We start from the raw sequence: 57,671 nt of genomic DNA on the forward strand, positions 1-57,671 counted from the left end.
CGGGTGCCGTCGGTCCAGCGGGGTGTCGTCAGCCCGCGCAGGTGCCGTCAGTCCAGTTCAGGTGCGGGGCGCGGGGTGCGGCGGAAGAAGGTGGTGGCGCGTCTGATGCGGGAGGCGGTGTCGTTCGGGCGCCAGAGGTTGCCGAGGTAGGGGGCGTACCGGCGGGCGCCGTGGTGGTAGAAGCCGGGCAGGTGTCCGGCCAGGGGCGGCTTGAGATCGAGGGAGCGCAGGCGGGCGAAGGGCACGAACTCGGGTGTCATCCCCGACTCGCGGGCCACGGGGTGCTGGCCCTGGGCCGAGCCGTCGGCGGCGAAGACCAGGTCGACGGTGCGCTGCCGGTTGTCGGGGTCGACGGCCTCCAGGACGAAGGCGACCCGGGTGGGTTCCACGGCGAGGCCGGTCTCCTCGCGCATCTCGCGGCGGGCGCAGGCGGCCATGCTCTCGCCCATCCGGGGGGTGCCGCCGGGCAGCACCCAGTCGTCCAGGCCCTGGGCGGTGCGGTGGACGAGCAGCACGCACTGGCCTCGGAAGAGGATGGTGGAGCAGCGGAGCATCATGTCGTCCGGCATCGTCATGCCGACCTCCTCGCGAATAACGTGCGGGTCTGCCGGCAGAGGCCATCGGCGGCGCGTTCGCGTCCGCGGTTACGGCGAGCCTCATCGCCGCGAGTGCTGCGTCCATTGTCGAACCGGTCGTCGGCACCGGCAAACGCTGCGCCCTACTCCGCTCCCCCGGGCGGTCCGAGGCGGGCGAGGAGGAGGGCCGTGTCGTCGCCGGAGGACTGGTCGAGCGTGTCCAGGAGCATGTCGCAGATGTCCTGGAGGGAGCCGGTGGCGGCAGGGCCACCGGTGGACCCGGTGGCCCGTTCCAGTGCGCGGCTCAGGGCCTCGATGCCGACGTCGATGGCGTCGTGCCGGGACTCCACGAGGCCGTCGGTGTACAGGGCCAGCAGGGAGCCCTCGGGCAGTTTGGTCTCCAGCGTGCCGAACGGTACGCCGCCCACGCCGAGCGGGGCCGCGGGGGGCAGGGTGAGGAGCCGGGCGCCCTGACCGGACTGGACGAGGACGGGCGGCAGATGTCCGGCGCTGGACAGGACGCAGGTGCCGCGCTTGGGGTCGCAGACGGCGTAGACGCAGGTGGCGAAGGACTCGCTCAGCTCCGCGGCGGTCTCGTCGAGATGGCCGAGCAGTTCGGCGGGCGGCAGGTCGAGACGGGCCAGGGCGCGGGTGGTGGTGCGCAGCTGGCCCATGATCGCGGCGGCGCGTATGCCGCTGCCCATCACGTCGCCGACGACCAGGGCGACCCGGCCGTCGTTGAGCGCCAGCACGTCGTACCAGTCGCCGCCGACCTCGGTGCCGCTCCCGGCGGGCCGGTAGCCGACGGCGATCTCCAGGCCGTCGGGCTGGTCGGGGGGCTGCTGGGGCAGCAGGCTGTGCTGGAGGGTGAGCGCGGTCTCGCGCTCGCGGCCGTAGAGCAGGGCGTTGTCCACGCTGACGGCGGCGCGGCCGACGAGTTCGCAGACGATCTGGAGGTCGCGGCTGTCGAAGGGGCGGGTGTCGGCGGTGCGGTACAGCGTGAGCACGCCGAGCACGGAGCCCCGGGCCAGCAGGGGCGCGGCCAGGACGCTGCGGACCCCGGCGCCGCGCAGCGCCTCGGCGGCCTGCTCGTCCCGGGCGATCTCGCGCAGCGCGCCGTCGTCCACGCGGGGCATCAGCACGGGGGCGGCCTCGCGGACGCTGCGGCACAGCAGCGGGGACGAGCCGGAGCCGGTGAGGCCGTCCGGCAGCTCGGCGGTGCCGTCGCTGCCGTCGGGGCGGGCGGCGGCGACCGCCAGCGTGCGGAACCCGCCGTGGTCGCCGCCCGAGTACGGGACCAGGGACCGCTGCCCGATCACGACGGAGTCCAGTACGTCGACGGTGGCCAGGTCGGCGAACCGGGGTACGACGGCGGCGGCCAGCTCCCGCACGGTCTGCTGGAGGTCCAGGGTGCTGCCGATGCCGGAGCTGGCCTCGGTGAGGGTGGCGAGGTGCCGGTGGGCCGCCGCGATCTCGGTGGCGGCCAGATGCCGTTCGGTGACGTCCACGACGGACACCGCGACGCCGAGCGGGTGGCCGCGCTGGTCCTCGATGCGGTAGTACGACTCCGACCAGGCGTGGTCGTGGTCCGGGTCGAGCGGGGTACGGCCCACCGTGCGCTGGTCCAGGATCGGCTCACCGGTGCGCAGCACCTGGCGCATCGCGGACTCGATCGCGGTGGTGTCCAGCTCGGGGAGCGTGTCCTCCAGGCGCCGCCCGCGCACCTCGTGCTCGGTGACCCCGTTGGCGGTCGTCAGGGCGCGGTTGATCCGCATCCAGCGCAGATCGGTGTCGAACACCGCGAGCCCGACCGGGGACTGGTCGATCAGCAGCTCGGACAGCGCGAGATCCCCCTCCACGCGCCGTACGGTGCCTTCGTCGGCGGCGAGCGCCAGGCCCAGCACCCGGCCGTCGGGGTCGTGCAGGCGGCCCTTGCGGTACTCCACCAGCCGGGTGGAACCGTCCTTGCACCGGGCCGGGAAGACACCCGCGAAACTCTCCCCGGCGTGGATCCGCCCGAACCGCTCGTGCGCGTGCTCCACGTCCTCCGGCGCGGCCAGCAGCTCGTCCACGGACGCGCCGAGCGCCTCCTCGGCGGCGTACCCGAAAAGCTCCTCCGCCTCGGGGCTCCACAGGACGATACGGCCCTGCCCGTCGACCACCACGGCCGAGGCGTGCAGCAGATCCAGCAGGCCCCCGGGCGCCCCGGCGTCCCGGCACCCGGCCGGTCCGGCCCCGTGGCTCCAGAGGTCCTTGCCACCCATACCCGCCGCCTCCCGTCGCCCGACCGGCATGACCACCGCCCGGGCCGCGCCTTTTGCGTCAGTTGATACCACTATGCCGCGAGGGACGCGGCAGTGCGGGGGCGCTGCCGCGCGGGCGTAAGCGGGGGTGGCGTAAGCGGGGGTGCTGTCGTGCGAGGGACGCGGCGGTGCGGGGCGGGGCTGGGGTGGCGTAAGCGGGGGTGCTTGTAGGCGGGGGTGCTGTCGTGCGACGGAGTGGGCGGGAGCGCTCCGGTGCGGCTCCGGTGCGGGGAGGCGCCGGGCCCAGGTGCGCCGCCGCGCGGCGAACGAGGCGGGGCGGCGGTGCCGTAGCACTGGGTGAGTCTGCGGCAGGGAGGAGCGACCAAGGGCCGGAAAGGAACCGCGCGGAGGCGGAAGCCGTGCCGACGGGTGTGTTCGATCAGCACCGCCGCTGGAGCCGGGTCGACAAGAGCGCCTGCCGACGACCCCGCCGCTTCCCGCAAAGCGCGCCGCAGGCGCATCCGGGCAGCACTCACGCCTCCGCCCCCGTTTCCGCCGCCACAGGCACCGCCCCGGCCGCGCCCCGGCCGGAGGCCCACCGCACGGCTGGGCCCATCGCCAGGCCCGCCGCGAGGAACAGCGCTCCCAGGAGGAGCCAGCCGAGGGTGCCGCCGGAGAGGATGAGGGTGGTCAGGAGGAGGGGGCCGATGAGGCGGGCCACAGCGGTTCCGGCGCCGTAAAAGCCCTGGTACTGGCCTTGTTTGTCGGCGGGGGCGAGGGCGAAGCCGATTTCCCAGGAGCCGGAGCCGAGCAGCATCTCGCCGAGGACCTGGACGCAGGCGGCGGCGAGGAGCAGCAGCGCGGCGGTCCAGGCCGTGGTGCCGGAGGCCGACAGGGCGAAGCAGGCGCAGGCGGCGAGGAGGACGAGCCCGGCGTGCCGTATCGCGCGGGACGCGGAGGGCAGGTCCCTGACGCGGGCGGCCATGCGGACCTGGAAGAGGACCACGCCCACCGTGTTGACGACCAGCAGCGCCGAGACCGTCCAGCTCGGCGCCTCGGTGCGCTCCACGATCCACAGCGGCAGCACCACGCTGAGCAGCGGCATGTAGAGCAGCATGATCATGTTGAGGAGGGAGACGAGGGCGTACGGCCGGTCGCGGAGGACCGTGAGGCTCGGGCCGCCCGATCTCGCGGGCGCCGCCACCCCGGTCGGGGGCCGCAGCCGCGCCAGCACCAGCGCCGCCACCAGGAAGCTCGCCCCGTCCGCCGCCAGCGCCGTCAGATACGACGCCTCCGTGTCGAGCCGCAGCGCGATGCCGCCCAGCGCGGCGCCGAGGGCCAGCCCGGCGTTGACGGTCGACTGGAGATACGCCCGGGTCTCGGTCCGCCGGGCGGGTTCGACCAGCCCGGCCAGCAGGGCCTGGCGTGCCGCGCCGAGCCCGCACTGGCAGCAGGTGTACGCGCAGACGGCCACCAGGAACGCCGGATACGAGCGGACGAAGAGGAACGACCCCACGGCCAGGCCCGTCGCCACGGACATGAGGATGGCGATCCCGCGCGGACCCCGCCGGTCCGCCAGGTGGCCGAGCGGCACCCCGGCGACGGCGCCGAGCGCCCAGCCGAGCGTGAGCGCGAGGCCGATCCGGGTGGGGCTGAGGCCGACGATCCGGCTGAAGTAGAGGACCGAGCAGACGTAGTACGCGCCGTCGCCGACCGAGTTCGTCAGCTGGGCCAGCGCGAGGGTGCGCGCGGGCCCGCCGGGCGGGACGATCCGGATGAAGCGCACGTGCGGTCCTCTCGGTCGGTGGCTCGCTCGTCGGGATGCCGGGGCTCAGTCGAGTGCGTAGTCGAACCAGATCCGGTGGGTGCCGTCGGTCTCGATCTCCAGGCCGCCGGTGCCGGAGATGCCGGTGAGATCGCCGGTACCGCTCGACGGGACGATGACGAAGAACCGCGCGGCGCGGTCACTGCCCGTGGTGGTCGCCGAGTGCGCGAAGTTGAACGCGCCCTCGTGCCCGTGCAGCGAGCCCTCGAAGGACTCCATCGCCACATAGGTGCCGACCCCGGTCGTCTGGTCGAACGCGGCGGTGAACAGGGTCGCCGCGCGCCCGGTGATCTCGCCCTCGAAGTGCTTCTCCATGCGCGCGACCCCCACCGGGAGGCCGGTGGGGACGGCCGGGTCGGGTGTCACCTCGGTCGGGACGAACGCTTTCACGGTGAACGTGCCGTCAGCTCTCATGGGCCGACCGTATCCCCGGGGTCTGACAATCCGGCCCGGCCGCACGGACGCCCCGTCAGCCGCAGGTGCGGAAGTGCGTGGTCAGCCGTGTTCCGGCGGCGGGCGCCACGAGGCCGACCGGGTCGTCGGGGGACTCGGCCTGCAGTTCCAGGACGTGCACGGCGTACCCGGGCGGAGCCGTCCGGTCGATCACCTCGCCCCACTCGTCGGTCCCGGTCTCCCAATCGAGCCGGAGCGTGGAGGTCACACCGGGGCCGAGGGCGAGCGGGCGGTCCGCGAAGGTCGTCACGGTGGCGGAGTGCGTGTGGCCGCCGAACACCGCGACGATCCCGGGGTGTTCGGAGATCAGCGCGGCGAACTCGTCGGCGTTGTCGAGCATGATGGAGTCGACCAGGCCGCGCCCGAGTGCGACGGGCGGCTGATGCAGGGCGAGGGCGACCGGTGTGCCCGGGGGCAGCGCGTCGCGGATCGTGGTGCGTACCCAGGCCGCCGTCTCGCCGGCCAGGTGGCCCTCGTCACGGCCCGGGACGGTCACGTCGAGCATGAGGACGGCGAGGGGTCCGACCCGGTGGAGCCGGTTGACCGGCGTGTCGGAGGCGGGCTCGCCGAGGAGGACCTTGCGGTAGGGGCCGCGCACGTCGTGGTTGCCGGGCAGACACAGCACGGGGGCCGGGAAGTCCGCCAACAGCCTTGCGGCGGCCTCGTATTCGGGCTCGGTGCCGTGGTCCGCGATGTCCCCGGTGACCAGCAGCGCGTCGAACGGCCCCGGCATGGACCGCAGCCGGTCGAGCACCCGGACGGCACGCTCCTCGGCGCGGGCGCCGCCGTCGAGATGGAGGTCACTGACGTGGGCGAGGGTCACACGTGAACCCTGGTGCTCTGTACGCGAGTTGTCCGCTGTCACTTCCTGGGCCATGCCGCCACCTCTCGTCTCGTTCTCACGGTAAAGTGGACCATAACCGTTAGGAGGACTCATGGAAACCCGCAGCACGCAACCAGGGACCACCACTGCGGCACCCTCACCCCTCCATCTGACGGGCACCGTCCACCATGACGGCCACGGCGGGGTGACCGACGACCTCGCCACCGTCGCGGGGTTCCTCGCCTGGGCTCCGCCCGGCACTCCCGAAGAACTCCGGGACGAGGTGATCGACATACGACGGGCGGTCCGCACACTGTTCGCATACGCCACCGGCCGCGAGGACTCCCGCGCCGATCCGGGTCTTTCCCGGGCGCAGGCCCTCGACCTGCTCAACTCCTACACGGAACGGGGGAATGTGACGGTACGTCTGGACTGGCCGGACCCCGGCGCGGCACCGCTTGTGCGGCTCACGGCGGCCGACCCCGCCGACCTGCCCGCTCAACTGGCCCGCTCGGCGGTGGAGTTCCTGGCCGGTCCCCAGCGGGAGCGGCTGCGCGCCTGCCCCGCACCCTACTGCGTGCGCTACTTCGTCCAGGACCACGGCAGGCAGACGTACTGCAAGACCTCGTGCGCCAACAGGGCACGTGCGGCGCGGCATTACGCCAGGAACCGGTAGGCGCGCCGGGGACGGCAACGGCAGGGCCGGTCCAGGGAGACCGACCCTGCCGTCAACTGCGCGGGGAGTACGGCTACTTGCTCACCGCCGCCTTGTCGGCGCCCTTCAGACCGAAGATGCTGACCGCCTGGTAGTAGGTCCAGGCGGTCGCGTTGCAGCTGGTCTTGGTGGCGCCGGAGTAGTTGTTGCACACGCGCTTGAGGTCTTCGTAGAAGGCGGAGTCGAGACGGGACTTGTTGGCGTCGAAGGCGCCGGCGGCTTTGTAGTTGCGGTAGCCGAAATCGTGGCGGGCACAGGACGTCTGGAACGGGAAGCCGAAGGGGTTGTCCGGCGAGGAACTGCAGTAGTCCGTGGACCAGTCGAACCCGTAGGCCGCCCACTGCCCCTGGTTCGAGCGAGCGGCGTACCAGGCGTTGTAACTGGCCGCGCTGGTCTGCGTCCAGGAGCTGAGCACCTGCATCTTGTCGGCGGGGGCTGCCGATGCGGTGGCGGCGGGGATGAGGACCGCGGGCAGCGCGAGAGCGGCGACGACGAGGGGAGCGGCATGACGACGACGCATGGAGACCTCCGGTGTGTGGGGCCCGTGAGTGCTCGCGGGGTTCGCGAGGCGGGCTCAGCTTGGCCCAGGAGCGCCGCCATGAACAGTCCATGTCAAAAAATAAAGGGCGAGAATTCGACCGCGCGGCATCTTCAAGTTCCGCAAAGTTCGGCAAATCTACGCGAGTTGACTGGGGTTCATATCGGGCCGACCGCGCTCAGTCCGCCGTCGTGACCCGTACCGTCTCCACCCACGGCGGCGGCTGCGGCGCGGACGGCCCGATGAGGGCCGCGATCAGACGGCAGGACACGGGTTCCGGCGGCCAGGGTGTCAAGCCGTCGGTCAGCACGACGACGATGTTCGGCCGCTCCGGGGCGGCGAGCGCCCTGCTGATGCCGACGCCCATGTCCGTCCCGCCCCCACCGGCCAGTTCGACCTGGTCGACGGTGGTCACCCGGGAGACGGCGCGCACGTCGGCGTCGCACGCGAGGACGGTCACCCGGTTGCCGCCGACGCCCACTTCCCGCAGGACGCCCGACACTTCGGCGAGGGCCGCGGCGAGGGCGTCCTCGCCCATGGAGCCGGAGGTGTCGACGACGATCGCCACGCGCGGCAGCGGTCTGCGCAGGCTGGGGAGCACGATCCGGCCGCCCAGGGCCGGGGTGCGGCGGGACGGGCGGCGGTAGGTGTAGTCGACCGCGCCGCCCGCCCAGGCCGCGGCCTCGCGGACCGCGCCGCTCAGCGCCTTGCGCCAGTCGACGGTGGGTTCGAGGACCTGTTCCGCCCAGCGCCGCCAGCCCGCCGGGACGGTGCCCCGGGAGCGCTGGTGCGCACGGACGGCCTGCGCGGCCTGACGGCGCAGCGCCTCCGCCTCCACCGGCCCGACCCGGGCCGTACCGCCCCGCTCCCCCAGCTCCCAGGACGACGGGACACCGTGTGCGCCGGAACCGCAGTCGAGATGGTGTCGCGGGGTCGCCGGGATTCCGGGCAGATAGCCCTCGAAGAGCCCCCCGGACGGGAGGCCGAACAGGGCGGGCTCCACGCGGCCCGCGGGCAGGCGCAGTCCGTCGGCGAGCAGGTCGTCGTTGATCTCGCAGTCCTGCGCGATGTTGACCCGCAGCGGGTCGCCCTGGTCGGCCGCCGGAAGCCGTGCGGCCCGGCCGTGGTGGTCGCGCAGCAGGTGCGCGACCTCGTGCACCCACACCCCGGCGAGTTCGTCGACGGCGGTGCCCGCGACGAAGGCCGGGGCGACGTAGCACCGCCAGTGCCGGTCGACCGCCATGGTGGACACCTGCTCGGAGGCGACCACCGTGAGCGCGTACAGGGCGGAGGCCAGATAGGGGCGTGCCTCGGCCGCCTTGTAGCGCGCGGCGAGGAGCTTGGCGCGGTCCAGCGGTGGGTCGTCCGACGGTTCGCGGTGGGGCGACTCGCCGTGCGGCCGTTCATGGCTCGGCGCCTCGTGGCCCAGCGACTCACGGTCCGGTCGCTCGCGGTCCGGTCGCTCGGCCGGTTCGCGGGTGGCTGGCACGGGGCGGCCGGTCAGTGCGTGCCGGGCAGGGCGCCGGCGAGCTGGAGCAGTTCCAGGAAGGCGTCGATGCCGGGCGGGACGGGCCAGTCGGGCTCGCGCATCGCGGCGAGGTCACCGGCGGCCCGCGCGGCCACGTCGGGTACGCCCGCGTCGACGGCCTTGGCCAGCACCTCCCAGCCCGCCTCCCAGCGGGGGCGGGTGGGCTCGCTCTGCACGGCGGCGACCACGGCGATGAGGAACGCCAGCTGGCGGTCGCCGCGTTCGGGCAGGGCGAAGGCGGCCGGGTCGGCCAGTACACGGTCGGGGTCGGGCAGGTCCAGGTTCTCCAGATAGGAGAGGAGTTCGATGCCCGCCGCCTCGCCGACGGCGCCCATCAGCGCGGCGGCCCGCGCCTCCGCCCGGGCACCGGAGGCGTATCCGGCGGCGAGCAGACGCAGCGCCATCTCCCAGGTGCGCGGCGACGGCCAGGCGCGGCCCCGGCCCTCGGCCTCCTTGGGCATGTGGTGGACCAGGCCGGGGCGGGCGGTCAGGAAGCCGGATATCGCGCCCCGCGCCCGGGCGGCGGCACCGGACGCACGGGCGGGGTCGACGGCCGGGAGCGCGGTCTCGGGCCACGTACCGGCCATGCCCCGGGCCACGGTGCGCGGGTCGTGCGTCCAGTCGAGGTGGACGAAGCGGTTGGCGAGCGGCGGGCTGAGATGCCAGCCGTCGGCCGCGCTGGCGGGCGGGTTGGCGGCGGCGACGATACGCACCGAGGGAGGCAGGGCGAGGCTGCCGACCCGGCGTTCGAGGACGACGCGCAGCAGGGCGGCCTGCACGGCGGGCGGGGCGGAGGAGAGTTCGTCGAAGAAGAGCAGTCCGTGCCCGGTGCGGGCCAGTCGGACGGCCCAGTCGGGCGGGGCCATGGGGACACCGGTGGTGGCGGGGTCGTCGCCGACCACGGGGAGCCCGGCGAAGTCGGAGGGCTCGTGGACGCTGGCGATGACCGTCTCGAGCCGCACCCCGAGCGCGGCGGCCAGCTGCTCCATCCCGGCGGACTTGCCGATGCCCGGCTCGCCCCACAGCAGCACCGGCTGGTTGGCCGTCACCGCCAGGGCGAGCGCCTCCAGCTGGGGGTTCGCGGCGGACTCGCGCCGGGTGACGCCGAGCCGGGCGTTGAGGGCGTCGGCGGCGGCGAGGGGGCCGGGAGGCGCGGCGGGGGCGGACGGGGAGGTAGTAGCCGAGGTGGCGGCGGAGGTGGTCATGCCCGGTCGTCCTCGTGCTGGGTGGCGGGGCGGCCTTCGCCGGGCGCCCAGGGGTCGTCGGAGTGGTCGGGCTCCGTGGCGGAGACGGGCTCCGCGGCGGGGTCCGGCGCGAACTCCCCGTCGGCGTCGGGCTCTTCGGTCGGCCAGTCGTTCTCGGTGGGCGGATCGGGGTCCTCGCCCGGTTCCGGCTCACCGCCGTCCGAGTCGTCGTCCCAGTCGAAGGGAGGGTCCTCGTCCCAGTCCGGTTCCTCGTCCCGCTCGCTCAGGTACGCGTCGTACCACTCATCACCGATGCCCGGGTGCTCCTTCAGCACGCGGCGGCGCAGGAACATGAGGTCGTGCCGCTCGTAGGAGCGGATGACCTGGGCGAGGGACAGCCCCCTGTCGTTGACCCCGTCGATCCGGGCGCCCGCGTCGAGGAGGTCCTGGACCAGGTCGGCCGAGCCGCGGTGTTCGACGGCGTTCTGAAGCGGGGTGCGCCCCGTCTTGCTCCGTGCCTCCAGGTCGAGACCGGCCGCCAGCAGACGCGGCAGCAGCTCACGGTGGTCCAGCAGATGCAGGACGTGCAGCAGGGTCAGCCCGGCGGCGTCCCGGACGTGCGGGTCCACACCGGCGTCGAGCAGGGCGAGCACGCCGGGCGCGTCCCCGTGCTGGGCGCGCTCGAACAGGTCGCGCTGCTGGGCCCGCAGGGCGCGCGGCAGGCGGCCCTCGCCGCTGGTCCAGGTGTGCTGGGTGGCGAAGCAGCCGGAGACGGCGCCGCCGAAGGCGCGCAGGGCGATCTCGCGCCGCTGCTCCTGCTCGGTGTGCGGTACGGCGAGTCTGCCGTCGCGGGAGACGACCTGGTGCCACTCGCCCCGGCAGCGGACGCGGACCGGGACGGGTTCGGGCGGTCCGTCCGGGCCCGTGGCGGGGCCCGCCTGCGGCAGCAGGGCGGCGGCGACGAGCGGGTGCAGCGCCTCGGGGCGGATCAGTCCCGCGCGCAACAGGGCGATGTCGGGCAGCCGTTGCCACGCGTAGCCGGGCAGGAAGGGCGTGCTGTCCTTGTCGTTGTGCTCGCGGCCGGTGACCCGGGCGGGGGTGCCGTCCGGGGCCGCCGGGACGACGTCGACGCGGAGCTGGCCGCGCCAGCGCACGGGGACGAGGAAGCTCGTACCGTGTCCGGCTCGCTCCAGCAGCCGGATCTCGGGGACGATCCTGGTGAGGTCGAGCCCGTCCTGGTGGGCCAGCGCGGCCACGTCGAGCTGCCGGTAGGAGCGCGTGCCGAGCGGCGGGGCCGTGAGGTCGAGATCGAGGCCGGACAGGGTGTACGCCTCGGCGTACTCGCCCCGGGACTGGAGCACGGCGACCCACTCGGCGCGGGCGGCCGGGTCGGCGGGGCCGGGGTCCTCGGTGGGCAGTTCCTCCGGGGTGAGCGGGGTGCCGTCCGGGTGGAGGAAGGGCAGTCGGCCGGAGCCGAAGCCGCCCGCGCTGTACCGCAGTTCGCCGGTGTGGCGGGCGTCCCAGAAGCGGCGGGCGGCGGTCCAGTCCTCGGTGCCGTACCTCAGGCCGTGGAGCTGGTCGCGACCGGGCGCGGCGGCGGGGCCGAGGTGGAGGCGGAGCCGCTGCGGGCCCCTCAGCATCGGGGAGGTGGTGACGGAGAGGACGGGTCCGGTGCCGTAGGCGGCGAGGGCGACGCGTCGGGCGGGGGCGGGACCGGTGTGGCCGCCGAGGGGGCGGGGCAGGTGCCAGCGCAGCAGGTCGGGGGCGAAGTGGCGCAGGTCGTCCGCGAGGCGTGCGGCCACGTCCGCGCCGTAGGTCTCGGCCGCGCGCTCCGGGTCGGCGCCGGGGGTGATGTCCACGGCCGCCGCGTCGCAGGCGGCGCGCCAGTCACCGGCGAGCCGGGCCTCGGTGGCGCGCTCGATCATCCAGCGGGGTACGGCGTAGCGGCGGACGCGGGCCCAGGTGGAGGTCTCCTCGCGTGAGAGGGCGCCGGGCGGCAGCGGGCGCGGGCTCATCGGTACACGCTGCCGATCGCGCGCAGGTCCGGGTGGGTCGGCCGGGCCGGGCGCATCCGCTCGGCGAAGGAGCGCTTGACCCGGCGGGGCAGGCCGGGGCCGAGGCCGATGTACTCCAGGCGGTGCCCGTCGGGCAGGGCGGCGAGCAGGGTCTTGGCGCCCCGCCCGGTGATACCGGTGTGGCGCAGTTCGAGGCGGCGCAGCGGGCTGCCGGGCAGGGCGTCGGCGAGGGCCCGGGCGCCGTCGTCGCCGGTCGCGTTGCCCGGGGCGCCGAGGCTGCGTTCGGACAGGGCGCGTCCGAGGTCGAGGTGTTCGATGCCGCCGAGGGCGTCGGCGAGGGCGCGGGCGCCCTCGGGTCCGATGCCGTTGCCGCCGAGGCCGAGGCGCAGGGGGCGGGCGGGGTCGGCCGCGCGGGCGAGGACGGCGGTGCCCTCGTCGCCGAGGTGGTTGGCCGTGAGGTACAGCTCGCGCACGCCCGCGTCCCGGACGAGGGCCGCGAGGAGCGGGGCCTCGGCGGCGGTCAGGCCGTTGCCGCCGAGGAAGAGCCGTTCCAGCGGGGCCGGGCGGTCCAGGAGGGCGTCCGCGAGGAGGCGTACGCCTGCGGCGCCGATGCCGGAGTTGACCAGGTCGAGCGTGCGCAGCGTGGTGTTGCGGCGCAGCAGGGCCGCGAGGGTGCGGGCGCCGTCCGGCATGACGGGGTTGCGCTTGAGCCAGAGGGCGCGCGGGGCGGTGTCGGCGGCGAGGGCTCCGGCGAGGGCGGTCAGGCCGTCCGGGCCGATGCGGTTGCAGCCGAGGTAGAGGGTGTGCACGCCGTGGGCGGCGGTGTCGCTCAGGGCGGTGGCGACCGAGCGGGCGCCTTCGTCGCCGAGGGCGTTGGTGCCGAGGAGCAGATGGGCGGCGTGCGGGGAGGCGGCGGCCACGGGCAGCAGCCGGGCGGCGCCGTCGGGCCCGAGGCCCTGTTTGCACAGGTCCAGGCGGCCGTCGGCGCGCAGGGTGCCGAGCGGGAACGTCTCGTCGGCGCTCACGGGGCGCGGGTCCGCGAGGCGTTCGAGGAGGGGGCCGAGCGCTGCGGGGTCGGCGAGGGGCAGGTCGGGGTGCTCGATCGCCGGGCAGCGTACGGGCGTTGTCGGCTGGGTCATCACACTCACCGGTCCTTCGCCGGGGCCCGGCGGTCCGTGTCGACTCGCGGTCGACATGAGAAGAGGAGGTGCAAGACCGGTCGGATTCGAACCGACGTCCTCCTGCTTGATGCGTGGGCGCGACGACCTCTGCGCTACGGCCTTGCGTGAATGACCTTAGCCGCGCGGGAACAGATTTTCGATCACTGGTTCGAGTGAATCACGCCTCAATCCGGCTTGCTCAGCAGCCGCGTCACGCTGTCGCCCGCCTCCGCCGTGAGCCGCCCCTCGCACTCCACCCCGACCGCCGTCGCCAGGTCCCTGCCGTGCAAGTCGGCCAGCGCCTCGGCGAGTTCCGCGAAGGACGCGGCGGCGGTGCGGCCCCGGGACAGGCCCGTCAGAACGGTCGCCACGCCGACGAACGCGGCGGGCCACCACCAGACCGCCAGCAGGAGGTAGGCCACGCCCCAGGCGCTCAGCCGGGCCGCCGCGCTCAAGGCGCCCCGCGCGGTGCTGAGTTCCGTGCGGGTGCTGTCGGGCGCGAGGAGCCACAGGTGGGGCCAGGCCGTCGAGAGGTCCAGGCGGTAGGCACGCCAGACGCGCTGGTCGGGGGCCGCGACCCGGTCCCCCGTCCAGAACGGGTGCCGGGGCCGGATCAGGGCGATCCGGTTGCGCTCGGCATAGCGCGCTTCCGCCTCGTCGGTCAGGGAGTCGGCGTCGTCCCGGCCGCTCAGCCGGGCGCGTCCGGCGGCGACCAGCGCCGCGCGGTAGTCGGCGTCGGCGGTGCGCCAGCGGCGCAGTCGGCGCGCGGTCAGCCGACGGGTCAGCGGGCCCCTGGGCGCCATGAGCCAGACCCGCTCGATCAGGGCGCCGAGCGCCTGCGCCGCCGTGCCGGTCAGCGCGGCCCCGGCCAGTACGGCGACCGCCGCGACCGCGAGGGCGCCCGGGCTGTGGGCCCCGGGAGCCTCCGCCAGGGAGTCCAGGCGGGCCCGCAGCCGACCGGTGTCGTACCAGTGGCGCTGCCCCAGGGTGACCGCCGTGGCGAGTGCCACCAGGTACACCAGTCCGGGGATCGCCAGCAGGGCGAGCCAGCGTTCGGCCATCTTGCCGCTCAGCGCGCCGAGGAACGCGTTCACGGGCGGCGCAGCCCGGTCTCCCGCAGGGCCTCGCCGAAGATCCGGCAGGCCGGGCGCCCTTCGCCCTCGGAGGGCGGTGCCTCGACGCGGGCGCAGCGGCCACGCGGGCAGGTGAGGAAATGGAGCGGGGGATGACCGGGTCCGGTGGCGGGGAAGCGCTGGTACGGGGGCGGGCCGTCGGTGCGGTAGGAGCCGAGCCCGGCGCTGAGCCCGGAGGCGAGGAGCAGATCCTCCAACTCGTCGAAGTCTTCTTCCAGTTCCCCGGGCGGACGGCCGCCGCGCACCTCCGAGGTGATGTGCTCCATCAGGAGACGTACCGGTGGATCGAGGTCGTCCGTCCCCGGGGAGGTGGTCAGCTGGTCGCACAGGGCCGCCAGCCGCTCGTGCCCGAAGCCGTCCGCTCCCCCACCGGTGCCGTCGCCGGGCACGCCCGCTCCCCCGGCCGCGCCGTCACCGAGTCCGCCCATCGCCGTACCTCCATGGATCAGCCGGTCGTCGCAAGCTCACCACACCGAGCGTGACAGCGGGGCTTCCTGGGTAAAATCGGGCTTCGGAGTTCCCGCCGCGTGCCACGGTCGAGGGCCCACAGCGAACCGCACGGGGGCGGCCGATGGCAGACGTCGATGAACCGGACAGCGACTCCCTCGATCAAGTCGTCGCACTGGTCGGACACTTCCAGCGCACCGGCGACCGCCGTCCGCTGGACAGCGGCGTCGGGATCTGCCGGGCGGTGCTGAGCACCGGTCCTGCGGCCGAACACGTGCGCACCACGTGGGAGTCGACCCTGCGGCTCACCCTGGTGCTGCGCTGGAACGCCTTCCGCGACCGGCGTGACCTGGACGAGTCGATCGAGCTGGGCCACCGGCTGGTGGTGCGCCGGACCGTGCGCGAACAGGACCTGCGGCTGCTGGGCCGCATGCTCGCGGACCGTTTCGAACTCGACCGGGACCAAGCCGACATGGAGGCCGCGATCGAGGTCTTGCGACGCGCCGCCGCGATGCCCGAGGACGGCACGAACCAGCCCTCCGCGACCCTCGACACCCTCTCCTCCCTGCTGCTCGAACGCGCCAGGACGACCGGCAGCACGGCCGATCTGGCCGAGGCGGAGCGGTCGCAGCGTCATGCGCTGAGCCTGCTGGGCGACGCTCCCGAGAACGCGCGGGACATCGAGGCCCTGCGCACCAACCTGGCGTCCACGCTCCAACTCGCCCTGAAGTTCCACCGTTCCCCCGCCGTCGCGCACGAGGCCGTAGGGCTGCTGCACACGGTCCTCGCGGGAATGTCCGCCGACTCTCCCCGGCGCACGACGGCCCTGCTCCATCTCGCCACGGCCTCCTTCGCCCTGGCCGAACTCACCGGCGACGCCGCCGACATCGAGGCGATGATCACGGCGGGCCGGGCCGCCCTCGCCGCCGTTCCCCGGGGTCGTCCCGCGCACGCGCGCGCCCTGGCCGAACTCGGCGTCGCCCTGCGCCTCGCGTCCGAACACACCGAGGACACCGCACTGTTGGACGAGTCGGTGGCCCTGCTGCGTGAGGCGGTCGAGAGCACCGCCCCGGACGACCCGTTACGCCCGCAGCGGCTGAACAGCCTCGGCAACGCCCTGCACCGGCTGGGTGAACGCACGGGCGACGCGGCGCTGTTGGACCAGTCGGTGGAGATCCTGCGCACGGCCGTCGCGGGACGATCTCCAGAACTCCCGGACCACTTCGGCCGCTTGACCAACCTGGCCGTCGCCCTGCGCGAGCGCTTCCACCAGACCGGCGATCTCGCGGCCCTGCGCGAAGCGGCCGAACTGGCCCGGCTCGCCCCGAGTTTCCCTCACTTCCCGCATCAGTCCGCCCAGCAGCTGGCGAACCTCGGGGTCGTCCTCCAGACCTGGTACGACCGTACGGCGGACCCCGGCACCGCCCTGGAGGCCGTCGAAACGGCCCGGCAGGTCCTCGCCCTGACCCCGGAAGGTTCCCCCGAGCGCGCCAAGCATCTCAACCACCTCGGCAACGCCCTGCACAAGCGGTTCCTCAGCGACGGCGACCCGGCCGATCTGGACGAGTCCGCCGAGGCGCTGGACCTCGCGGTGGAGGGCACGGCGTACGGCAGCCCGGAGCACGCGAGTCATCTGCACAACCTGGGCCTCACCCTGCTCAGCGCGGCCCGGCTGTATGAAGACCCGGCGCTTGTGGCCCGGGCGGTGTCCACGCTCGGCCGGGCGGTGTGGGCCTCCGCCACCGGCACGGCGCACGCCGCCGAGTATCTTCAGTCGTACGCCTCGGGGTTGCGCACCCTGCACCTCGCGTCCGAGGACCCCGCCGTCCTGCGCGCGGCCGAGGACGCCTACCGGCAGGTGGCCCGGATCGAGGCGCTGCCCGCCGCCCGGCGCGTCCTGGCCGCCTGCGACTGGGGTGCGGCGGCGGCCGACGGGGGCCGGTGGGAGGAGGCGCTGGAAGGGTTCGAACTCGCCCTCGCTCTCCTGCCGTTCAGCATCACCCGGCGGCTCGCGCGCGACGATCAGGAACACGGGCTGCTGAGTGTGCAGGGGCTCGCCGCCGACGCCGCCGCCTGTGCCGTGCGGCTCGGCAGGCTCGACCACGCCGTCCTGCTGCTTGAGCAGGGGCGCGGGGTGCTGCTCGGCCAGGCGATCGCGGAGCGGGCCGAGTGGGAGCGGCTGCGCGCCGAACATCCGCTCACCGCCGAGCGGTTCGCCCATCTGCGTCAGCTCATCGAGCTGACCGATTCCGACACGGCCGCCGACACCTCCGGCGGCCCCGACGGCTCCGACCCGGCGGGCATCGCGGATCTCCGGCACACCCTCGCGGGCCGCTGGGAGCAACTGGTCACCGAGATCCGCACGTTGCCCGGCTTCGAGGGCTTCCTCGGTGCGCCGACGTACGCCGAGGTGCTGGCGTGCGCCGAGGACGGCCCCGTCGTGGTGATGTACTCCAGCGTCTACGGGAGCGACGCCCTGGTCGTACGGCCGGACGGGGTGACGCCGGTTCCGCTGACCGGGGTGACCCCCGAGGCACTGGAAGAGCAAGTGACGCGACTGCGAGCCGCGTTGGACGCCGCCACCGTGCCCGGGCGGGAGCGGGCGGCCCAGGACGCGGTCGGGGAGGTGCTGGCCTGGACGTGGGACCGTGCCGCCGAGCCGGTCCTCGGCAGGCTCGGGCTGCTCGACCCGCCCGCCGACGGCGCCTGGCCACGACTGTGGTGGTCACCGGGCGGTGCGCTCGCCGCGCTCCCCCTGCACGCGGCGGGCCACCACGAGGAGTTGCCCGATCTCCAGGCGCGGACCGATCCCCTGGCACCGACCGCACCCCGGCCACGGACGGGCTCCCGGCCGCGGGCCGTGCTCGACCTCGTCGTCTCGTCCTACACGCCGACCGTCCGCGCCCTGGCCTACGCCCGCGCCCGGGCGGCGACGCCCTCTCCGCCGGGGGGCCTGCTCGCGGTGGTCGTCCCCGACGCGCCCGGCACCCGGCCGCTCGGCGGTGTCCGCCGTGAGGTGCGGGAGTTGCGCGCCCTGTTCCCGGTCCCTGGCGTGCTCGCGGGCCCGCGCGCGACGCGCGGCAACGTGCTGGGGGTCCTGCCCGCCCACCCCTATGTGCACTTCGCCTGTCACGGGGTGAGCGACCCGGAGAATCCGTCGCGGGCCCGGCTGCTGGTCCATGATCACCAGGAGCACCCCCTGACGGTCCGTCATCTCTCACGTCTCGAACTGCCGAACGCCCGGCTCGCGGTGCTGTCGGCGTGCGACACGGCGCGGGGTTCCGATCTGCTGGCGGACGAGGCGATCCACATCACCTCGGCCTTCCAGATCGCCGGATACCCGCACACGATCGGCACGTTGTGGCCCGTGCACGACGCGGTGGCGGTCCGTGTGACCAGGAGTCTCTACCGCCAGTTGCGGACCGGCGTACCGGCCGCGTCCCTCGCCCTGGACACGGACCGGGCCGCGCTCGCGCTGCATCACGCCGTACGGCAGTGCCGTACCGCCTTCCGGAACAGCCCGAGCCTGTGGGCGGCCCATGTGCACTCGGGGGCCTGACCGGAAGAACCTGAAGAGGAAGCCGACGAGAAGGAGTTGGTCGCGACATGGCCCCCTTGTGGCGCAGGAAGCGCGACGACGAACCACCACCGACAGTTTCCGCCGAACCGGACCAGCCCCGGGCGGCCGATCTGGTGATGACGCGCCTGCACGACGACGGCACGGAGGAGGAGATCGTCCGCGTCGGCATCCCGCCGCACGAGTTCTACGGCATGAAGGCGAACGCCGCCTACGAACGGCTCGGCCCCGAACACCCCGACACCTTGCTGGCGTTCCGGGACTACGCCCGCGCACTGGCGGGCACGGACGGACGCCGCGAGGAAGCCCTCGAACGGCTCATGGACCTGGTGCGCCTCCAGACGCAGATGCTCGGCTTCGGGCACGAGGACACCCTCACGACCGCCGCCGACATCGCCGAACTGCTGCACACCATGGGCGATCCCGGCAAGGCCGAGGAGGTCTGGCGCAGCGTGTGGACCAGCCGGGCCGAACTGCTGGGCCGTGACCACCCGGACACCCTGGAGAGCGCGAGCGGTCTGGCGCGGGCGCTGGAACAACTGCGGCGCGAACCCGAGGCGGTGGGGCTCCGCCGGGACGTGCTGGAACGCCGCAAGCGGCAGCTCGGACCCGAGCATCCCAAGGTGCTGTACGACACCGGACAGTACGCGGCCTCGCTGATCAAGTGCGGTCACTGGGCCGAGGCGGAGACCGAACTGCGCGCGCTCCTGGCCACGTTGGAGCGGCGCGGCGAGCGGGACGGGGAGACCGGCCTCTCCGCCCAGGCCAACCTGGGGGCCGCGCTGTGCCGCCTTGAACGGCTCGACGAGGCCGAGGCGGTGATGCGTACCGTCCTCGCCGCCCAGCAGCGGGTCAATGGCCCTGCGGATCCGGAGGCGCAGTCCACCCGGAACAATCTCGCGGCCGTGCTGCACGCCAGGGAGCGGTACGGGGAGGCGGCCGTGATCCTCCGCGAGGTGCTGTCCGAGGTCACCCGGAGGAAAGGAGACGGCCACCCCTCCACCGTCCAGGCCCGTGACAACCTGGCCAACGTCCTGATCGACGCGGGCGAGCACACCGAGGCCGCCGCCCTGCTGCGCCGCTGCCACGCCGACTACACCCGCGTCTACGGCCCCGGCCACCCCCTGACCCGGACGGCCGCCGAACGCCTGGCGTGGCTTCGTGACAACTCGACGTGACGCAAAGCCGGTTGAACGCTCTGCTGCGGGGGCTTCGGACGGTGGCGGCACCCGGTCAGCCGGTGACGTTCTCCGCGACCGGCTCCGCTTCCGCCTCCGTGGGCCGAGCCGTCGCACGGGATCGCGGCAGGGTCGCGGCGAGGAGGAGGGCGACGGCGACGAGAGCGGCGCCGATACGGAAGGCGAGCTGGTAACCGCCCGTGAGCGCCGAGATGTTGCTCGCTCCGCCGTCCAGCAGGGCGTCCGTGTGCGCGGTGGCGAGAGTGCTGAGGACCGCGAGGCCGAAGGCGCTGCCGATCTGCTGCATGGTGTTGAACATGCCGGAGGCGATCCCGGAGTCCTGGGGCGTGGCCGCCGACATCGCGAGCGTGGCCAGGGACGGCATCGCGAGGCCGAAGCCGATGCCGAGGGGCAGCAGTGCGGGGAGCACGTCCACGGCGTAGCTCCCGCCCGCCGGTACGCGGCCGAGCGCGGCGAGACCCGCGGCGATGAGCGCGAGTCCGGGAAGGAGGACGGCGCGGGGGCCGAAGCGGGCGATCAGCCGGGGCGAGAGGCCGAGGGACAGCGCGCCGATCGAGACGGAGACCGGGAAGATGCCGAGGCCGGTGCGCAGTTCGTCGAAGCCGAGCACCTTCTGCAGATAGAGCACGCAGAGGAACTGGAAGCTGAACATCCCGGCCACCATGAGGGCCTGGATGCCCAGCGCTCCCGAGACCTCGCGTGAGCGGAACACGCGCAGCGGCAGGAGCGGGTGGGGCGCCTTCGCCTGGCGGGCGACGAAGGCCAGGAGCAGGGCGAGTGCGGCGGCGCCGAAGCCCAGCGTGTGGGCGGAGGTCCAGCCGTGGCCGGTCGTTCCGACGATGGTGTAGACGCCGAGCATCAGCGCGGAGGTGACCAGGAGCGCGCCCGCGGCATCGGTCCCCCTGCCGAGGCCGACGCCGGGCTCGGACGCGAGCACACGTCCGGCCGCCAGCGCGGCCACGATGCCGATCGGGACGTTGACGATGAAGATCCAGTGCCAGCCGACGGTCTGGGTCAGGGCGCCCCCGGCGAGGAGGCCCAGCGAGCCACCGGCGGACTGGACGAAGCTGTAGACGCCGATCGCCCTGGCCCGCTCCCTCGGCCGGGGGAACAGGGTGACGACCATGCCGAGCGTGACGGCGGAGGTCACCGCGCCGCCGATGCCCTGGACGAACCGGGCGGCGAGCAGCGCCCCCGGGTCCTGGGACACCCCGCACAGCAGCGAGGCGGCCGTGAAGACGCCCAGGCCCGTGACGAAGACGCGCTTGCGTCCGACGAGGTCGCCGAGGCGCCCGGCGAGCAGGAGCAGACCGCCGAAGGGGACCAGGTAGGCGTTGAGCACCCAGGCCAGGCCGGACGAGGAGAGGCCGAGGTCCCGCTGGAGGGCGGGCAGCGCCACGTTCACCACGGTCCCGTCGAGGATGACCATCAGCTGCCCGGCGCAGAGCACGGCCAGCGCCGACCACCGTGATGTGCGTGCGGATGTGTGGGTTCGCCACATGTGGGTTCCTTCCATGGTGCACGACTTGTTACAGCGGTCATCGTCTGTAACCATGACGCGCGGCGGAAGGAGGCACTTTCGTGTCACGCAGTCACACCGATGTGTCCGACCAGGTCAGCAACGAGGCGTGCCCGCTCACCGAGGTGCTCGACCACGTCGCGGGCAAGTGGAGCATCGGCATTCTCGTCGCCGCCGCCCACGGACCGGTCCGGTTCACCGAGCTGGAGCGTGCCATCACCGGCATCAGCCGGCGGATGCTCACCCTGAACCTGCGCAAGCTGGAGCGCGACGGCCTGCTCGTCCGGACCGTCTACCCCACCGTGCCGCCGAAGGTGGAGTACAGCCTCACGCCCATGGCCCGCGAACTCCACGCGACCCTCGCCGGGCTCGTCGGCTGGGCGGAGCGGCACCGGGCGGACATCACCGCCGCGCGGGCCACGTACGACGCCGCCCTGGAGGAACGCCCCTGAGCGAGGGGCGCCGGAGCGACGGCCCCTGAGCGACGGCCCTTCTGCCGTCGCGCCGCCCTGCGGCACTGCGGGAACCGCCCCCGGATACGGTGGCCCCCTCAGCGAACAGATCCGGGAGAAGCCCCATGCCCGTCCCCCTCGGCCAGGACCTGGTGGCGCTGCTGCGCCGCCCCAGCACCTGCTACCTCGCGACCACGATGCCCGACGGCTCGCCCCAGCTCACCCAGACGTGGGTGGACACCGACGGCGAGTACGTCCTGATCAACAGCGTCGAGTCGCACCAGAAGACCCGCAACATCGAGCGCGACCCCCGGGTGGCCGTCGCGGTCTCCGACCCTTCGGACCCCTCCGACTACGTCCAGATCCGCGGCCGGGTCGTCAAGGTGACCAAGGAGGGCGCCGTCGACCACATCGAGAAGCTGTCGCAGAAGTACCTCGGCGGGCCGTACCCGTGGTTCGGGGGCCGCGACCAGGTCCGGGTGATCTACGTGATCCAGCCGGAGCGGATCAGCAGCCCGCGCGGCTGACACCACCGGGGCTCCCGCAGCCGGGCGCGCGAAGGCTGCGGGACGCCCGGCTCAGAGTCTGCTCAAGTCGCTTGGCCACCGCCCCTGTTGCCGCGCAGCATGATGCGTATGACGGAGATCAAGCACCTCAAGGACCTCACCGGCAAGCGTGAGTTCGCCCTGGTCGTCCGGGACGCGGACCTGGTGTCGGCCGCGCTCCGGCAGGCGCTCGCGGAGGCCGGACCCGAGGAACGGCCGGGTCTGGAGCGGGCGTTGGAGATCGTCGCGGCCACCGGGGGCGCCGACGACGACCAGCTGTGCGCCCGCTGGTTCCGGGACCGGCTGGCCGCCGCCGGGTTCACCGGGGACATCGGCTCCATCGCGGCGCTGAAGGCGCTGCGCCAGTCGGAGCGGGGGCTGAGTCTGCTGACGGCGGTACGGCTGCAGAAGGCGGCGGTGGCGCACCCCGAGTGACCGTCGAGTCTCCGCCACCCGGTCAACTCCCGTCACTGGGCGCCCTGTTGTGGTCATCGAGCGATCGGCGATCGATGCCTCCCGGTCAACACCCCTCACTCCCGAAGACCTTCGTACCGGCGCCGGTGCGGCTCGCCTAGCGTGCGGGCACCGGGCGCGGATCACGTCGCGCCGGTTCGTAAGAGGTTCAAGGGGAGGATCACCATGGCGAGTGTCGAGGTTTCGCTCAAGGAGATGATGGCCGGGGTCGAGGGGGCCGTGGGGGCGGCGGTCGTCGACTACACCAGCGGGATGGCCCTGGGCACGCTGGGCGGGGGCAAGGACCTGGACCTGAACATCGCGGCGGCGGGCAACACGGACGTGATCCGTGCCAAGGTGCGCACGATGGAGGAGCTGGGGCTCAAGAGCCAGATCGAGGACGTGCTGATCACGCTCGGCTCGCAGTACCACCTGATGCGGCTGGTCACCGGCCGCAACGGCAACGGTCTCTTCCTCTACCTGGTGCTGGACAAGTCGCGTTCCAATCTGGCGATGGCCCGCCACCAGCTCAAGCGCGTCGAAGAACAGCTTGAGGTCTGACACCTTCTCCGGTCCCGGGCCGACGCATGCCCACGATGTGAAGACTTCTTCAAGTCGCGACATCAGCATGATCCCAACTCGCGGTCGTGCGCGGCCCGGGACGAGAAGGATCGCCCGTACAGGGCGTACGGCGCGCGGCGGCGCCCTCCGGGCCGCCGCCGCGTCCTGGACCGACCGTCCCCGACGCGGCAGGGAGCGAGCCCGATGCAAGTCCCCCTCTATCAGGCCAAGGCGGAGTTCTTCCGGATGCTCGGGCACCCCGTGCGCATCAGGGTTCTCGAACTGCTCCAGCACGGACCCGTGCCGGTGCGGGACCTGCTGGCGGACATAGAGATCGAGCCGTCCAGCCTCTCCCAACAGCTCGGTGTGCTCCGGCGGTCCGGGATCGTCGTGTCCATCCGGGAGGGTTCGACGGTGAGTTACGCGCTCGCCGGGGGCGATGTGGCCGAGCTGCTGCGCGCGGGCCGCCGCATCCTCACCGAACTCCTGGCCGGGCAGAACGAACTCCTCGCGGAACTGCGGCAGTCGGACGAGTCCACGGCCGACGGCCCCGCACTGTCCTCGCGCACCGCCACCTAGCCACGCCCCGACACCCGCCTCCCGTCGAAAGCATTGACGCGGGCGCGCGTACTTAGACTAGCCTTCCCTAAGTTGACCGGTTCCGGAGGGTGGCTGGTGGGAACAGGGAAGCCGTCGGGGCGGGACGTCCTGGCACAGGCCGTCCGGCGTCAGGGGCGCCGCCTCACGCTCGCCGTGCTGCTCGGCGCGGGCCATCAACTGGGCGAGGTCGCCGTGCCGGTGCTCATCGGCGTCGTCGTGGACCGCGCCGTGGCCCGCTCGGACGGGCGTCTGCTGGTCCTCTGGCTCGGTGTGCTCGCCGTGGTCTACGTGGGCCTGTCCTGGAGCTTCCGGCTGGGTGCACGAGCCGGGGAACGCGCCGCCGAGGAGGCCGCGCACGATCTCCGGGTGGCCCTGGTGCGCCGGGTCCTGGACGCCCGGGGCGGCGCGGAGACGGGACGGCTGCCCGGCGAGCTGGTCAGCGTCGCCACCGAGGACGCCAAGCGGGTCGGCGCGGTCAACATGGCGCTGATGAGCGGGATTTCGGCCTTCGTCGGAGTGGCGGGGGGAGCGGTGGCGCTGCTGTTCGTGTCCGTGCCGCTCGGTCTGATCGTGCTCCTGGGCACCCCCGCGCTGCTGTGGGCCGGGCATCTGCTCGGCAAGCCGCTGGAGCGACGCAGCGAGGCCGAGCAGGACCGGGCCGCGCACGCCTCCGGGGTGGCCGCCGACCTGGTCGCGGGACTGCGCGTCCTCAAGGGGCTCGGCGCCCAGCGCGCCGCGGTCGAGCGCTACCGGCGCACCAGCCGCGACTCCCTCACCGCCACCCTGCGGGCCGCCCGCGCCGAGTCCTGGCAGACCGGCCTCGTCCTCGCCCTCACCGGTGTCTTCATCGCGCTGATCGCCCTGGCGGGCGGCCGGCTGGCCCTCAGCGGCGCCATCACCCTCGGCCAGTTGGTCTCCGCCGTGGGACTCGCGCTCTTTCTCCTGGGACCACTTGAGGTGTTCGCCTGGGTCAACGCCGAACTCGCCCAGGGCCGTGCCTCCGCCACCCGCGTCGCCGCCGTCCTCGCGGCCGAGCCCGCCGTGTCCTCGGGCGACGCCGAGCTGCCGAGCCCGCTGCGCGGTGGCCTGCGGCTGCGCGACGTACGGCTCGGCAGCCTGGCCGGGGTGGAACTCGATCTGCGCCCCGGCGAGCTGACCGGCATCGCCGTCACGGACCCCGCCGACGCCCAGGCCCTGCTCCACTGCCTCGCCCGCGAGCGCGACCCGGAGGCGGGCAGCGTCGAGCTGGACGGCGTACCGCTGACCGCCCTGGACCCGGCGCTGCTGCGCACGGCCGTCCTGGTCGCGGCGCACGACGCGGCCCTGTTCGAGGGCACGCTGGCGGAGAACCTGGGTTCCTGGGCGGGCGCCGACCAGAATGGCTCACCCGCGCGGAGCGACCACGTCCTCACCGCCTCCCGGGCCGACGAAGTCATCCGCTCCCTCCCCCACGGCCCCGCCACCCCCATCGGCGAAGGCGGCCGTTCCCTCTCCGGCGGCCAGCGGCAGCGCGTCCTGCTCGCCCGCGCCCTCGGCGCCGCACCCGACGTCCTGGTGCTGCACGATCCGACGACCGCCGTCGACGCGGTGACCGAGGCGCGGATCGCGTGGGGGGTGCGGAAGGTACGCGGGGGCCGGACCACGGTCCTGGTGACCAACAGCCCCGCCCTGCTGGCCGTCACCGACCGGGTCGTCCTGCTGGACGGCGGCCGGGTCGGCGCACGGGGCACCCACGCGGACCTCGTACGGACCCACGCGGCCTACCGGACGGCGGTACTGGCATGACCCTCCCCGAGGCACCCCCGCCCGCACCGGACCAGGCACTTCTGCCGACCGCCACCGCGGCCCGCACCCGCGCCGCCGTCCGTGAACTGCTGCGCCCCCAACGCGCGCTCGCGGCAACGGGGTTCGGCCTCCTGATCCTCTCCACCTCCGTCGGACTGGCCACCCAGCCGCTGCTCGGCCGTGTCGTCGACCTGGTGACCGAGCACCGGCCGCCGAGCGCGCTCACGGCACCGGTCGTGGCCCTGGCCGCCGTCGCGGTCGTGCAGGGCGTGACGACCGCGCTCGGCATGGCGCGGGTCTCCCGGCTCGGCGAGACGGCCCTCGCCCGGCTGCGCGAGCGGTTCGTGGAGCGGGCCCTCGCCCTGCCCCTGGACCGGCTGGAGCGGGCCGGTTCCGGCGACCTCAACTCCCGTGTCACACGCGACGTTTCCCGCGTCGCGGAAGCCGTGCGCACCGCGCTGCCCGAACTCGCCCGCTCGGCCCTGTCGATCGTGCTGACCCTCGTCGCGCTCGCCGTGCTGGACTGGCGGTTCCTGCTGGCCGCGCTGATCGCCGTACCCGTCCAGGCGCACACGGCCCGCTGGTACGTACGCAACGCCGTGCCGCTGTACGCCCGCGAGCGCGTCGCCACCGGCGCCCAGCAGCAGCAGCTTCTCGACAGCATCGGTGGCGCGACGACCGTACGCGCTCTGCGACTTGAGGCGCCGCACCTGCGCCGGGTGACCGAGCGGTCGCGGGCGGCGGTGGACCTCACCATGCGCGGTGTCGGTCTCGTGCTGCGCTTCTACGCCCGGCTGCACATCGCGGAGTTCGCCGGGCTCGCGGCCGTCCTGGCCACCGGCTTCCTGCTGGTCCGCTCCGGTTCCGCCTCGCTCGGTACGGCGACGGCCGCCGCGCTGTACTTCCACAGCCTGTTCGGGCCCGTCAACACCGCCCTCGTCCTGCTCGACGACGCCCAGTCCGCCACGGCCGCGCTGGCCCGGCTGGTCGGTGTCGTGGACGAACCCCCGGCCAAGGAAAGGGAAGGTGACAAGCTGCCCGGCTCCGACGCGGGCGTCAGCGTCGGCGGTGTCTCCCACGCCTACCTGCCCGGCAGCCCCGTACTGCACGACGTGGACCTGGACATCCAGCCCGGCGAGACCGTCGCCCTGGTCGGCACCACCGGGGCGGGCAAGTCGACGCTGGCGAAGCTGATTTCGGGGCTGCACCGGCCGGACGCGGGCCGGATCGAGGTGGGCGGTGCGGAGCCGGACGAGTACGGCCGCTCGGTCGCGCTGGTCACCCAGGAGGTGCACGTCTTCGCCGGACCGCTCGCGGACGACCTGCGGCTGGCCCGCCCGGACGCGACCGACGGGGAGCTGCTGGAGGCGCTGGCCGCCGTGGGCGCGCTGGACTGGGCCGAGGCCCTGCCGGACGGCCTCGCCACGGTGGTGGGCGACGGCGGGCACCGGCTGACCGCCGACCGCGCTCAGCAACTGGCGCTCGCCCGGCTGTGGTTGGCCGACCCGCCGGTCGCCGTGCTGGACGAGGCGACGGCGGAGGCGGGCAGTTCGGGCGCCCGGCTGCTGGAGTCCGCGGCCCGGCAGGTGCTCAAGGGCCGGACGGCGATCGTCGTGGCCCACCGGCTCGGGCAGGCCGCGACCGCCGACCGTGTCGTGGTGATGCGCGAGGGCCGGATCGTGGAGCAGGGCCGCCACGAGGAACTGCTCACCGCCGGGGGCGCGTACGCCGAGCTGTGGCGGGCGTGGTCCGCGCAGCGCCCGTCGTCCCCCGACGGCCTCGAAGGCTCCGCAGCCCCTCCCACAACCCCCGAAGCCCCCGAGGACTCCCCCGCACCCAGCCCCTCGGAATGAAGCCCCCCGCACCGACCGACCGTTCACGACCGTAAGGATGATCACTCGATGGCCCGTGCCAGAAGAGCCACCCGGCTGACCGGACTGCTCGCCTCCGTACTCCTGCTCGTCGGCGCGGCCGTCGCGTGCGGCTCCTCCTCCGACGACGACGCGGGGTCGCCCGGCGGATCGGGCTCGTCGGCGTCGAGCGGCGCCTTCCCCGTCACCCTCACACACAAGTACGGCAGTACGACGATCAAGTCCGAGCCGAAGCGGATCGTCACCGTCGGCCTGACCGACCAGGACGCCGTCCTCGCCCTCGGCAAGGTACCCGTCGGCACGACCGAGTGGCTGGGCGGCTACAAGGGTGCCGTCGGCCCCTGGGCCACCGGCAAGCTGGGCTCCTCCCCCGCGCCGACCGTCCTCAAGGACACCGGCACTGGCCCCCAGGTGGAGAAGATCGCCGCCCTCAAGCCGGACCTCATCCTGGCCCTGTACGCCGGGCTGACCAAGTCCCAGTACCAGAACCTGTCGAAGTTCGCCCCGGTGGTGGCGCAGCCGAAGCAGTACAACGACTACGGCATCCCCTGGCAGCAGCAGACCGAGGAGATCGGCAAGGCGCTCGGCAAGCCGGACGAGGCGAAGCATCTGGTCAAGGGCGTGCAGGACAAGTTCGCCGAGGCGAAGAAGGCGCACCCCGACTTCGCCGGGAAGACGGCCGTGATGGCGACGCCGTACCAGGGCGTCTTCGTCTTCGGCAGCCAGGACCCGCGCTCCCGCCTCCTGGCGGACCTCGGCTTCTCGCTGCCGAAGGATCTGGACAAGCTGATCGGCGACCAGTTCGGCGCCAACATCAGCAAGGAGCGGTACGACCTGCTCGACCAGGACGTGGCGGTGTGGATCGCGCCCGACACCACCTCGTCGGTCACCAAGCTGCACAAGAACCCGCTGTACGGCGACCTGAAGGTGGCGAAGCAGGGCCGTGAGGTCTTCGTCAAGGAGACCAGCGACTACGGCAACGCGGTGTCCCTCTCGACCGTCCTGAGCATTCCGTACGTGCTCGACCGGCTGGTGCCGCAGCTCGGCGCGGCCGTGGACGGCAAGCCGTCGACCAAGGTGGAGCAGCCGACGTCCTGAGGACGGAGCGGTCGGCGGCGGATGCTCCCGCCGTCGGCCGCCTCTCGTACGACGGCGTACGGGGTCCGGCTGCGAAGCACATTTATTTGACCGATCGTTCTGGATATGCTTGGGTCTTCACCATGGCCAGGACCAAGGAATTCGATCCGGACGCCGCACTGCAGTCGGCCCTTGAGCTGTTCTGGCGGCGCGGCTACGAAGCGACGTCGCTGACGGATCTGGTCGAACATCTCGGCATCGGCCGCGCCAGCATCTACGCGACCTTCGGCAGCAAGCACGAGCTGTATCTGAAGGCCCTGGACCGGTACACCGAGACGCACGACCCGGTCCTGCTCACCGAGTTGTCCCAGCCTGGCCCCGCGCTGCCCGCGGTACGTGCGGTGGTGCGCCGCTTCGCCGCGGAGGCCACCGCCGCCGAGGGCCGGCTGAGCGGCTGTTTCATCACCAACACCGCGACCGAACTGGCCCCGCACGACCCTGCGGCGGCCCGCCGGGTCGAGATCAGCTGGGAGCACGTCGAGACCCTGCTGCACTCCGCGCTCGTACGGGCCCAGGCCCAGGGCGAGCTGCCCGAGGACCGCGATCCGCGCACCCTGGCCCGCATGCTGCTCGTACTGCTCCAGGGGGTACGGGTCGTCGGCAAGGCGTCGAACGATCCCGCCCGGGTGCGGGACGCGGCCGAACAGGCCCTGGCCCTGCTGGACTGACTCCCCTCCATCGAATCCACCGGACTCTTGCCGCATGCCCGAATAATGAACCGATCGGTCAAATATTGGCGGGGGCCTGCTCACACTCGGCGGCAACGCTTCGTCCCTGCTGTCGCCCTACTGAACCACCGCACCAAGTAGCCCCTCACGCACGGGAGTCACCGAAATGAACCGCTTCACCGGCAAGACCGTCCTCGTCACCGGCGCGGGCTCCGGCCTCGGCCGCGCGATCGCACGTGCCTTCGCCGCCGAGGGCGCATCCGTGGTCGTCGCGGGACGCACCGCGGCCTCCCTGGACGAGACGGTCGCTCTCATCGAGGCCACCGGCGGCACCGCGACCGCCGTCACCGCCGATGTCACGGACTCCGGCCAACTTCAGCACCTCGTACGCGAGAGCGTCACCCGCTTCGGCGGGCTGGACATCGCGGTCAACAACGCCGGGATACTCCGTGGCGTCGGAGCCGTCGGTGACGTGAGCGAGGAGGACTGGGACGCGGTGCTGCGCACCAATGTCACCGGCGTCTGGCTGGCCATGAAGCACGAGATCGCGCACATGAAGGCGAACGGTGGCGGCGCCATCGTCAACATCTCCTCCAACCTGGGCGCACACCTCCGCATCCCGAACCTCGCCGCGTACATCACCTCGAAGGCGGCGGTCTCCGCGCTGACCCGCGCCGCCGCTCTCGACCACATCCACCAGGGCATCCGCATCAACGCCGTCAGCCCCGGCGCCTCCGCCGCCCCCATGTCGCTGCGGCCCGGCGAGACCGAGGCCGACCGTGCCGAGCGCGTGAAGGCGGAGAACCCGCTCGGCCGGGTCGCGGAGGCCGAGGAAGTGGCGGCTGCGGTGCTCTACCTCGCCTCGCCCGAAGCCGGTGCGGTGGTGGGCGCCGATCTGGTCGTCGACTGCGGGGCCTCGGCCTGACGGTTCATGGGCTTCGGCGACGCCCTTCCCCGCCGCGAGGCCCGTGGCAAAGCGGCCGGGGGCGGCTCCCCGGCCGGGGAGCCGCCCCCTTCGTCACGCCTCGGAGCCCGTCGGCCCTCAGGACCGCTCGGCCAGGCTCCTGGGCCGCATGTCCGTCCAGTGGGTCTCCACGTAGTCCAGGCACTCTTGGCGTCCGGCCGGGCCGTGCGCGACCTGCCAGCCCGCGGGTACGTCGGCGAAGTCGGGCCACAGGCTGTGCTGGCCCTCGTCGTTGACGAGGACGGAGTAGACGCCGTCGGGGTTCTCGAACGGGTTGGTCATGGGATGCCTTTCCGGGTCGTCGGGGTCGGTCGGTCAGTCGGTCTCGGCACGGGCGTCGGCCCGTCGTACGAGGGCTTCCAGGGCGCGGAACCAGGTCCGGGCGAGGTCGTCCACGGCCTCCTCGGTGAGCAGATGGGCCGCCCAGGCCCAGTGGGCGTTCAGCCGGGGGCCGTCGGCGCGGTCCTCGGTGAGGGCGTTGAGGGTGAGGGCGTGCGACATGGGCATCGCGGGGTCGGCGTCGAGGTCGGCGGCGTCCTCCTCCGGGGCGTAGGACCAGTCGGCGGCCTCGGCGTGGCCGAAGCGGCCCATGTAGTTGAACTCGATCTGGGGTTCGTCGAGTTCGGCGAGCAAGGCGCCGGTCTCCGGGTTGAGGTGGCGCAGGAGTCCGTGGCCGATGCCCGAGGTGGGCAGGTCCGCGAGGTGGTGACCGATGGCGGCGAGCGCGGTGTCCAGCGCGGGTCCGCCCGCGAGGGCGTCGGCGGGGTCGATGTCGCCGGGGTCGAGCCGGACCGGGACCACGCTGGTGAACCAGCCGACCGTGCGGGACAGATCGGCGTCCCCGGCCAACTCCTCCTCGCGGCCGTGTCCTTCGAGGTCCACGAGGACGGCGCGGCCCGCGTTCCCGGCGTCCAGTGTGCGCCGTCGCCAGTCCGCCACGGCGAGCGCGAACGCGGTCAGCAGCACGTCGTTGACGGTGGCGCCGAAGGCGGCGGGGACGCGGCCGAGCAGCGGTCCGGTGATCTCGGGCGGCAGGGTCAGCGACCGATAGCGGGTGGTCTCCACCGTGTCCTGCGCCGGGTCCAGCGGCCGGGCCAGCGGGAGCCCGGCGCCGGGGGCGAGTGCGGTGCGCCAGTGGGGCAGTTCGTCGGTGCGGGCCGGGTCGGTGGCGTGGGCGGCGAGCAGCCTGGACCAGCGGGCGAACGAGGTCTCGACGGGGGCGAGTTCGGGACGGCGTCCGGCGCGCAGGTCGGCCCAGGCGGTGGCGAGGTCGGGGAGCAGGACCCGCCAGGACACGCCGTCGATCACCAGATGGTGCACGAGGAGCAGCAGGCGTCCGGGCCGGTCGGGCCCGGCGTCGAACCAGACGGCCCGGACCATCGCCCCGGTGTCCGGGTCGAGCCCGTCGCGGGCGCGGGCGGCGTGCCGGGCGATGGCCTCGCGCAGCCCGGTGCCGTCGCCGGTGTCGCGGACGTCGACCCGGGTCAGCCAGGCGTCCGTGTCCGGGGAGCCGGGCACCCGCAAGGTCCACGTCCGCCCGTCCGGACCCCGGTCCAGGCGGGCGCGGAGCATGTCGTGGCGGTCGGCGAGGGCCCGCAGCAGGGTGCGCAGGCCGGGTTCGTCCAGGTCGGCCGGGGTCTGGACGAGGGCGGCCTGGTGGTAGGCGGCGATGGGGCCGCCGCGCTCGCGCAGGGCGTGCATGATCGGCGTGAGCGGGACGGTCCCGGTGCCGTCGTCGTGCCCGGGCACCCGCTCTGCGGCGTCGAGCGGTACGGCGACGGCGGCCAGCTCGACGACCGTGCGCAGCCGGAACACCTGGCGGGGCGTGATCCGCAGCCCGGCGGTGCGGGCGCGGGCGACCAGATGCATGGCGACGATGCTGTCCCCGCCGAGGGCGAGGAAGTCGTCGTCGGTGCCCACGGTGGCCTGCGGCAGGCCCAGGACCTCCGCGAACAGGTCGCGCAGCAGGTGCTCGGTGTCGTTCGCGGGCGGCCTTCCGCCCGCGCCGGTGAGCTGGGGGGCCGGGAGGGCCGCGCGGTTCAGCTTGCCGTTGGACAGCAGCGGCAGCCGGTCCAGGGCCACGACGGCGGCCGGGACCATGTACTGCGGGAGCCGTGCGGCCAAGTGGGCGCGCAGCTCGGCCGGTTCGGCGCCGCCGTCCGGGACCTCGGCGTACGCGACGAGCTGCCGTACGCCCGGCCGCATCTCGCGGGCGGTGACGACCGACCGCGCGACGGCCGGGTGGGTGTCCAACGCGGCCTCGATCTCGGCGAGTTCGACGCGGTAGCCACGGACCTTCACCTGGTCGTCGGCGCGGCCCGCGAACTCCAGCAGGCCGTCCTCGGTCCAGCGGGCGAGGTCGCCGGTGCGGTACATCCGGGCGCCGGGTGCCCCGAAGGGGTCGGCGGTGAAGCGCTCGGCGGTCTGGCCGGGCAGGCCGAGATAGCCGCGCGCCAGGCCGGGTCCGGAGAGGTACAGCTCTCCCGTGACACCGGGCGGGACCGGCCGCAGCGCCGAATCCAGCACATAGGCACGGGAGTTGTGGACGGCCCGCCCGACGACCGGCCGCTCGCTGTCGCTCACCCGTCCGATCAGGGCGTCGACGGTGGCCTCGGTGGGGCCGTACAGATTGACCGCGTCGGTGTCGCGCAGGGCGGCCAAGCGGGTCCACAGCGGTTCGGGCACCGCCTCGCCGCCGAAGCCGACGGCCGCGAGCGGGCAGTCGCCGTCCGGGGTGAACAGTCCGGCGTCCGCCATCCGGTCGAGCACGGACGGGGTGACCTCGATGAAGTCGATGTCCCGGTCGCGGATGAACGCGGTGAGCAGTTCCGGGTCGCGGCAGGTGTCGTCGTCCGCGATGTGCAGCGCGTGTCCGTCCAGGAGCCAGAGCTGCGGCTGCCAGGAGGCGTCGAAGGCGAACGACCAGGCGTGGCCGACGCGCAGGTGACGGCGTCCGGTGCGGCGCTTGGCCGGGTCGTGCAGGTCGTGCCGGTGGCTGTGGAAGAGGTTGGCGAGCCCTCGGTGGGTGACGACGACGCCCTTGGGGCGGCCGGTGGAGCCGGAGGTGTGGATGACGTAGGCGGGGTGGTCGGGCCCCGGCGGGGTGACCGTCTCCTCGGGGGCGTCGGCCAGGTCCTCCAGGCGTACGACCAGAACGTCCGTGTCCGGAAGGCCGGTTGCCAGGTCGGCCGTGGTGAGGATCAGGGCCGGGCGGGTGTCCGCGAGCAGGTCGCGCAGGCGGGCCTCGGGCAGGTCGGGGTGGAGGGGTACGTAGGCGGCGCCCGACTTCAGCACGGCGAGGATCGCGGCGATGTGGTCGGCGGTGCGGGGCAGCGCGAGGGCGACCAGCTGTTCGGGGGCGGCGCCCCGGGCGGCGAGGGCGCGGGCCAACCGGTCGGTGCGGGCGTCGAGTTCGGCGAAGGTCCACGTGGTCGTGGCATCGCTGACGGCGGGGGCGTCCGAGGTCGCGACCGCCTGTGCGGCGAACAGGGCGGGGACGGTGGTGCTCGCGGGGTCCGTGGGCAGCGCGGTGTCGTTCCAGGTCTCCAGGACCTTGTGACGGCTCTCCGCGTCCAGCAAGTCCAGTGCGCTGAGCGGCAGTTCGGGCTGTTCGGCCATCATGGTCAGCAGGGTGACCAGGGCGGCCGTGATGTGCCGTACGGTCCCCGCCTCGAACAGGTCGGGGCGGAACTCGGCGGTGAGCCGGAGCCGTTCGGCGGGCTCCACCGCCCAGGCGAACGGGTAGTGCGTGGCGTCCTCGTGGTCGCGGACGGTGATCCGGGGTCGGTCCGTGTGCTCGTCGTCTGGCTCCTCGGCCACCGGGTACGACTCGAACACCATCAGGGTGTCGAAGAGTTCACCGAGTCCGGCGGCGCGCTGGATGTCGGCGAGTCCGAGGTGCTGGTGGTCGATGAGACGGGACTGCTCGTCCTGGAGCCGTGCGAGCAGGGCCGCGACGCTCTCCCCCGGCCCGGTGCGGACGCGTACCGGCACGGTGTTGATGAAGAGGCCGATCATCGTCTCGGCGCCCGGCAGTTCGGGGGAACGACCGGCCACGGTAGCGCCGAACACCACGTCGTCGCGCCCGGTGAGCCGCCCGAGCAGGATGCCCCAGGCCGCCTGGACCAGCGTGTTGAGGGTGAGGCCCTGGGCGCGGGCGAAGGCGTCGAGAGCGGCGGTGCGGTCGGGGTCCAGTGCGACGGTGTGCGTGTGCGGGACCTCGGAGGCGCGGCCGGGGTCGGCGGGCGCGAGCCGGGTCGGCTCGGTCAGGCCGTCCAGGGCGTCGGTCCAGGCCCTGGCGGAGACCTCGGGGTCGCGGGCGGCGAGCAGCCGCAGCTGGGCGCGGTAGGGGGCGGGCGCGGGCAGGGTGCGGCCCTTGTAGAGCTGCCACAGCTCGGCGGTGAGCAGCGGCAGCGACCAGCCGTCGAGCAGGAGGTGCTGGTGGGAGAGGACCAGTCGGTGCCGGTCGGGGCCGAGGCGGGCGAGGAGCAGCCGCAGCAGGGGCGGCCGTGCGGTGTCGAAGCGGCGGCGTTCCTCGCGGAGCAGCTGGTCCCACCTGCCCTGGTCGTCGGCCGCACCCGCACCACGGGTGTCATCGGCACCACGGGTGTCATCAGCACCATCCGTGCCGTCGCCGCCGAGGTCGAGCTGCCGCCACGGCACCGCGACCGTGCGCGGTACGACAGCGACGGGCCGCCCGGAGGACAGGTGCCGGAATCCGGCGCGCAGGTTCTCGTGCCGGTCGAGAAGACGCTGGGCGGCGGCGCGCAACCGCTCGGCGTCCAGGGGGCCTTCGAGGTCGTAGGAGACCTGGACGGTGTACACGTCCGGGCCCTCGTCGCCGTCGTCCAGGGCGGCGTGGAAGAGCAGTCCGGCCTGGAGCGGGGTGACGGGCAGCAGCTCGGTGCCCGGGGACAGGCCGGTGAGTTCGGCGCGTTCGGCGTCGGTGAGGGCGAGCAGGTCGGCGGTGTCGTCGGCGGTCTCGGACGGGGTCGGCTCGGTCGCGGTGGCGGCGAGTCCGGCGGCCGTCTTGTGCCGGAAGACGTCGCGCGGGCTGAAGGCCAGCCCGGCGGCACGGGCGCGCGCGACGAGCTGCATGGCGACGATGCTGTCTCCGCCGAGGGCGAAGAAGTCGTCGTCGGGGCCGACCCGTTCGAGCCCGAGGACCCCGGCGATCAGCGCGCACAGGGTCTCCTCGCGCGGGGTGCGCGGGCGCGTGTCCGTGACCTCGGCGGCGAAGTCGGGCGCGGGGAGAGCCGCCCGGTCGAGCTTGCCGTTCGGGGTGAGCGGGAGCGCGTCGAGCGGGACGACGGCGGCCGGGACCATGTGGTCGGGCAGGGTGGTCGCGGCGTGAGCGCGCAGCAGCGCGGAGTCGGGCTCGCCGTCGCCGGACGGGACGACGTACGCCACCAGGTGTCCGTCGCGGAGCAGGACGGTGGCGTGGGCGACGGACGGGTGAGCGGCGAGTGCGGCCTCGATCTCGCCGGGCTCGACGCGGAAGCCGCGCAGCTTGACCTGGTGGTCGGTGCGGCCCAGGTACTCCAGCTCGCCGTCGGCCGTCCAGCGGGCCAGGTCTCCCGTGCGGTACATACGGGTGCCGGGGGCGCCGAAGGGGTCGGCGACGAAGCGCTCGGCGGTGAGGGCCGCGCGGCCGAGATAGCCGCGCGCCAACTGGACGCCGGACAGGTACAGTTCCCCGGCCACTCCGGGTGGCACCGGGCGCAGTCCGGCATCGAGGACGTAGGCGCGGGTGTTCCACACCGGTCGGCCGATCGGGACGGTCACCGGGTCGGGGCGCACCTCGTGCGCGGTGACGTCGACGGCGGCCTCGGTGGGGCCGTAGAGGTTGTGCAGGGCGGTGCCCGGGAGCACCTGGTGGAAACGGGCGGCCAGCGGGGCGGGCAGCGCCTCGCCGCTGCTGAACACCCGGCGCAGGACCGCGCCGTCGGCGGCCGAGGGCTCGTCCAGGAAGGCCCGCAGCATGGACGGCACGAAGTGCGCGGTGGTGACGCCCTGTTCACGGACGAGGCGCGCGAGCCGCGCCGGGTCCTTGTGCGCCTCCGGCGGGGCGACGACGAGGGTGGCGCCGGTGATCAGCGGCCAGAAGAACTCCCACACCGACACGTCGAACCCGGCCGGTGTCTTCTGCAACACCCGGTCGTCGGGGGTGAGTTCATAGGCGTCCTGCATCCACAGCAGCCGGTTGACGATGGCCGCGTGCGGGACGGTGACGCCCTTGGGGCGGCCGGTGGAGCCGGAGGTGTAGATGACATAGGCGAGGTGGAGCGGGTCGTACGTGCCTGGGAGCGGCGCCAGTTGAGAGGCGACCGGGGTGCCGTCCAGGTCCACGGTGAGGCGGGGCACTCCGGTGTCCGGGAGGTCGATGCCGTCGGCGGTGACCAGGCAGACCGGGCGTGCGTCGGTGAGTGTGTACGCCAGCCGGTCGGCCGGGTGATCGGTGTCGAGCGGCAGATAGGCGGCGCCCGCGCGATGGGCGGCGAGCAGCGCGACGACCAGCGCGGTGGAACGGGGCAGGGCGACGGCGACGGTGGCCTCGGGTCCGGCGCCGTGGGCGCGGAGGGCGCGGGCGAGCCGGTCGACGCGTCGGTCCAGTTCGGCGTAGGTGAGGGAACTGCCCTCGCACACCAGGGCGGTGGCGTCGGGGGTGCGGGCCACTTGGTCGCGGAACAGCTCGGGCAGGGTGACGGCCGGGACGGGGTGGTCGGTGGCGTTCCACTCGGTGAGGACGCGGGCGCGTTCCTCGTCCTGGAGCACATCGAGGTCGCGGACGCGGCGGCCGGGGTCGGCGGCGGCCTGCGCCAGGAGGCGTTCCAGACGGCGGGCGAGCCGTTCGGCGGTGGAGTGGTCGAAGAGGTCGGCGCTGTACTCGATCCAGCCCTGGATGCCCTCGCCCTCCTCCACGAAGTCGAAGCTGAGGTCGAACTTGGCGGTGGTCTGCCCGACCTGCTCACGCCGGGCCTCGATGCCGGGCAGCGCGGGCCCGCCACCGGTGCCCGCGAGGTGGACGACCATGACCTGGAACAACGGGTGCCGGGCCAGCGAGCGTTCGGGGTTCACCGCCTCCACCAGCCGCTCGAACGGCAGCTCCTGGTGGTCGTAGGCGGCGAGGTCGGTCTCCCGGACGCGGGCGAGGAGGTCGGCGAAGGTCGGATCGCTGGACAGATCGGTCCGCAGCACAAGGGAGTTGACGAAGAACCCGACCAGGTTCTCCAGCGCCTCGTCGGTACGGCCCGACACCGGGGCGCCGAGCGGTATGTCGTCCCCGGCGCCGAGCCGGTGCAGCAGGGCGGCCACGGAGGCTTGGGCGACCATGAACATGCTGACGCCGTGCGTGCGGGCCAGTTCCCGCAGGGCGTCGGCCAGTTCGGGCGCCACGGTGAAGCCGACGGTGCCGCCACGCCCGCTGGACTCGGCGGGGCGAGGCCGGTCGGTCGGCAGGTTCAGCTCGGCGGGCAGTCCGCGCAGGGCCTGGGTCCAGTGGGCGAGCAGTTCGGCTTCCGTCGCCTCCAGCAGGTCGCGCTGCCAGAGGGTGTAGTCGGTGTAACTGGCGGGCAGCGGCGTCCAGTCGGGCGCGCCGCCTGCCGTACGTGCCGCGTACGCCGTGCTCAGGTCCCCCAGCAGGGGCCGGTCGGACCACTCGTCGGTGGCGATGTGGTGGAGCAGGAGCAGCAGGACGTGTTCGTCGGGGCCGGTCTCGAAGAGAGTGGCCCGCAGCGGCAGTTCACGTTCCAGGTCGAAGACGTGGGCGGTGTGGGCGGCCAGTTCCGCGTACGGCGCCTCGGTCAGCGGGACCTGGGCGTCGGCCGGGTCGAGCACTCGCTGGTACGGCACCCCGTCGACGGACGGGAAGACGGTGCGCAGCGGGGCGTGCCGGGCCACCACGTCGTTCAGGGCGGCCCGCAAAGCCGACCGGTCCAGCGCCCCGGTCAGTCGCCAGGCGGCCGGGATCGTGTACGCCGTGCTGTCCCGCTCGACCTGGGCCAGCAGCCACAGCCGCCGCTGGGCCGCCGACAGCGGCAGCGGCTCCGGGCGCGGCCGGGGGTCGGCCAGTGCGGGGCGCTGCCCCGGAGCGGGCGCATCGAGACGGGCGGCGAGCCGGGCCGGGGTGGGCGCGTCGAAGACGGTGCGCAGGGTGAGTTCCGCGCCGAGCTGGCTGCGGACGCGGCTGACCAGGCGCATCGCGAGCAGTGAGTGGCCGCCGAGGGCGAAGAAGTCGTCGTCCGGGCCGACCTGTTCCGCGCCGAGGACGGCGGCGAACTGCTGGCACAGCAGCTCTTCGCGCGGGGTGCGCGGGGCTCGGCCGCCCGGCCCGGACAGCGCGGCCGGGTCGGGGGCGGGCAGCGCGGCCCGGTCGAGCTTGCCGTTGACCGTGCGGGGCAGCGCGTCCAGGGTGACGAAGGCCGCGGGCACCATGTGCTCGGGCAGCCGGGCGGCGGCGTGGGCCCGCAGGTCCACGGGGTCGAGGCTCGCCGGGTCCGGGGCCCCCGGCACGACGTAAGCGACCAGCCGTGCCACCCCCGGCCGGTCCTCCCGCACGACGACGGTGGCGGCCGACACCCCCGGGTGCCCGGTGAGCACGGCCTCGATCTCCCCCGGCTCGATCCGGAAGCCCCGCAGCTTGACCTGGTCATCGGCCCGCCCGAGGAAGACGAGTGTGCCGTCGGGACGGCGCCGCACCAGGTCACCCGTGCGGTACAGCCGCGCGCCGGGTTCCCCGAAGGGATCGGCCACGAAGCGCTCGGCGGTCAGGCCGGGGCGGCCCAGATAGCCCCGGGCAAGGCCGACGCCCGCGAGGTACAGCTCGCCGGGCGCCCCGACCGGAGCGGGGCGGAGCAGCGGATCGAGGACGTGGGCGCGGAGGTTGTCCAGCGGGGCCGCGCTGTCGCCGTCGGCGGTGTGGTGCCAGCCGTACGCGTCGACGGCGCACTCGGTGGGCCCGTACAGGTCGTGCACGGCGGTGCCGGGCAGCGCGGTCAGGCGCCGCCAGAGGTCGGGCGGGGTGGCCTCGCCGCCGACGGCGAGCACGGCGGGCACCCGGGTGCCGGGGGTGAGGAAGCCGTGGTGGATCAGCTCGCGGAGATAGGTCGGGGTGAGGTCGGTGAAGTCGATCGCGCTGTCGTCCAGGCGGCGCAGCAGCGCGGCCGGGTCGAGCATCGTCGTCTCGTCCACCACGTGCAGTTCGTGGCCCGCGAGGAGCCAGAGCAGGGGTTCCCAGGAGCCGTCGAACACGAAGGAGGCGGCGTGTACGGCGCGCAGGGTGTCGCGGCCGGTGTCGTGCACCGCCGGTTCGATGAGGTCGCGCAGGTGGGCGGCGTAGAGGTTGCTCAGGCCCTGATGGGTGCCGACGACGCCCTTGGGGCGGCCGGTGGAGCCGGAGGTGTAGATGACGTAGGCCGCGTCCTGGGGATCGGGCGTCCGGACCGCGCCGGGGGCGGGGAGCGGGGTCTCGTCCAGCAGCAGGAGGGGGGTGTCCGTGGGCAGGCGTTCGGCGAGGGCGCGGGTGGTGAGGACGCGGACGGGTGCCGCGTCGCCGAGCATGAACTCCAGGCGTTCGGCGGGGAGTTCCGGGTCGAGCGGCAGATAGGCGGCGCCGGAGGCGAGGACGCCGAGGAGTGCGGGCACCATCGCGTGCCGGGGCAGGGCGAGGCCGACGACGGAGCCGGTCGTGACGCCCCGGGCGTGCAGGAGGGCGGCGACTTGCGCCACCTCACCCTGGAGTTCGGCGAAGGAGGTGCGCCGCAGGTCCTCGTCCGGCCCGGTGACCAGGGCGGTACGGCCGGGATGCGCGCGTGCCGTGTCCGCGAGGATCTGCGCGACGCCGCGCGTCTCCACCGGCCGTGCGGTGTCGTTCCAGTCGGTCTCCCGCTCCCCCGGGGTGAGCAGGTCGAGCCCGGCGAGCGGGGTGTCCGGGGTGCGGGCGGCCTCGGTGAGGAGGAGGACCAGGCGGCGGGCGAGGAGGTCGGCGGTCTCCGGGTCGGCCAGATCGGTGGCGTACTCCAGGAGCAGGGTGATGCGCCCGGTGCTGTCGGACTCGTCGACGAAGGTGAAGTCGAGGTCGAACTTGGCGGTCCCGGTGTCCATGTCGTACCACCGGCTCACCGGCAGCCCGAGCAGGGTGCCGGGGTCGCCGTCGGGGCGGTGGTGGTAGCCGAGCATGACCTGGAAGAGGGGGTTGCGGCCGCTGACGCGGGGCGGGTTGACCGCCTCCACCACGTGGTCGAACGGCACGTCCTGGTGCTCGAAGGCGACGAGCGAGGATTCCCGTACGCGGTCCACGAGTTGGCGGTAGGTGAGGGCGTCGCCGGACAGATCGGCGCGCAGGACCAGGGTGTTGACGAAGAAGCCGACCAGGTCGTCCAGTTGGCTGTCGGTGCGGCCCGCGATGGGGGCGCCGAGGGGGATGTCGTCGCCCGCGCCGAGGCGGTGGAGCAGGGCGGCGGTGGCGGCCTGGAGCAGCATGAACATGCTGGCGCCGGTCGCGGCGGACAGCTCGCGCAGGGCCCGTCCGGTGTCCTCGGGGACCGTGCACCGCACGGTGGCGCCCTCTCCGGTGGGCGCGGCGGGACGCGGCCGGTCGAGCGGCAGGGTCAGCTCGTCCGGGAGGCCGCTCAATGCCTGCTGCCAGTAGCCGAGTTGCTGTTCCCTCAGCCGGTCCAGGAGATCGTCCTGCCAGAGGGTGTAGTCGGCGTACTGCACCGGCAGCGGGGCCCAGTCGGGGGCGTGCCCTGCGGTGCGGGCCGCGTAGGCGGTGTCGAGGTCGGCGAGGAAGGGGCGGTCGGACCACTCGTCGGTGGTGATGTGGTGGAGGACGAGCGCCAGGACGTGGTCGTCGGGCGCCAGGTGGAACACCTCGGCGCGCAACGGGAGTTCGCGGGTGAGGTCGAAGGGGCGGCGCTGGGCGGCCTCGATCAGCTCGGGCAGCTCGTCCTCGGTGCGGTCGGTGACGGTCAGGGTGGGCGCCGTAGCGGCCGGAAGGATGTGCTGGTACGGCTCCCCGTCGTGCTCGGCGACGAGCGTGCGCAGGGACTCGTGGCGGGCGGCCACGTCACGCAGCGCGAGCCGCAACGCCTCCGTGTCCAGGGCGCCGCGCAGCCGCACGACCAGCGGGAAGTTGTAGGCGGCGCCGGAGCCGGTCAGGGATTCCACGAGCCAGAGCCGTCGTTGCGCGGCCGACAGGGGCACGCGGTCCGGGCGGTCGGGGACGGCCGTGACGGTGGGCCGGGCGGGCCTGCCGTTGTCGGCGCGGGCCGCGAGCAGGGCCGGGGTGGGTGCCTCGAAGAGGTCACGGATGGCGAGTTCGGTGCCCAGCTCGGTGCGGGCGCGGCTGACAAGGCGGGTCGCGAGCAGCGAGTGCCCGCCGAGGTCGAAGAAGCCGTCCTCGGCGCCGACTTCGGGCAGTCCCAGCACCTCGGCGAAGAGACGGCACAGCGTCTCCTCCTCGGGGGTGCGCGGTCCGCGTCCGCCGCCCAGCGCGGTGACGGGCTCGGCGTCGGGCAGGGCGCGCACGTCGAGCTTGCCGTTGGCGTTCATGGGCAGCGCGTCGACGGTGACGAAGGCGGACGGGACCATGTAGTCGGGCAGTTCGCGGCCCAGGTCCTCGCGCAGCCGTCGGACCAGCGCGCTGGTCTCGCGGGCGGCGGTGGGGTCGTTGGCGTAGGGGGCGGTGCCCGCGCCGGGACGGTAGAGCCCGGCGGTGAGCCGGAGTTCACCGGAGGCGGCGACGAACACGGCGTCATAGGTGCCGGGCACCGAGGACCAGGTGGTGAGGACCTGGTGACCGGTGCGGGCGCCGAGGTCGTGCAGGCTCTCGGGCTCGATCCCGCCCGCGACGGTGCGCCCGTCGGGGACACCGGTGACGCGCAACGGGCCCTGAGCCACAAGCTGTTCCAGCTCTCCCAGCCCGGGCCACGACACAGTGGGCAGCCCGTCCAGAAGCGCGTCCGGCTCGCCCCGGTACATCACCACGTCGTACCGGTGCCGGGTGAGTTCGTTGTGGTGGTGGCCCCGCTTGGTGCGCAGGTCGACGTGGTGGCCGAGGGTGGTGAAGTAGTCGGGGTCGACCAGGAGTTCCTTCTCCAGGCGCAGGCCGCGCTCCACGGCCCGCTCCAGGTCGGCCTCGTCCGTGCCCCGGGCGCGCTGGATCTCGGTGTGGAAGAGGCGGGCGTGCCGGAGGTTGCGTACGTCGCCGACGAACAGGGCACCGCCGGGGGCGAGGAGGTCCATCGCGCCCTGGATGACCGTGGTGAGGTGGTCGATGCTCGGGAAGTACTGGACGACCGAGTTGATGACGATGGTGTCGAACCAGCCGGTGGGCAGCCCGGTGAAGTCCTCCGCGCGCTGGCAGCGCAGCTCGACCTTGGCGGCCAACTCGGGTGCGGAGGTGCGCAGTTCCGCACCGATCTTGCGGATGACGGGGGCCGCGAAGTCGGTCGCCCAGTACGCCTCGGCGGCCGGGGCGAGACCGGAGAGCAGCAGCCCGGAGCCGACGCCGATCTCCAGGACGCGGCGGGGGCGCAGCGCGGTGATGCGGGCGAGGGTGGCCTCGCGCCACTCGTGCATCTCCGCGAAGGGGATGGGCCGGCCGTCGTAGGAGCTGTCCCAGCCGTCGTAGCGCTCGGTGCGGACGGCGGTGCCGATCTCCTCGTACTCGTCGGAGTAGATCTCCTGCCACTCCCCCACCTGGGCGTCCTCGGCGGTGGAGCGTTCCTCGGTGCTGGTGCGGGCGGGGACGACGTAGCCGACGAGGCGTTCGTCGCGCACGACGACGGCGGCCTGGGCGACCAGCGGGTGGCGGCTGAGGGCGGTCTCGATCTCGCCGGGTTCGACGCGGTAGCCGCGGATCTTCACCTGGTCGTCGGTGCGGCCGAGGAAGTCGAGATTGCCGTCGGGGCCCCGGCGCACCAGGTCGCCGGTGCGGTACATCCGCTCGCCGGGCCGCCCGAAGGGGTCGGCCACGAAGCGGTCGGCGGTCAGCCCTGGGCGGTCGAGATAGCCCCGGGCCAGGCCGATGCCCGCGATGTACAGCTCGCCGGGCACGCCGTCGGGCACCGGGCGCAGCCAGGCGTCCAGGATGTGGGCGCGGGTGCCCCGGATGGGGCGGCCGACCGTCGGGGTGGCGCTGTCGTGGGTGCCGCCGCCGAGGGTGTTGATGGTGTACTCGGTGGGGCCGTAGAGGTTGTAGCCGTACGTCCCCTCGGTGTCGCGCAGGGCCGTCCACACGGTCTCGGGCACCGCCTCGCCGCCGAGCAGCACGAGCGGCGGGACGTGGCCCTCCAGCAGGCCCTGCTCGATGAGGATGCGGGCGTAGGTGGGGGTGACGTTGACGACGTCGATGCGGTGTCGTTCGCAGTAGGCGGTCAACGCCTCGGCGTCGCGGCGCAGTTCCTCGTCGCAGATGTGCACCTCGTGGCCTTCGACGAGCCAGAGCAGTTCCTCCCAGGACATGTCGAAGGCGAAGGACACGGTGTGCGCGATGCGCAGCCGCCGTCCGCCGGCCGAGGCGACGGCGGGGTCGAAGATCTCCTTCTGGTGGTTCAACTGCATGTTGGTCAGGCCCCGGTAGGGGGTGACCACGCCCTTGGGCCGGCCGGTGGAGCCCGAGGTGTAGATGACGTAGGCGGGGTGCTCCAGGCTGAAGCGCCGCCGTACGGGTGTGGCGGGCAAGGCGTCCAGGGCGGTGCGGGTCGCCGGGTCGTCAAGGAGTACGCGGGGCAGGTCGCCGTCCAGGGTCGCGGAAACGGCGGTGGTGGTGAGCAGGAGCAGGGGGCGGGCGTCGGCCAGCATGAGCGACAACCGGTCGGCCGGGTGGTCGAGTTCGAGCGGGAGATAGGCGGCGCCGGTGCGCAGGACGGCGAACAGCGCGATGACCGTGTCGAGAGAGCGGGGCAGGCCGAGCGCGACGATCTTCTCGGGTCCGGCGCCGTGTTCGATGAGCAGCTGGGCCATGCGGTCGACGGCGGTGTCGAGTTCGGCGTAGGTCAGGGTGCGGTCGCCGAAGACGAGGGCGCGGGCGTCGGGGGTGCGGGCGGCCTGCGCGGCGAGCAGGTCGGCGATGGTGTCCTCGGGGTCGGGGACGCGGCTCGCGGCCCACTGGCGGTCGAGCGCGGCCCGTTCCTCGGGGAGCGCCGGGTCGAGAGAGCCGACCGGGGCGGTGAGGTCGGTGGTCAGCCGGTCGAGCAGCAGGGCGAAGCGGTCGAGCAGGGCGCGGGCGTGGTCGGCCGGGATCAGGTCGGGGCGGTGGGTCAGGGTGACCTGGACGTTCGGGCCCGGGGTGACGACGAGGTTGACCGGGTAGTGGGTGGCGTCCACGTTGGCGACCGCGGTGGCGCCGTGCCGGGTGCGCAGGTCGGCCAGCCGCTCGGCGGTGTCGTTGTTGCGCAGCACGAAGAGGGTGTCGAACAGCTTGCGGTGCCCGGTCTCGGCCTGGAGCACACCGAGGCTCAGGTGCTCGTGCGGCATGAGGTCGAGCCGTTCGCCCTGGACGCGGCGGAGCAGGTCGAGCACCGGCTCGGCGGGGTCATAGGCGATGCGGGTGGGAACCGTGTTGAGGAAGAGGCCGATGATGCGCTCGACCTCGGGGACCTCGCTGGGCCGTCCGGCGACGGTGGTGCCGAAGACCACGTCGGTGCGGCCGGTGGCGGAGGCGAGGGTCAGCCCCCAGGCCGCGTTGAGCAGGGTGTTGAGGGTGAGGCCGTGCGCGCGGCCGGTCTCCCGCAGCCGCTCGCCGAGGTCGGTGGGCAGCCAGAGGTCCAGCTGGTCGGGAATCACCGGGTCCAGGCCGTCGGCGCCCGGGGCGAGCAGGGTCGGCTCGTCCAGTCCCACGAGGGCGGTGCGCCAGGCGGTGGTGGCGTCGCTGTCGTCCTGCGCGTCGAGCCAGGTCAGGTAGTCGCGGTAACTGCCGGGTGCGGGCAGGGTGTTGGCATCGCCGCCGGTGGCGTAGAGGGTGAACAGCTCGTCCAGGAAGAGCCATGCCGACCAGCCGTCCCACAGGATCAGATGACGGCCGACGATCAGCCGGTCCCCGCGCTCCGCGCCGAGCCGTACCAGCAGCAGCCGGAACAGCGGGGGCGCCGTCAGGTCGAAGCGGCGCTCGCGCTCGGCGGCGGTCAACTCGGCCAGCCGGGCGTCCTGTTCGGCGGGCGGCAGCCCGGACAGGTCGGCCTCTTCGAGCGGGATGCCGGGGTCCTCGGTGAGGAACTGCACCGGACGGCTCAGCCCGTCGCTGGTGAACCCGGCGCGCAGACCGGGGTTGCGGGCCAGCAGGGTGCGCACGGCCGCGCGCAGCCGCCCGGCGTCGAGCCGGTCCGCGAAGTCGAAGGTCTCGTGGACGGTGTAGACGTCCAGGGTGGAGCCGTCGTCGTAGTTCGAGTGGAAGAACAGGCCCTCCTGGAGCGGGGCCAGCGGCCAGACGTCCGCAAGCCCGGCCGCTCCGGCGAGGGCGCGCACCCGGGACCGCTCGGCGTCGGTGAGGGTGAGCGCGGAGGCCGTACGGGCGCCGGGCCCCACGGCGACGGCGGGGGCCGCCTCGGCCAGCGCGGCCGGGGTGCGGTGGGTGAACACGTCGCGCGGGCTGACGTCGAGCCCGGCCGCGCGGGCCCGGCTGGAGACGGCGATGGAGCTGATGCTGTCGCCGCCGAGCAGGAAGAAGTCGTCGTCGGGTCCGGCGTCCGGGATGCCGAGGACCGCGCCGAAGATCCCGGTGAGCAGCCGCTCCCGCTCCCCCTCGGGCGCCCGGCGTACGGCGCGCTCGGCCTCGGGCGCGGGCAGCGCGGCCTGGTCGAGCTTGCCGTTCGGGGTGAGCGGGAGCGCGCCGAGGACCACGTGGTCGTCCGGCACCATCGCGGCGGGGAGCGCGTCGGCCAGGGCGGCGCGCAGGTCGGCGGGCTCCACCGTGCGGTCGGCGGCCGGGACGACGTACGCGACGAGGCGGCCGTCCCGTACGGTCACGGCGGCCTGGGCCACCGCGTCCAGCGTGGTGAGCGCGGCCTCGATCTCGCCGGGTTCGACGCGGTTGCCGCGCAGCTTGACCTGGCGGTCGGCGCGGCCGAGGTAGTCGAGCGTGCTGTCGGGGCGGCGGCGTACGAGGTCGCCGGTGCGGTACATACGGGCGCCGGGCGTGCTGGCGTACGGGTCGGCGAGGAACCGTTCGGCGGTCAGACCGGGGCGGCCGTGGTAGCCCCGGGCCAGCTGGACGCCGGTGAGGTACAGCTCGCCGGGGACGCCGTCGGGCACCGGGCGCAGGCAGGAGTCGAGCACGCGCAGGCCGGTGTTCCAGACGGGGCGGCCGAGCGGCACGGTCGGGTCGGGGGCGCCGTCGTAGGGGTGGTGGGTGACGTCGACGGCGGCCTCGGTGGGGCCGTAGAGGTTGTGCAGCGGCACCCCGGTCAGGGCGTGCCAGCGGGCGGCGGCGTGACCGGGCAGCGCCTCGCCGCTGCTGAAGACCCGGCGCAGGCTCGCCGCCCAGCCGGGGTCGGCGGTCACCTCGTCCGAGGCGAGGAACGCCTCCAGCATCGAGGGCACGAAGTGCAGGGTGGTGACCCGCTCGGACTCGACCAGCCGGGAGAGGTACGCCGGGTCGCGGTGGCCGTCGGGCGCCGCGAGTACGACGGCGGCGCCCTCGCACAGCGGCCAGAAGAACTCCCAGACGCTCACGTCGAATCCGGCCGGTGTCTTCTGCAACACCCGGTCCTCGCCGGTCAGTTCGTACGCGCCCTGCATCCAGGCCAGCCGGTTGAGGACGGCCCGGTGGGTGACGACGACGCCCTTGGGGCGGCCGGTGGAGCCGGAGGTGTGGATGAGGTAGGCGGGGTGGTCGGGGTGGGGCGCGACTTCGACGGCGTCGCGCTCGGAAGCGGCGGCGTCGGGCCCGGCTCCGTCGGCATCCTGCGCCGAGTCGACGGAGTCCACGGAGTCCACGCACACGAGGTCCAAGTCGCCCGCGTCCGGCAGCCGTTCGGCGTCCCGTGTCGTCGTGACGACCGTACGGGCCCCGGAGTCGGCCAGCAGATAGGCCAGCCGGTCGGCCGGATAGTCCAGGTCGAGCGGCAGATAGGCGGCCCCGGTCTTCAGGACGCCGAGCAGCGCCACCATCAGCTCGGCGGACCGGGGCACGGCGACGGCGACGAACCGCTCGGGGCCCGCGCCCCGGGCCCGCAGCCGACGGGCCAACGCCTCGGCCCGTGTGTCGAGTTCGGCGTACGTCAGCGAGGTGCCCTCGAAGACGACGGCCGTCGCGGACGGGGTGCGCGCGGTCTGCGCGGCGATGACGGCGGGCAGGGTGGTCGCGGGCACCGGGTGCCGTTCGCCCTCGGGGTGGGCGCTCGCCCGCTCGGCCGGGGTGAGCAGATCGAGGGCGGCGACCGTGCGGCCGGGGTCGTCGGCCAGGGCGTTCAGGACGAGGGTGAGCCGGTCCGCGAGGGTCTGCACGGCCTCCCCGGACAGCCTGCCCGCGTGGTGCTTCAGGCGCAGGTCCAGGCGCTTGCCGGGCTTCACGATCAGCGCCAGCGGATAGTGCACGGTGTCCTGGAAGGCGTGCCCGGCGATCCGTACCGTGCCCGTGGGGTCGGTGAGGTGGGGCTCGGCCGGGTAGTTCTCGAACACCACCAGGGTGTCGAAGAGTTCACCGCCACCGGGGTGACCCGCGACGCGCTGGATCTCCGCGAGCCCGAGGTGCTGATGGTCGAGCAGGGCGCTCTGCTCCCGCTGCAGCCGCTCCAGGAGGGCGCCGAGCGTGTCCGAAGGACCCCAGGTGAACCGGGTGGGCAGCGTGTTGATGAACAGGCCGATCATCGACTCGATGCCGTCCACGGCGGCGTCCCGGCCGGAGACGGTGGTCCCGAAGAGCACGTCCCGCCGGTTCGTCATGCCGGACAGCAGCAGACCCCAGGCCGCCTGGACCACCGTCCCGAGGGTGACACCGTGCTCACGGGCGCGGGCGGCGAGCAGCGCGGTGGCCCGCTCGGGCAGCACGACGCGGATCTGGGCCGGGGCGAGGGGCCCGGTGCCGCCCGGGGTCTCCACCATGCGGGTGGGCTCCTCGACCCCGGCGAGCGCGGTGCGCCAGGCGTCGCGCGCGGCGTCGCGGTCGGCGCGGGCGATCTTCGCCAAGTACGCGCTGTAGGGCGTCGGTTCGTCCAGTGGCGCGGGCTCGTCGCCGTAGAGCGCGAGGAGTTCGCGGTGCAGGACGGGCAGGGACCAGCCGTCCGCCACGATGTGATGAAACGTCAGGATCAGCCGACTGCGCTCTCCGCCGAGCCGGACGAGGGCGCAGCGCAGCAGCGGCGGGCGGGCGAGGTCGAAGCGGTGGGCGCGTTCGTCGGCGGCGACGGCCTCCGCGAGGCCCGCGCGGACGGCGGGTTCCTGGGCGGCGAGGTCCACCTCGCGCCAGGGCAGTTCGAGGCCGGTGGCGATCAGCTGGGCCGGGCGCCCGTCGGGGAGTTGGCGGAAGCAGGCGCGCAGCGGGGCGTGCCGGTCGAGCAGCCGCTGGGCCGCCCGGCGCAGCAGGGTGCCGTCGACGGGTCCGGTGAGTTCGATGACCTGCTGGACGACATAGGCGTCGCTCTCGCCGCCGTCGACCAGCGCGTGGAACCAGAAGCCCTCCTGGAGCGGGCCGAGCGGCAGCACTTCGGCCACGTCGAGGGGGTGCTGCCCTTGGAGCGCGGCGAGTTCGGCGTCCGTCGGCCCGGCCCAGGGAGTGTCCTCGCTGTCGTCCGGGGCGGCCGGGACGCGCGCGGCGGTGGCGAGCTGGGCCACGGTGCGGTGCCGGAACACATCGCGCGGGGTCAGTTCCAGACCGGCACGGCGGGCGAGGACGAGCAGCTGGATGGCGGTGATGCTGTCGCCGCCGAGGGCGAAGAAGTCGTCGTCCACGGTGACGGAGGGCACGCCGAGGGCGCGCGCGTACAGCTCGCACAGCAGTCGTTCGCGCGGGGTGCGCGGGGCACGCCCCGCGCTGAGCAGGCCGTAGTCGGGGACGGGCAGCGCGGCGGCGTCGAGCTTGCCGCTCGGGGTGACGGGCAGCCGGTCCAGCGGGACGAGGGCGGCCGGGACCATGTACTCGGGCAGGGACGCGGCGGCGTGCGCGCGCAGCGCGGTCATCAGCGCGGTGACGTTGCGGAACGGCGCCGGGCGGTTGGTGAGGGGGCGGCCCTGGCCGGGGACGTAGAGCGGACCGGGCGCGGCACCGTCGCCGTCGCCGTCGCCCTCGCCGAGGAGGAACACCGCGTCGACGCTGCCGTCCTCCGCGTCCCCGTTCCAGGTGAGGTCCGCGCGATACCCGTGCCGCGCGGCCGTCTCGTACAGCGTCTCCGGGTCGACTCCCCCGCCGCCGCTGCCGGAGCGGCTGCTGTCGTCCAGGGTGCCGAGGGCGGCGAGGTCGGGGGCGAGCCGGGCGTTGGGCACACCGGTGACGCGGAGCGTGGTGGGCCGGTCGCCGCTGAGCCGGTCGTCGAGAGCCCGCGGGCTGCCGAGGGCGGACCAGGGGACGGTCTCGACGGGCGCCTCTTCCGCAAGGTCACCCGACGGCCGCAGCACCACGTCGTACCGATAGCGGGTCAGCTCGTTGTGATGGACACCGCGCTTGATCCGCACCTCGGCGCTGAACCCGTCCAGCGTGGCGAAGTAGTCGGGATCGACGAGGAGTTCGCCCTCCCAGGCGACCGCCCGGTCCACGGCCGCGCGCAGCGACTCCTTGTCGGTCCCGTCCTCGGCGCGCGTGTGCTCGATCGCCGCGCACAGGGTGCGGTGCAGCCGCAGGTTGCGCACGTCACCGACGAAGAGGGAGCCGCCGGGGGCGAGCAGCCGGGCGGCGGCGCGCAGCACGTCCGTCAGATACTCCGCGCCGGGGAAGTACTGGATCACCGAGTTGACGACGACGGTGTCGAAGTGGCCTGCGGGCAGGCCGCTGGTGTCGTGCGCGGGGCGGGCGAGCAGCGTGACCCGGTCGGCGAGGTCTGGTTCGGCGGCCACCTGTGCGCGGAGGGCGCCGATCGCCTCCTCGGACAGGTCGGTGCCCCAGTACTCGGCGCAGTCGGGGGCGAGCCGGGAGAGCAGCAGGCCGCTGCCGACGCCGATCTCCAGGACGCGGCGCGGCCGGAGCGCGCGGATGCGGGCCACGGTGGCGTCCCGCCATTCGCGCAGGTCGGCCAGGGGGATGGGCAGCCCGTCGTACATGCTGTTCCAGCCCGCGAAGTTCTCCTCGAACCCCTCCGAACCGGCTGCGGAATACAGCAGTTCGTGCAGGTCCTTCCAGTCCGCGACCTCGGCGTCGCCGTCCAGCGAGGGCACGACGTAGGCGGCCAGGCGGCGGTCGCCGGGGCGGTCCTCGCGGACGACGACGGCGGCCTGGTCGACGGCCGGGTGGGCGCGCAGGACGGACTCGATCTCGCCGGGCTCGATCCGGAAGCCCCGGATCTTGATCTGGCTGTCCGCGCGGCCGTGGAACTCCAGCCTGCCGTCGGCCTTCCAGCGCACCAAGTCGCCCGTGCGGTACAGCCGTTCGCCGGGTGCGCCGAAGGGGTCGGCCACGAACCGCTCGGCGGTGAGCGCGGGGCGCCCGAGATAGCCGCGCGCGAGCCCGTCGCCGCCGAGGTACAACTCCCCCACGACACCGGCCGGTACGGGCCGCAACCGGTCGTCCAGGACATAGGCGCGGGTGCCAGGGTCGGGGACGCCGATGGGCACGATGGTCCCCGCCGGGGTGTCCGGATCGCACCGGCCCAGCGTGGAGTTGGTGGTGGCCTCGGTCGGGCCGTAGGCGTTGAACATCATCCGGCCGCGCGCGTACCGCCCGACCAGCTCGGGCGAGACCCGTTCGGTTCCGGCCAGCAGGGTTGCCGTGGCGGGGAGGTGGACGTCGTCGGGCAGCGCGGCGAGCAGGGCGGGCGGCAGGATCATGAAGGTGATGCCGTGCTCCAGGGCGTACTGCGCGAGCGGCGCTCCGGGGTAGCGGCGGTCGGCGGGTACGACGACGAGCCGGCCGCCGGAGAGCAGGCCCAGGCAGAGGTCCCAGAACGCCACGTCGAAGCTGGGCGAGGCGAATTGGAGAACGCGGCTGTGCGGCCCGATCCCGAAGCGCTCGCTCTGGGTGGCGACGAGCCCGGCGACGCCCGCGTGGGTGAGGACGACCCCCTTGGGGCGGCCGGTGGAGCCGGAGGTGTAGATGACGTAGGCGGCGTGGTCGGTGGTCAGGGCGCGGGCGGTCTCGGGGTCGCCCGGCGCGAGTCCCGCCAGCTCGGCCGCGGTCTCCGGGGCGTCCATGAGCAACAGCACCGTGTCCGGCGGCAGTTCGGGCGCGACCTCGGTGGTGGTCAGCACGCAGACCGGCTGGGCGTCCCCGAGCATGTAGGCCACGCGGTCGGCCGGGTAGTCGGTGTCCAGCGGGAGATAGGCCGCCCCGGACTTCAGCACGGCGACCTCGGCGACGACCAGGTCCGCCGAGCGGGGTACCGCGATGGCCACGACCCGCTCGGGCCCGGCCCCGCGCGCGGCGAGTGCCCGCGCCAACCGGGAGGCCCGGTCGTCCAGTTCGGCGTAGGTGAGGGTCACGTCCTCGTGGACGAGGGCGACGGCGTCGGGGCGGGCGGCGACCTGGGCGGCGAACATCTGGGGCCAGGTCAGGGCGGGCACGTCGTGCGCGGTGTCGTTCCAGGCGTCGAGCACGACGGCGCGTTCCGTCGCCGTCAGCAGCTCCAGGTCGCCCACGGGGGTGTCGGGGCGGGCCAGGGCGTCGGCGAGGAGGGTGGCGTAGTGGCCGAGGACGCGGTCGGCGGTGGCGGGCTCGAAGAGGTCGGTGCGGTAGGTGAGTTGGAGGTCGTCCCCGGCCTGGAAGGCGAGGTCCAGCGGGCTGTCCCAGGGCTCCGGTCCGAAGCCGGTGGCGCACAACAGGGCGCCGCCACGGCCGGGTTCAAGGGTCAGTGCGGCGAGTACGTCGGCGGTGGGCAGCCGGTGTTCCTCGGCGGCGGCGATCTCCGCCTCCACCCGGGAGCACAGCTCCGCGAAGGTCGTCGTAGCCTCCACGGCGACCCGCAGCGGGAGCCCCGCACGGGCCACGACGAAGTCGGTGGCCGCTCCGCCGTACCGGCGCAGGAGGGCGAAGTGGGCGGCGAGCAGGACGTGTTCGGCCGGGCGCGGCACGCCGAGCGGATGGTGCCGGGTGGCGGTGGGGACGGAGGCGGGGGCGACGGAAGCCCGGGGTGCCGCCGAGGCGGAAGCGGGGGGTGCGGACAGGTCGACCGGCAGTGCGGTGTCCGCCGGTGGCCGGGCGAACCGTTGCCGCCAGTGCTCCTCCACGGTCGCGCCCCCTGTGGTCAGGGGTCCTTCGGTCATCGCCTCTTCAGCAGAACGCGTGTTACCCGACACAGCGGCCCGTGCCTCCATTCGCGAGACGGAACCGGCTCTGGGGAGCCGCAACCGCTCGCATAGTAAGGTAAGCATTGCCTTACCTGATAGCCCTCTTCGAGAAGATCGACCCGATGGGCGACAACTGAGGTTATGCTCGCCTTACCTGTCAACCAGGCGCCCGCGAACGGACGATGACGTGGAGAGAGTCCAGTGGCCCCAGGCGGAAAGCTGCGCGGCTCGGCGCTCGTCGGCCTCGTCGTCGCCGTACTCCTGCTGCTGTCCCTGCTGTCGGTCTCGCTGGGCGCGCTGAGCGTCCCGCTGGACCAGGTGGTCCACGCCCTCCTCGGCCACGCGCCCAACAGGACGGTGGACAACGTCATTTGGGAGGCGCGTCTCCCGCGCACCCTGCTCGGTCTGACGACGGGGGCCGCGCTCGGTCTGTCCGGGGCGCTGATGCAGGCGCTGACCCGCAATCCGCTGGCCGACCCGGGCATTCTCGGGGTCAGCGCGGGGGCGTCGTTCGCGATCGTCGTCGCGGTGGGCGTGTTCGGGCTCTCCTCGCTCTACGGCACCGTGTGGTTCGCGTTCGCCGGGGCGCTCGCGGCCAGCGTCCTCGTCTACTTCCTCGGCAGGCTGGGCCGTTCGGGGGCGACCCCGGTGAAGCTGGCGCTCGCGGGCGTCGCCATCACCTTCATGCTCTCCTCGTGCACGAGCGCGATCGTGCTCACCGACCCGGACGCGCTGGACCGCTACCGCTTCTGGTCGGCGGGTTCGCTGGCCGATCAGGACTGGGGCGACCTGGTGAGCGTGCTGCCGTTCCTCGCCGTCGGCGCGGTGCTCGCGCTGGCCTCGGCGCCCGCGCTCAACAGTCTCGCCCTCGGGGACGACGTGGCCGCCTCGCTCGGCCGCCGCCTCGGGCTGGTGCGGCTCCAGGGCGTGACGGCGGTCATGCTGCTGACCGGCGCCTCGGTGGCCGTGATCGGCCCGGTGGTCTTCCTCGGTCTGGTCGTCCCGCACCTCGCCCGCGTGCTCGCCCAGGCGGCCGGTATCGGCCCCGACCACCGCTGGCTGCTGCCGCTGTCGGCGGCCATCGCGCCGATGCTGCTCCTGGCGGCGGACATCCTCGGCAGGCTCGCCGCCCGGCCGACCGAGATCCAGGCGGGCGTCCTGGTGGCGTTCGTCGGCGGCCCGTTCTTCATCGCCCTGGTACGGCGCCGCAAGCTCGCGGAGGTCTGAGGATGCCCGCCCACCCCACCGCCACGGCGATCCCGGCGCCGCCCGTCCGGCGCGGAAGGCCCTTCCGCCTCGCGGTGCCGCCCGTCTCCGGCGTGCTGCGCCCGCGGCTCCTCCTGACCGGCGTGCTGGTCGGCGCCGCCGCCTTCCTGCTGTTCTGCTGGGGGCTGACGCTCGGGGACTATCCGATCTCGCTGCCCGACGTGGTCCGCGCGCTCACGGGCGCGGGCGATCCGGGCACGGTGATCGTCGTCCAGGATCTGCGGCTGCCGCGCGCGCTGACCGGGCTGCTCGCCGGGATCGCGTTCGGGGTCTCGGGCGCGGTGTTCCAGACGATGACCCGCAATCCGCTGGCCAGCCCGGACATGATCGGGCTGACCGAGGGCGCGGGCACGGCGGTCGTGGCGGCGGTCGTGCTCGGCTGGACCGGCGGGCTCGGGCTGCAGACCCTGGGGCTGCTCGGCGCGCTGGCCACCGCCGCCGTCGTCTATGCGCTCGCCTGGCGGGGCGGGGCCACCGGGTACCGGATCATCCTGGTCGGCATCGGGGTGTCGTGGATCTGCACCAGCGCGACCGACTTCCTGGTGGCGCGCGGCAACCGCTTCGAGGCCCAGGAGGCGGTCGGCTGGCTGGTCGGCAACCTCAACGGCCGCACCTGGGAGCAGGTGGACACCCTCGCCGTGGCGATGGCGGTGCTGCTGCCGGTCACGCTGGCGATGGGCCGCTGGATGCGCACGCTCCAGCTCGGGGACGACGTGGCGGCCGGGCTCGGCACGCCGGTCCAGCCGGTGCGGCTCGCGCTGCTGGTGACCGGGGTGGGTCTGGTGGCCTTCGCGACGGCCGCGGCCGGTCCGGTGGCCTTCGTGGCGCTGTCCGCCCCGCAGATCGCCCAGCGGCTTGCCGCCACCGACTCGCCGCCCCCGCTCGTCTCCGGTCTCACCGGCGCCCTCGTCGTCCTCGGGTCCGACCTGATCGCCCGGGAGGCGATCCCGGGTACGGAACTGCCCGTGGGGATCGTCACCGGTGTGCTCGGCGCCCCGGTCCTGCTCTGGCTGCTCATCCGCGCCAACCGCGCGGGCTCAGGAGGCTGATCGCATGGCATCCACCGACGCGCGCACCCCGCTGACCGAGAAGGTGGCCCAACCCGGGCAGCACGAGCCGAGGTTGACCGCGCACGATCTCCATCTCGCCTACGACGGACGGGCGGTGGTGGAGGGCCTGGACCTGGCCGTGCCGACCGGCCGGATCACGGCCATCGTGGGCGCCAACGCCTGTGGGAAGTCGACCCTGTTGCGGGCGCTCGCCCGGCTGCTGGCCCCGCGCCAGGGGGCGGTGGAGCTGGACGGCGCCGCCCTGCGCTCGATCCCCACCCGTGAACTCGCCCGCAAGCTGGGCATCTTGCCGCAGACCCCGGTGGCCCCCGAGGGGCTGACCGTGCTGGACCTGGTGAGCCGGGGCCGCTCCCCGCACCAGACGTGGTGGCGGCAGTGGTCGAAGGCGGACGAGGAGGCCGTGCACGGGGCGCTCGCGGCGACCAGCCTGACCGGCCTCGCGGACCGCCCGGTGGACGAACTCTCCGGCGGCCAGCGGCAGCGCGCCTGGATCGCCATGGCCGTCGCCCAGGGCACCCCCGTACTCCTCCTGGACGAGCCGACCACCTATCTGGACCTCGCCCATCAGATCGACGTGCTCGACCTGATCACCGACCTCAACCGGCGCGAGGGCCGCACCGTGGTCATGGTGCTGCACGACCTCAACCAGGCGTGCCGGTACGCCGATCACGTCATCGCCATGAAGGGGGGCCGGATCGTCGCCGAGGGTCCTCCGGCCCAGGTGGTGACCGAGGAGACCGTCGAGGACGTCTTCGACCTACGCTGCCGGATCACCACCGACCCGGTGAGCGGCACCCCGCTGGTGATACCGATGGGCCGCCACCACGCGGACTCCAAGGAGCCCGCGACGGCGGCGGACTGACGCTCACTCAGAAAGCCTCAGACCGGGGTCACTCGGGCCGCGAGGTGAGGTAGCCCCCCATCGTGCGGAAGTAGTCGGTGGCGGCCAGCTCGGTGCCGTCCTCCGTCCGCACCCGCCGCACCAGCAGCCCGTGCCCCTGCCCGCTGTGCGCGTCCGGGCCCGCCACGACCACCACGCCGTCGCCCTCGCGGATGAAGATCCGGCCCGGGGTGCCGCCGTAGCGCCTCTCGGAGACGGCGGCCGACACGATCCGCAGCCGCTCGCCGCGGTGGAAGGCGTACGCGTTCGGGTACGGGTCGGACTGCGCCCGCACCAGCCGCTCCAGGCGCTCGGCGGGCCAGCTCCAGTCGATGCGGCTGTCCTCCAGGGAGCGCTTGTGGAAGAAGCTGGCTTGGCTGCGGTCCTGGGGCCGCCAGCGTCCGGCGTCGGCGCCGGAGGCGATCAGGTCCAGTGCCTCGCGCACCACGGGGGCGATGAGGTCCACGGTCAGATGGAAGAGGTCGGTCGCGGTGTCGGCCGGGCCGACGGGGACGGCGCGCTGGATCAGGATGTCGCCCGCGTCGAGTTCGCCGTTCATGCGGTGCGCGGTGACGCCGACCCGCTCCTCGCCGTTGATGAGGGCCCAGATCAGGGGCGAGAACCCGGCGTAGGAGGGCAGCAGGGAGTCGTGGATGTTGAGCGTGCCGTGCGGGGGCAGGTCGAACAGCTCCGGGGGCAGCCAGGTGCGCCAGTTGTTGGCCACGATGATGTCGGGGCGCGCCTCCCGCACGGCGGCGAGGACTTCCTCGTCGTCGGGGCGGTTGCGCAGCAGCACGGGTATGTCGTGCTTCTCGGCGAGTTCGGCGACGCTGTCGTCCCAGATTTTCTCGTACGCGTGCTCACTGGCCGGATGGGTGAGGACGAGGACGACCTCGTGACCGGAGTCCAGCAGCGCCTGGAGCGTGCGGTGGCCCCAGGTCTGATAGCCGAACATGGCGACGCGCATGAGGATCTCCTCTTCGACGACTCCGTTGCTAGGTAAGGCTAACCTTATCTAACATGTGGCTGCCTGAGGGAGGCGATGCCACGGTGAAGTCACCTCGCACGGAGTTCGACGTCGTCCATGATGTCCTCGGAATCGGGTTCGGTCCGTCAAATCTCGCACTGGCCATAGCGATTGAGGAACACAACGCGGGCCGCCCGGAGGGAGAACGCCTCACCGCCCGCTTCCTGGAACGTCAGCCGCGCTTCGGCTGGCACCGGGGGATGCTCATCGACGACGCCACCATGCAGGTGTCGTTTCTCAAGGACCTGGTCACCCTGCGCAATCCGACCAGCGACTTCAGCTTTCTCTGCTTCCTGCGCGAGCGCGGCCGGCTCATCGACTTCCTGAACCAGAAGACGCTGTTCCCGCTGCGCGCCGAGTTCCACCAGTACTTCGAGTGGGCCGCCGACCGGGTCGGCCATCTCGTCGGCTACGACAGCGAGGTGACGGCCGTCGAGCCAGTGCGCGACGAGGCCGGCACGGTCGCGTACTTCGACGTGCACTGCCAGGACCCGGAGCGTCCGGGCCGTACGGTCCGGTACCGGACGCGCAACATCAGCGTGGCGATGGGGCTCGAGCCGCATGTGCCGCCCGGTCTGGAGCTGGGCGAACGGGTCTGGCACAACAGCCAGTTGATCCCCCGCGTCGCCGGACTCGGCGCCACCGGGGCGCCCGTGCGCCGGGCGGTCGTGCTCGGTGCCGGGCAGAGCGCCGCCGAGGCGGTGGACTTCCTGCACCGCTCCTTCCCGGACGCGGAGATCTGCGCGGTCTTCGCCAAGTACGGCTACACCCCGGCCGACGACAGCCCGTTCGCCAACCGCATCTTCGACCCGGAGGCGGTGGACCTGTACTTCGGCGCCCCGGCCGAGGTGAAACAGTCCCTGTTCGACTATCACCGCTCCACCAACTACTCCGTGGTGGACATGGAGTTGATCGAGGCGCTGTACGCGACCTCGTACCGCGAGAAGGTCGCGGGCCGCGAGCGGCTGCGCTTCCTCAACGTCTCCCGGGTGCGCGACGTACGGCCCCGGTCCGGCGGCGACGCGCTGGACATCAGCGTGGAGTTCCTGCCGACCGGTGAACACGAGACGCTGGAGGCCGATGTGTTCGT

General features: G+C 73.7%; 33 protein-coding genes, 1 tRNA gene and 1 riboswitch (1 of these 35 running past the window's edge). Of the genes, 17 read left to right on the forward strand and 17 right to left on the reverse strand.

All coding sequences use genetic code 11. From position 1 onward, the window contains the following. Positions 1 to 47 precede the first annotated feature (47 nt). From B079_RS0114535 to B079_RS32075, 5 genes are all read right to left on the reverse strand, one after another. Positions 48 to 575, reverse strand: coding sequence for an NUDIX hydrolase (locus B079_RS0114535; protein WP_018546548.1), 528 nt, complete (start codon positions 573 to 575; stop codon positions 48 to 50). Between the two features lie 29 nt (positions 576 to 604). After that, positions 605 to 673: riboswitch (Fluoride riboswitch) on the reverse strand. Between the two features lie 45 nt (positions 674 to 718). After that, positions 719 to 2,839 (reverse strand): SpoIIE family protein phosphatase, encoded by a 2,121-nt coding sequence (locus tag B079_RS0114540; RefSeq protein ID WP_018546549.1) that lies wholly within the window; start codon positions 2,837 to 2,839, stop codon positions 719 to 721. A gap of 511 nt (positions 2,840 to 3,350) precedes the next feature. Continuing rightward, complete coding sequence (locus B079_RS0114545; RefSeq protein ID WP_018546550.1) at positions 3,351 to 4,604, reverse strand: MFS transporter; 1,254 nt, start codon at positions 4,602 to 4,604, stop codon at positions 3,351 to 3,353. A 45-nt stretch (positions 4,605 to 4,649) separates the two neighbouring features. After that, positions 4,650 to 5,057: a DUF3224 domain-containing protein gene (locus B079_RS0114550; protein ID WP_018546551.1), complete on the reverse strand. Its 408-nt coding sequence runs from the start codon at positions 5,055 to 5,057 to the stop codon at positions 4,650 to 4,652. 55 nt (positions 5,058 to 5,112) lie between these two features. Then, on the reverse strand, positions 5,113 to 5,919 hold the full coding sequence (locus B079_RS32075; RefSeq protein WP_018546552.1) for a metallophosphoesterase: 807 nt from the start codon (positions 5,917 to 5,919) through the stop codon (positions 5,113 to 5,115). Positions 5,920 to 6,031: 112 nt separating this feature from the next. On the opposite strand from B079_RS32075, the gene B079_RS0114560 reads away from it, so the two are divergent. Next, positions 6,032 to 6,595, forward strand: coding sequence for a CGNR zinc finger domain-containing protein (locus B079_RS0114560; RefSeq protein WP_051095100.1), 564 nt, complete (start codon positions 6,032 to 6,034; stop codon positions 6,593 to 6,595). 73 nt (positions 6,596 to 6,668) lie between these two features. On the opposite strand, the gene B079_RS0114565 is transcribed toward B079_RS0114560, so the two are convergent. From B079_RS0114565 to B079_RS32085, 8 genes are all read right to left on the reverse strand, one after another. After that, positions 6,669 to 7,154: a phospholipase gene (locus tag B079_RS0114565; RefSeq protein WP_018546554.1), complete on the reverse strand. Its 486-nt coding sequence runs from the start codon at positions 7,152 to 7,154 to the stop codon at positions 6,669 to 6,671. A gap of 196 nt (positions 7,155 to 7,350) precedes the next feature. Continuing rightward, complete coding sequence (locus B079_RS0114570; RefSeq protein WP_026248698.1) at positions 7,351 to 8,526, reverse strand: DUF2201 family putative metallopeptidase; 1,176 nt, start codon at positions 8,524 to 8,526, stop codon at positions 7,351 to 7,353. Between the two features lie 146 nt (positions 8,527 to 8,672). Beyond that, on the reverse strand, positions 8,673 to 9,905 hold the full coding sequence (locus B079_RS0114575) for an AAA family ATPase (protein WP_018546556.1): 1,233 nt from the start codon (positions 9,903 to 9,905) through the stop codon (positions 8,673 to 8,675). Next, positions 9,902 to 11,899: an ankyrin repeat domain-containing protein gene (locus B079_RS32080; RefSeq protein ID WP_158684989.1), complete on the reverse strand. Its 1,998-nt coding sequence runs from the start codon at positions 11,897 to 11,899 to the stop codon at positions 9,902 to 9,904. The genes B079_RS0114575 and B079_RS32080 overlap by 4 nt, the downstream gene beginning before the upstream one ends. Further along, positions 11,896 to 13,038, reverse strand: a complete 1,143-nt coding sequence (locus B079_RS0114585) for a hypothetical protein (RefSeq protein ID WP_018546557.1) — start codon at positions 13,036 to 13,038, stop codon at positions 11,896 to 11,898. The genes B079_RS32080 and B079_RS0114585 overlap by 4 nt, the downstream gene beginning before the upstream one ends. A 71-nt stretch (positions 13,039 to 13,109) precedes the next feature. After that, a tRNA-OTHER gene (locus B079_RS0114590) sits at positions 13,110 to 13,182 on the reverse strand. Between the two features lie 62 nt (positions 13,183 to 13,244). Next, the gene (locus B079_RS0114595; RefSeq protein ID WP_018546558.1) at positions 13,245 to 14,153 is read right to left on the reverse strand and encodes a hypothetical protein; all 909 of its coding nucleotides are present in this window, start codon (positions 14,151 to 14,153) and stop codon (positions 13,245 to 13,247) included. Beyond that, positions 14,150 to 14,620: a hypothetical protein gene (locus B079_RS32085; RefSeq protein ID WP_018546559.1), complete on the reverse strand. Its 471-nt coding sequence runs from the start codon at positions 14,618 to 14,620 to the stop codon at positions 14,150 to 14,152. Before B079_RS32085 ends, B079_RS0114595 begins: the two co-directional genes overlap by 4 nt. Positions 14,621 to 14,763: 143 nt before the next feature. Here B079_RS32085 and B079_RS0114605 point away from each other — a divergent pair, with 143 nt between their 5' ends. Further along, positions 14,764 to 18,198: a CHAT domain-containing tetratricopeptide repeat protein gene (locus B079_RS0114605; protein WP_018546560.1), complete on the forward strand. Its 3,435-nt coding sequence runs from the start codon at positions 14,764 to 14,766 to the stop codon at positions 18,196 to 18,198. Positions 18,199 to 18,245: 47 nt separating this feature from the next. Further along, positions 18,246 to 19,394 carry a tetratricopeptide repeat protein gene (locus tag B079_RS32090; protein WP_018546561.1) on the forward strand — a complete coding sequence of 383 codons (1,149 nt, stop codon included), beginning with the start codon at positions 18,246 to 18,248 and terminating at the stop codon, positions 19,392 to 19,394. A gap of 55 nt (positions 19,395 to 19,449) precedes the next feature. Here B079_RS32090 and B079_RS0114615 read toward each other — a convergent pair whose 3' ends face one another. Further along, positions 19,450 to 20,844, reverse strand: a complete 1,395-nt coding sequence (locus B079_RS0114615) for an MFS transporter (protein ID WP_037801612.1) — start codon at positions 20,842 to 20,844, stop codon at positions 19,450 to 19,452. Between the two features lie 152 nt (positions 20,845 to 20,996). Here B079_RS0114615 and B079_RS0114620 point away from each other — a divergent pair, with 152 nt between their 5' ends. From B079_RS0114620 to B079_RS0114665, 10 genes are all read left to right on the forward strand, one after another. After that, positions 20,997 to 21,386, forward strand: coding sequence for a winged helix-turn-helix transcriptional regulator (locus tag B079_RS0114620; RefSeq protein WP_051095103.1), 390 nt, complete (start codon positions 20,997 to 20,999; stop codon positions 21,384 to 21,386). A 125-nt stretch (positions 21,387 to 21,511) separates the two neighbouring features. Continuing rightward, complete coding sequence (locus tag B079_RS0114625) at positions 21,512 to 21,913, forward strand: PPOX class F420-dependent oxidoreductase (RefSeq protein ID WP_018546564.1); 402 nt, start codon at positions 21,512 to 21,514, stop codon at positions 21,911 to 21,913. Between the two features lie 108 nt (positions 21,914 to 22,021). Further along, entirely contained in the window at positions 22,022 to 22,366 is a 345-nt protein-coding gene (locus B079_RS0114630) for a hypothetical protein (protein ID WP_018546565.1), read from the forward strand. A 204-nt stretch (positions 22,367 to 22,570) separates the two neighbouring features. Continuing rightward, the gene (locus tag B079_RS0114635) at positions 22,571 to 22,945 is read left to right on the forward strand and encodes a hypothetical protein (RefSeq protein WP_018546566.1); all 375 of its coding nucleotides are present in this window, start codon (positions 22,571 to 22,573) and stop codon (positions 22,943 to 22,945) included. Between the two features lie 204 nt (positions 22,946 to 23,149). Then, complete coding sequence (locus tag B079_RS0114640) at positions 23,150 to 23,524, forward strand: ArsR/SmtB family transcription factor (RefSeq protein ID WP_018546567.1); 375 nt, start codon at positions 23,150 to 23,152, stop codon at positions 23,522 to 23,524. Between the two features lie 96 nt (positions 23,525 to 23,620). Beyond that, positions 23,621 to 25,330: an ABC transporter ATP-binding protein gene (locus B079_RS0114645; RefSeq protein WP_018546568.1), complete on the forward strand. Its 1,710-nt coding sequence runs from the start codon at positions 23,621 to 23,623 to the stop codon at positions 25,328 to 25,330. Beyond that, positions 25,327 to 27,183, forward strand: a complete 1,857-nt coding sequence (locus tag B079_RS0114650; protein WP_018546569.1) for an ABC transporter ATP-binding protein — start codon at positions 25,327 to 25,329, stop codon at positions 27,181 to 27,183. Before B079_RS0114645 ends, B079_RS0114650 begins: the two co-directional genes overlap by 4 nt. A gap of 48 nt (positions 27,184 to 27,231) precedes the next feature. Further along, positions 27,232 to 28,299 carry an iron-siderophore ABC transporter substrate-binding protein gene (locus B079_RS0114655; RefSeq protein ID WP_018546570.1) on the forward strand — a complete coding sequence of 356 codons (1,068 nt, stop codon included), beginning with the start codon at positions 27,232 to 27,234 and terminating at the stop codon, positions 28,297 to 28,299. Between the two features lie 122 nt (positions 28,300 to 28,421). After that, positions 28,422 to 29,006: a TetR/AcrR family transcriptional regulator gene (locus tag B079_RS0114660; RefSeq protein ID WP_018546571.1), complete on the forward strand. Its 585-nt coding sequence runs from the start codon at positions 28,422 to 28,424 to the stop codon at positions 29,004 to 29,006. A 166-nt stretch (positions 29,007 to 29,172) separates the two neighbouring features. After that, entirely contained in the window at positions 29,173 to 29,931 is a 759-nt protein-coding gene (locus tag B079_RS0114665; RefSeq protein ID WP_018546572.1) for an SDR family NAD(P)-dependent oxidoreductase, read from the forward strand. A gap of 117 nt (positions 29,932 to 30,048) precedes the next feature. Here B079_RS0114665 and B079_RS0114670 read toward each other — a convergent pair whose 3' ends face one another. Continuing rightward, positions 30,049 to 30,252, reverse strand: a complete 204-nt coding sequence (locus B079_RS0114670; RefSeq protein ID WP_018546573.1) for an MbtH family protein — start codon at positions 30,250 to 30,252, stop codon at positions 30,049 to 30,051. Positions 30,253 to 30,285: 33 nt separating this feature from the next. Beyond that, positions 30,286 to 52,314: a non-ribosomal peptide synthase/polyketide synthase gene (locus B079_RS0114675; RefSeq protein ID WP_018546574.1), complete on the reverse strand. Its 22,029-nt coding sequence runs from the start codon at positions 52,312 to 52,314 to the stop codon at positions 30,286 to 30,288. A gap of 225 nt (positions 52,315 to 52,539) precedes the next feature. On the opposite strand from B079_RS0114675, the gene B079_RS0114680 reads away from it, so the two are divergent. From B079_RS0114680 to B079_RS0114690, 3 genes are read left to right on the forward strand one after another with little or no spacing between them, the layout of a single operon-like run. Continuing rightward, positions 52,540 to 53,565, forward strand: coding sequence for a FecCD family ABC transporter permease (locus tag B079_RS0114680; RefSeq protein ID WP_018546575.1), 1,026 nt, complete (start codon positions 52,540 to 52,542; stop codon positions 53,563 to 53,565). A 2-nt stretch (positions 53,566 to 53,567) separates the two neighbouring features. Continuing rightward, the gene (locus B079_RS0114685) at positions 53,568 to 54,653 is read left to right on the forward strand and encodes a FecCD family ABC transporter permease (protein WP_018546576.1); all 1,086 of its coding nucleotides are present in this window, start codon (positions 53,568 to 53,570) and stop codon (positions 54,651 to 54,653) included. A 4-nt stretch (positions 54,654 to 54,657) separates the two neighbouring features. Beyond that, positions 54,658 to 55,536, forward strand: coding sequence for an ABC transporter ATP-binding protein (locus B079_RS0114690; RefSeq protein ID WP_018546577.1), 879 nt, complete (start codon positions 54,658 to 54,660; stop codon positions 55,534 to 55,536). A 28-nt stretch (positions 55,537 to 55,564) separates the two neighbouring features. Here B079_RS0114690 and B079_RS0114695 read toward each other — a convergent pair whose 3' ends face one another. Then, positions 55,565 to 56,521 (reverse strand): methionyl-tRNA formyltransferase, encoded by a 957-nt coding sequence (locus B079_RS0114695; RefSeq protein ID WP_018546578.1) that lies wholly within the window; start codon positions 56,519 to 56,521, stop codon positions 55,565 to 55,567. 53 nt (positions 56,522 to 56,574) lie between these two features. On the opposite strand from B079_RS0114695, the gene B079_RS0114700 reads away from it, so the two are divergent. Then, a protein-coding gene (locus tag B079_RS0114700; RefSeq protein WP_420705766.1) for a lysine N(6)-hydroxylase/L-ornithine N(5)-oxygenase family protein crosses the window boundary here: on the forward strand, positions 56,575 to 57,671 show its 5' portion. The gene runs 259 nt beyond the window's last position; only the first 1,097 of its 1,356 coding nucleotides appear in the window; it begins with the start codon at positions 56,575 to 56,577; its stop codon lies off the right edge, out of view.

This window comes from Streptomyces sp. LaPpAH-108 (assembly GCF_000373625.1).
GTDB lineage: Bacteria > Actinomycetota > Actinomycetes > Streptomycetales > Streptomycetaceae > Streptomyces.

Coding starts and splice junctions, on each gene's coding strand:
- B079_RS0114640 (WP_018546567.1), top strand. CDS start 23,150: ATGCAAGTCCCCCTCTATCAGGCCAAGGCGGAGTTCTTCCGGATGCTC.
- B079_RS0114550 (WP_018546551.1), bottom strand. CDS start 5,057: ATGAGAGCTGACGGCACGTTCACCGTGAAAGCGTTCGTCCCGACCGAG.
- B079_RS0114605 (WP_018546560.1), top strand. CDS start 14,764: ATGGCAGACGTCGATGAACCGGACAGCGACTCCCTCGATCAAGTCGTC.
- B079_RS0114660 (WP_018546571.1), top strand. CDS start 28,422: ATGGCCAGGACCAAGGAATTCGATCCGGACGCCGCACTGCAGTCGGCC.
- B079_RS0114675 (WP_018546574.1), bottom strand. CDS start 52,314: ATGACCGAAGGACCCCTGACCACAGGGGGCGCGACCGTGGAGGAGCAC.
- B079_RS0114540 (WP_018546549.1), bottom strand. CDS start 2,839: ATGGGTGGCAAGGACCTCTGGAGCCACGGGGCCGGACCGGCCGGGTGC.
- B079_RS0114665 (WP_018546572.1), top strand. CDS start 29,173: ATGAACCGCTTCACCGGCAAGACCGTCCTCGTCACCGGCGCGGGCTCC.
- B079_RS0114630 (WP_018546565.1), top strand. CDS start 22,022: ATGACGGAGATCAAGCACCTCAAGGACCTCACCGGCAAGCGTGAGTTC.
- B079_RS0114655 (WP_018546570.1), top strand. CDS start 27,232: ATGGCCCGTGCCAGAAGAGCCACCCGGCTGACCGGACTGCTCGCCTCC.
- B079_RS32085 (WP_018546559.1), bottom strand. CDS start 14,620: ATGGGCGGACTCGGTGACGGCGCGGCCGGGGGAGCGGGCGTGCCCGGC.
- B079_RS0114695 (WP_018546578.1), bottom strand. CDS start 56,521: ATGCGCGTCGCCATGTTCGGCTATCAGACCTGGGGCCACCGCACGCTC.
- B079_RS0114635 (WP_018546566.1), top strand. CDS start 22,571: ATGGCGAGTGTCGAGGTTTCGCTCAAGGAGATGATGGCCGGGGTCGAG.
- B079_RS0114585 (WP_018546557.1), bottom strand. CDS start 13,038: ATGACCCAGCCGACAACGCCCGTACGCTGCCCGGCGATCGAGCACCCC.
- B079_RS32080 (WP_158684989.1), bottom strand. CDS start 11,899: ATGAGCCCGCGCCCGCTGCCGCCCGGCGCCCTCTCACGCGAGGAGACC.
- B079_RS0114690 (WP_018546577.1), top strand. CDS start 54,658: ATGGCATCCACCGACGCGCGCACCCCGCTGACCGAGAAGGTGGCCCAA.
- B079_RS0114650 (WP_018546569.1), top strand. CDS start 25,327: ATGACCCTCCCCGAGGCACCCCCGCCCGCACCGGACCAGGCACTTCTG.
- B079_RS0114615 (WP_037801612.1), bottom strand. CDS start 20,844: ATGGTCATCCTCGACGGGACCGTGGTGAACGTGGCGCTGCCCGCCCTC.
- B079_RS0114685 (WP_018546576.1), top strand. CDS start 53,568: ATGCCCGCCCACCCCACCGCCACGGCGATCCCGGCGCCGCCCGTCCGG.
- B079_RS0114535 (WP_018546548.1), bottom strand. CDS start 575: ATGACGATGCCGGACGACATGATGCTCCGCTGCTCCACCATCCTCTTC.
- B079_RS0114625 (WP_018546564.1), top strand. CDS start 21,512: ATGCCCGTCCCCCTCGGCCAGGACCTGGTGGCGCTGCTGCGCCGCCCC.
- B079_RS0114670 (WP_018546573.1), bottom strand. CDS start 30,252: ATGACCAACCCGTTCGAGAACCCCGACGGCGTCTACTCCGTCCTCGTC.
- B079_RS32090 (WP_018546561.1), top strand. CDS start 18,246: ATGGCCCCCTTGTGGCGCAGGAAGCGCGACGACGAACCACCACCGACA.
- B079_RS0114565 (WP_018546554.1), bottom strand. CDS start 7,154: ATGCGTCGTCGTCATGCCGCTCCCCTCGTCGTCGCCGCTCTCGCGCTG.
- B079_RS0114575 (WP_018546556.1), bottom strand. CDS start 9,905: ATGACCACCTCCGCCGCCACCTCGGCTACTACCTCCCCGTCCGCCCCC.
- B079_RS0114560 (WP_051095100.1), top strand. CDS start 6,032: ATGGAAACCCGCAGCACGCAACCAGGGACCACCACTGCGGCACCCTCA.